Below are 57,671 nucleotides of genomic sequence, written 5' to 3'. Positions count from 1 at the left end.
GCGACCTTATCCGCCATGCCCATCTTCTTAAAAAGTTCGATGGCATCGTCGATCGGATAAACGCTCTTTGTTATCGGAATCTTCTGATCGATGAGCTCCTGAAATCTGTCGGATATCTTTTTTACAAGCTCATCTGTAACTTCGGTCTTACCATGAAGTGTGCAGTAATAGCTGTTAGAAATAAGGAATTCAATCTTTGCGGCAGAAGCCTCATCCTTGCCCGCAACGTCCCTTATCGCCTTCACAAACATCATAACTGCGGTTCTTCTCATGGTCTTGTGACCTATATTATCTCCGTAAGTAAGGAAAGAAACCTCTCCGTCCTTTTTTACTTCCTTCATCAGTTCTCTTATCTTACCGTTAAAAAGAACTGCCGCGATCCTGTACTTGCACTCAGACTGATACTCTTTAGCTATATCTTCAAACTTAGTGCCTTTTTTGTACTCTTTAGCAACATTGTTGATAGTTATTATAGGCATACGCGTTCCTCCTGCATAACCTTCAAAACGGTATCTATATCGGAAAGTTCGGTAGTTATCTCCTGTATCCTGCCGGAGTGCTCCTTCTCATCGAGGTTCTTCAATATGGATTCACACACTTTTTTGCCGTGTAAAAGATATTTCTCCAATGTTTTATCCCTGTTAAGAATGTTGCACTCTCCGTATCTGTTGCATATCCTAAGAAGCTGCTCATTATCTGCATTTTCGGCCACTTTTTTAATAAGCGAGATAGCACTTTCAAAACTGCCGCCCGGATTATCGTGTGAGGCTGAAGTTTCTGTAATAACAAGCGAAACCTTCATAGGAAAATAAAACTTCCCATCCTCTTCGATAACTCTCTCATCCGTTATAACAAATCCACTATCCCTAAGGAACTGCCTAAAGTCTGCTATATCTGACTGCGGCTGCAAAACAGCCGTCTTTATCCCAAGCTCCTTAGGATTTCCCTCTTCGAGGATCTTGCGCATGAGATTTCCTCCCATTCCGGCAATAACAAGGGCATCGGCTTCGCCCGGCTTAAGTTCTTTTACCCCGTCGGAAAGACGCGTCCTTATGCTGTCTGAAAGTCCGTATTCATCGATATTATCCTTAGCACCGGAAAGCGGGCCGCTTCTTACATCCATGGCAATGCACTCTTTTGCAATGCCATGTGTAACAAGGTATATAGATACATATCCGTGATCGCATCCGACATCTGCCACTTTGAGCTTTTCGGGACATCGAAGAAGCTCCGCTATCTCCTTCAAGCGGACAGACATCTTGAGCGCCACGTCATTATTTGTGTCATTTATAGTTTTAGTCATATTCATTAATCAAGGTAATCCTTGAGCTTGCGGCTGCGGCTCGGATGGCGAAGCTTTCTGAGTGCCTTTGCCTCAATCTGTCTGATACGCTCACGGGTTACGTTAAATTCTTTTCCTACTTCTTCAAGAGTTCTTGCTCTTCCGTCATCAAGACCGAAACGGAGTCTAAGAACCTTCTGCTCACGCTCTGTAAGAGTTCCGAGAACTTCAACAAGCTGTTCCTTCAAAAGTGTGAATGCAGCTGCATCCGCAGGTACGGGAACGTTGTCGTCCTGAATGAAATCACCAAGATGGCTGTCTTCCTCTTCACCGATAGGTGTCTCGAGTGATACAGGCTCCTGTGAGATCTTAAGGATTTCTCTGACTCTCTCAACAGGCATGTTCATCTCTTTTGCCACTTCCTCAGGAATAGGCTCACGTCCGAGTTCCTGAAGGAGCTGACGGCTTACGCGGATGAGCTTGTTGATAGTCTCAACCATGTGTACAGGGATACGGATAGTTCTTGCCTGATCGGCGATAGCTCTTGTGATAGCCTGTCTGATCCACCATGTAGCATATGTTGAGAACTTGAATCCCTTACGGAAATCAAACTTCTCTACCGCTTTGATAAGTCCGAGGTTACCCTCCTGAATAAGGTCAAGGAAAAGCATTCCTCTTCCGACATATCTCTTCGCGATACTTACAACAAGACGAAGGTTTGCTTCAGCAAGGCGCTTCTTAGCCTCATTTCCCTTGTAGATAGCCATCTCGATCTCATCAAGTTTGGCCTTTGAAAGCTTTGTTCCGCTCTCCTTGCTCTCTGCAAGTTCCTTCTCAGCTTCAAGTCCTGCTTCCATCTCTTTTGCAAGATTGATCTCCTGATCTGCCGTAAGAAGCGGAACCTTACCGATTTCCTTAAGGTACATTCTTACAGGATCTTCAATACTGATTCCGTCGGGAACAGAAAGATCGATATTTTCCATATCAACCTCGTCCTCTTCGGAGAGCATCATATCATCATCGTCGGGAATATCATCATCGTCGCTTTCAGATACTCTAAGGACATCTATGCCCGAGTTTTCAAGAACTTCAAGGACATTGTCCATCTGTTCCTCATTTAAACTGAGCTCAGCAAAAAAGTCGTTGATCTCATTATACTCAAGAACATTTTTCTTCTTCTTTGCAAGAGCGAGGATTTCTTTTATCTTCTGTGTAAAGAGCTCTCTTGTAGCATCGTCGAGAACTTCCGACTTTCCGCCCTTTTCTTCTTCAGCCTTCTTTCCGGCCTTCTTCTTTGTTTCTTTTGTTGCATCAGCAGATTCTTTCTTGGGAGTCTTCTTTGTTGCCTTCTTTGGCGCTTCCTTCTCTTCTTCCATAGTTTCTGCTGCCTTCTTAGCAGAGGTATCCTCCTTCTTTACGGTTGCCTTTGCTGAGAGCTTCTTGGTTGTTATCTTTGTCACTTTCTTCTCTTCCTTCTTTTCTGTTTCTTTTTTTGATGTTACTTTTTTAGCCGTTTCTTTCTTAGCTGTCTCTTTTTTAGTTGTTTCTTTCTTTGTTGCTTCTTTTTTGGATGTTTCCTTTTTGGGTGTTTCTTTTTTAGCTGTTCCCTTTTTTGCCGTTTCCTTCTTATCTGCCTCTTTCTTACCGGAAAGTTTCTCGGCAACTTTCTTTACAAGTGTCTTCTTTGTCTCTTTTTCCGTAGTACCAGTAACTTTTTTTGCCATATGATTCTTCCTTTTCTGTTTTATAGTATTTCCGAATCAGTGCATATTACCTGTAGTTAATCGTCGGGCGAGATATCGGCATGTGCCAGCTTCTCAAGATTCTTTTTGCCCTGTATGGTCTTGGTCAAAAACTCGGGATCGTCAGGCTTAAGTTCTCTCTTCTGTCGTTCGTATCCTGCGGATTTAACTCCGTAGATGATATCTCTAAACGCTTTTTTCCTTTGATCCTTTGTTTCAATCTCAACCAGATTTGTATTGAACATCTCAGCAACTTTGCTGTGTTGCTCCTCATCCGTAAATCTATCCAAAATGGCTGCCGGCGAAAAATTACCGTGCTCCATTCCCTCAAAGAGCTCATTAGCAACATTTCTGTAAAGCTCATCGGTAAAGTCAGCGGGAACTATCCACTTCTTTACCTTGGGGAAAATAGCCGGCTCATCCGTAAGCCATGTAAGAAGAAGTCTTTGGTTCTTCCGGGCTCCATCCTCGGGAAGGTTCTTTTTCTGTATACCACTCTTTGGCTTCTCGGCAGGTCTTACGAGTCCGCCCTGTGAAGCGTAATGAGCAACAAGTCTTCTTAAGTCGTCAACGGCTATATTGTACTTAGCCGCAACCGCCTCTATATAATTCTCTCTTTCGAGAGCTTCTTCAAACTCACACAATTTCTTGGCAAGAGCTCTGTGGAACTCAGTCTTTGATTCAGGGTCTGACATATCGTATCTCGACTGCATTACTCTTACTTCGAAAAAGAATGTGTTTTCCGCGTTTCGTATTCGCTCTTCAAAAGCTTCTTTTCCCTCATTCTTAATAAATTCATCGGGATCTTTGTGTGGCCGAAGGTCAAGCACTTTACCCTTAAGCCCCGCTTCTCTCAGAATCCCTATTCCGCGAAGCGCAGCTTTGGTTCCTGCTTCGTCACTGTCATAAGACAAAATGACTTCATCGGTGTAGCGCTTAAGTATCATTGCCTGTCCCGTCGTAAAAGCAGTTCCGAGCGAAGCTACGGCCATATTAAATCCCGCCTGGTGCATAGCTATGACATCCATGTAACCCTCGCAGATTATCATGTAGCCTGCCCTGGCGTTCTTGGCATAGTTAAGCCCAAACAGATTTCTGCTCTTATCAAATATAAGTGTTTCAGGGGAATTTAGATATTTGGGCTTTCCATCGCCCATAACACGCCCGCCGAATCCTATAACCTTCTGCGATGCGTCCTGAATCGGGAACATTACTCTGTTCCAGAACTTATCATGAGTTCCCATTCTTTCATCATGGGAAGCAAGTCCTGCATCAATTATCTGGCTGTCGTTATACCCAAGACTCTTTAAGTGTTTCACAAGGTCGTTGCTTGAGATATTGGCATAGCCAAGTCCAAAGTGCTGCATGGTCTCATCCGTAAGCTGCCTGTTTTTAAAGTACTCCATGCCCTTTTGGCCGCTCTTTCCCCGAAGCTGATAATAATAGTACTTGGCAGCTTCCTTATTGATATCAAGAAGAATCTGCCGCTTGTCGCGCATAGCCTTTGCTCCGGGTGAATTGTCTTCATCAGGCAGTTTCACACCGGCTCTCTCGGCAAGCTGTTTTATCGCTTCCTGGAAAGTTAAATTGTCATATTTCATCAAAAAAGTGATGACATTCCCGCCTGCTCCGCATCCAAAGCAGTAATACATCTGTTTATTCGGCGACACGGAGAACGAGCCTGATTTCTCGTTGTGGAACGGGCAAAGTCCGAAATAGTTGGCGCCTTTCTTTTGCAAATGGACATACTGTCCTATCACGTCCACAATGTCACTGCGGGAGCGCACCTCTTCTATTATTTCATCTGAGTAGCGCAATTTGGGTCTCCTGAATATATTGGTTTATTTTATAGTACCGTCCATGAACGGGGGACATATACTTCTTCGAAAACAGAAACAGCATATCTGTCAGTCATGGAACTAACATAATCGCATACAATTCTCTCTTTGGATTCTCCTGCTGCCATCATGGCTTTCAGATAGTCCGGAAGTTTCTCCTCGTGGTCGAGGTAATGATGATAAAGAATCTTTATCATGACTTCTACCTTGCCCTCCTGCCCTTTGGCTTCGGGATTGGTATAAACTCTTTCAAACATGAACTTCCTAAGTTTCAGGAAAGCATCATATACTTCCTCCGACATCATAATGTCGTCCTTGTCCATGCTTGTCGCGATTATATCGTGTATAAAGGTATCAAGCCACTCTCCGTTCGTATAGCCGATCACCTTTGCAAGTTCCTTTGGAACATCACTCTCTTTCATGATTCCGCCGCGGATTGCATCGTCCATATCGTGATGCATGTACGCTATCTTATCCGAAAGCCTTACAACCTTGCCCTCAAGAGTCGACGGCGTAAGATTAAGCTCGTGATTAAGGATTCCGTCCTTAACTTCTCTCGTGAGGTTAAGCCCCTGTCCATAATTTTCAAGCTTCTCCACGATTCTAAGGCTCTGTTCATTGTGCCTGAAGCCTCCCGGAACAACGGCATCAAGCGCCCTCTCTCCGGCATGCCCAAACGGCGTATGTCCAAGATCGTGCCCAAGTGCTATGGCTTCAGTGAGATCCTCATTAAGCATAAGAGCTTTAGATATAGTTCTCGCATTCTGCGATACTTCAAGAGTATGCGTCATACGGGTCCTGTAATGATCTCCGTCAGGTGCCAGAAAAACCTGCGTCTTATCTTTAAGCCTTCTGAACGATTTGGAATAAAGAATCCTATCCCTGTCTCTTTGGAAACAGGGCCTTATATCACACGGTTTTTCAGCTTTTTCTCTACCTTTGGAATTCATGCTGAGTGTAGCATATTTGCTTAAGATCTGTGTTTCTCTTTCTTCTAGCTTTTCACGAATTTTCAATTTTCGTCTTCTTTCTATTAGAATTTTTTGAGTAGCAAATATTTTTATGGGAAACTACAAAAATGAAACCCACATCTTTATTATTCGACGTGAGTTTCACAATTCCTTTTTTTATTTTAAATTTTTTTGCTTTTTTATTTATACAGCGCAAAACGTGCCTCATACTGCTCGTTTATCCACTCAACAGCCTTGGTAAAGCCTTCTTCGCTCACTTCAAAATTCTCACTCAACATAAGCTTCTTATCAGTCTTAGCATATGAGTAGGGTTCAGGCCACACCGTTGCCATAAGTGTCGCGGGGCCTCTCTGATCCACCGGAACGAACTTTACATTTTCAAGCGGTTCACGCGCAAGTCTGTACCTCATTCCCTTGTAGCTTCCAAAATACGCCTCGCCATATTCGTAGTGCATTAAATTAAAAAAATCTTTTTTCTCTATTGCCATATCTGTTAAAACTCGACTTTTCCGGTATCAGTATGATTTACCACATAGTATGCGGCATTGTCCGAAGGCTTGATGTAAACCTGAATCTCTTTGATAGCGGTAGCTTTATTTCCTTTGCTTATGTAATCCTTTTTTGCACGCTCGATTATATCCGAAGTGTTTATCTCATGGTGATTGTACTGCACGAAAACTTCTTCTTTGCACGCGCGCTTTGCAGCCTTTGCGGAAATGTCCCGGCTCGCCTCTTTAGCAACCTTGGCTGCTTTCTGCGATGTTTCCTTTACAGTCTTTGCAGCGGGCGCCGTCTTCTCTTTTGCCTTAGTGATATAAGGCTCCGCTTTTTCCTTGATATCTTTTATATAAGGCTCTGCCTTTGTCTTAACTTCCGCATAAACAGGCTCTGCCTTGTCTTTAATGTCTTTTAAATAAGGCTCGGTCTTCTCTTTAATATCCTTAAAGTATGGCTCCGCCTTTTTGATATATGGTTCAGCTTTACTGGTATATGGCTTGGTAGCTTCTTTAACATCTCTCAAAAAAGGCTCTGCAGCTTTCTTAGCTTCTTTTATAACAGGCTCAGTAGCCTTCGAAAACTCTCTTGCTATCTCTTTTATCTTATCTTCTGTAGAATTCATGCCCATTATTTTTCCCTCCCGGAATAAAGAATCGTCCTCAGCACCCAAAGCACCGGGGATAGTTTATCTAAACCTTTTCATAAGAGCTGCCATAGGCCCCGCCGCATCCTGAAGATCGGTGATTGCCTTGTTAAGTCCGTCAAAATCTATCCTAGATAGAGATGTGACCGCCTCAGTGAGTGATGCTGAATTGCCCGCAACCAGTTCGTTAAGGCTATCAGTCGCACTCGTTATGCCCTTTGTCATGACATCGATCTCATCAAGTGAGTTCTCTGCCTTAACAGAAACATTGTTGATATGCGAAAGCGTTGTCATCGCCTTCGGTACAACGATGATACATGTCAGAAACACCACCAAAAGCATTCCTGCCATACATCCCGTTGCAATCTTCTGGAAAAAAAGCCGCTTCTTCGAAAGGTCTCGCATCTCGGTGAGTAATGCCTCTGTGAGATTGTTTGAAATTCCGGCATCACCAGGCGTTGCAGCTTGAATTCTTTCCTTGTTCAAAGCAGCTTCTAACACCAAATCTTTCTCACTTCCTGCCATTTCAGGTACATTTGCACCTGTCAAATTTGAATTTCCTGCATTGTTTTCAATTGCGTTATCTGACAGTTTGCCCCCAACATCATGCGGTTCCATATAATAGATCCCCCTTTCATATCATGTTCTTACGAAACGCACATTTCTAGATTTAGATCAGTAACCATTCATACACAAAATACAAAATTGAAATCGTTTTATATTATGATACCACATTTATTGAGTTATTTTACATCAGGTATATTTCGTAATGATTCCCAATATTCATTGCCGCGCATATAGGCAAACATTTCCTCATTGCAAAATTCCCCGATCAACTGCGATTGAAATTTCTTTATAAACTCCGACTTATCCGAACGCTCTTTTTTCTCCACCCTAAGATGAGCATACAGCTCAGAATTATTGATATCCAACATTGTATCAACATTGTCTACAAGCTGTTTCATAATAGAAGCTGTCTTCTCAACATCTTTTTCATATTCCGCAAGTTCAAGTTTCTGCATAACTTCCTGGTAAATGCCAAGTTCAAAGCATCTTGAAACCTCACCGCTAACATCCGCCATTTTATATGCCATTCTGAGGTTTCCGGCATCCTTATAGAGCCTCTGTAACAAATTCAATACGCATTTTATCTGATTAACCTCTTCAAGCATAAGGTCCTCAAGTTCCTTGAATGCTTCTTCTGTCTTTCCATTCTTTTCATGAATCTCAGCTTGGAAAAACCTGCGCTCATACCCTCTCTCATCAAAATAACTTAAAAGCTCCTCAGCCTTTATGTAGTCTTCTTTTCTGTAGTGCATAAAAACAACATTTTGGCGGCCGACGTTCTTATTTTCGAATCCCCCGATTCCATCAAATCCTGAAGCCATGCAGCGATATGCTCATCATTTTTTTTCAGAATTTTGCACTCCTTTTTATGTAAAGCCGCGTATCGGGCACCCTCAAAAATCAGCGCACTGTTAAGTTTTAGTTTTTCGCAGTTTGGATATTCTTCTATCTTCTTTCTTGCAGATTCAAACACTTCCTCATAGAGTCCTTTTTCCAGTTTCTGACATAGAGATTTTATATAAACGTCAACCTCTTCATCAGTCAGATTTTCTTTAAACGACAACAGCTCATCCATCGATATTCCAAGAAGTCTTGCAATCGGTGCAAGCAAGCTGATATCGGGAAGCGTATTCTCATTCTCCCACTTATTGACAGCCGGCGCAGTCACTCCAAGACTTTTAGCCATTTCTTCCTGTGTAAGTCCCAATTCCTTGCAGTATTTTCGTATCACTTTTCCTATAGTCATTAGCTCAGTCTCCTCTATACTCTCTAAATCCGTATTTTCCAAAAGGTTTACACTTAAATCTTTCGGAAAAAGTGTGATGTCTTGTTGTGCATTCACGGATATTAAAACTAAGAATGCATGCTTTATTACCGGCGCCGTTCTAATGCTATGATAACGAATTCCACAGAGTTTTTCTATTGAATACATATTAAGTTATAGGAATTTTTATTAACCATCAAGAATTATTTGAGATATATGCTTATCATCTCCTACTGTAATCCATCATTGCAATAATTTATTTCTTTCATGTCTTTTCCTATACGGTACTTTTACGCACTTTTGCACCGCATGTATCTTCCACCGCTTTTCTGTGCGGTGCCTGTTCCCACTTTCGCACCGCATACATCTTCCACAGCCTTTCTGTGCGGTGCTTGATCGCATTTTCGCACCGTACACTTCCTCCACAGCCTCTCTGTGCGGTGCCTGGCCGCATTTTCGCACCGCACACTTCCTCTACAACCTTTCTGTGCGGTGCCTGTTCGCTTTTTCGCACCGCATACATCTTCCACAACTTTTCTGTGCGGTGCCTGTTCGCTTTTTCGCACCGCATACATCTTCCACAACTTTTCTGTGCGGTGCCTCTGCGTCAAAGCCTCTCACAATAGCATACCTGCTCCAATTCACCCCATTAATAAATTCAATTTATTATGCACATAGGCCGCATCCATAGCAGAGCATTTCTTTTCAATAAAAAAGCCTTCCGCGAGCCGTGCATCCCTGCAGAGCATCTTGTTGAATACGAGGAATTTTCTAATCAAAAATTACTACCCGAAAACTCAGGTAGTAATTTGGAATACTCTTTTTATTTAAATGAATAGCTGTTCTTTCTGATAAAGTTTCTCACATCAGTTTTCTTAAGAAGATCGGATTTTGTATCCTTATCCGGCGCTTTGGCTGAAAGATAAGCAAAATCTGACTTCTTGTATATCTCCCAAACTTCATCTATCGTCTTGCCTTCAAACTTTGTACCCTTGAAAAGACTCTTCCACATCTCTCCCCACTTTTCTTTCTTGAAGTCAGACATGCAGCAAACCTCAAAGAAGTCGCGGATAATATCACGGCTGGATGAAGATGTTTCCTTATCGAGCCACACCAAAAATCTCACTGAAGTTTCGCGGGTTTTCTGAGTGTTCGCATCGGGAAGCACCCAGTTTTTGTCATTGTATCTTCCGTCTTTGTAAGCATAGATATATCTGCAATAATCTGCAAATACTTCGGAATATTTAGGGAACTCAAGATTATCCCTCACAAAACCTCCATGTACAATATGTGCAAGCTCATGAGTCAGAACATCGAAATGATCGTAGTGCTTATCTAAATACTTATCATGAAGATGAATCCTGTTCTTCTTCGAATTGGCCGAAGCAATCTCATAACCTTCATTTTCAATCGCTATCGTAACATCTGTTGTGGCTTTTTTATAATCACCAAATCTCTTGTACATCTGAGGATATACCTCGTAAAAAAGATTCTCAATATGGTCAAACTGCTCAACATTTGTGTATCCGTCCCACTTTGTAAGATCAATGGTAAGCGAATACTTTATACCATCAATGGTCTTGCTTGTCTTAAGCATTTTCCCTGTCTCATCAAGGTCACTTCTTTTTGCAAGTGCCGCCTTATTGTCGGCATTTGAATCTGCGTGAACCTCAAGAGGCGCAGCCGAAGCCAAAACAAGAGCAAAAATCAACATCTTGGGTAAAAATCTTAGTTTCTTCATGTAATTCTCCTTATGTCAAAAAAATCCAAGGGCACTAATACCCCACAAAGAAGTATAACATGTCCTTAACATTTTTTAACCAATTCAATTGGAAAGTTCGCCAAATATTCACATTCAAAAATAAGCAAGACAAATCACTAATTACTTTTCCTGCACCTCCCGATACTCTCCATACTTTCTAGATGCTATTATTCTCATTCATAATGCTGATTCAAGTTTCTTTTTTACGGCTTCAAAATCAAGTGGACTTTCTGCGCTTTCTAAAGATATAAGCAATGTATCACCAAGTACAAGTCCGCTTTTCTCGTATGATATCAGCTTTTTTAGATTCTTGACCGCATATTCGGGATCATTAACAAGCCCTAAATGTTCCCAGTAAATTGTTTTATCTTTCCTTACGCTATATATTGCAAAGTCCGGAAAGATATGTCTTCTATCTTTCAACAAAAATTCCGGTTCATATACATACGGTATCTTCATACTATATAAATAATCCGCAATAATCTTCTCCGATTTGGATCTGACCGTTTCCCCTTTAATTGTCTTATGAGCAACAGCCACTTCCACAGAGTTCTTTCCACCATTAAAACTGTTGTACCATTCTTCTATTCTCATTTCTTCCGTAGACCGTATAGGACTTATCATCTCTTTCCTTCCGCGACACAGACCACTATAAACTCTGTCAATCATTCCAATGTCATATCCTTTTATAAAAACCTCCATCCTCTTCATCAGCGGTTTTAATTCACGCAAAAGTTTCTCGTCATAATCTCTCTGAATCAGGAGGCGTATCATATCCCTCCTCGCAGATTTGATGTATTCTCTTTTCTTGTCCCCGTTCTTGCGAAAATAGTATTGTGGGACGCCGCGGCATGATGTAACTAGAATTTTGCCGTCATCTAATCCTTTATATCTTGTTTTTCTTTTCTCAAGAGTGTTGATCATCCCTCGAATTTCATTGAATTGTCCAATTAACTCATTTCTGTAATCTATCATTGCTACATTTGTTCCTTTCAAATCTCTGTGTAAAGCTTATTATTTGTCTTTTTTGGCTTTAGGCACCGTACACATCCTCCACAAATTTTCTGTGCGGTGCCTCTTCCCGTTTTCGCACCGTACACATCCTCCGCAAACTTTCCGTGCGGTGCCTCTTCCCGTTTTCGCACCATACACATCCTCCGCAAACTTTCCGTGCGGTGCCTCTTCGCATTTTCGCACCGTACACATCCTCCACAAATTTTCTGTGCGGTGCCTCTTCGCTTTTTCGCACCGTACACATCCTCCGCAAGCTTTCCGTGCGGTGCCTCTTCGCGCTTTAGCACCGTACACATCCTCCACGGCTTTTACGTGCGGTGCCTCTAACAAAACATCATCACGACCGGCCCTATTCAATCAAAAATAAATCCCTAAAAATCATTGAATCATTTTGGCGAATGCCAAATGAAAAAACAAGAACAAAAAGTCGCAAAGCTCCTCTTTGTATAACACATCAACGCACATACTGCATATCAAAATAAATGCATACCAATTGTAAACATATAGAGCATATTTATCACCACAAAAATTTAGCACAATTATCAATAAAAAACAAATATTACATGCACCGGTATTTATTCACCCACATTTCTTACCACAAGCTTATATCTATAAGCATGCAAGATAGTTCTTGAGCTGTTTGGCCTTCTTTTCCAACTACTAAACAGACTACTTTTGGAATGAAATAAAGACAATTTTATTTCACATCCAGTATCACAAACTCATATCTTTAAATGGAAAATGTAAAAAATGATAGAAGAAGATAAAAAGAGTGTGGGTTTAATAAAAGACCGTGTTATGTGGGTTAGGCAAGAAAAAAGGTCTATCACAAAAAGTGATAAACCTTGATAAAATATCGTGCGGAAGATGGGACTTGAACCCACACGACATAAACAGTCACAAGATCCTTAGTCTTGCTCGTCTGCCAATTCCGACACTTCCGCATTCCGTCGTCATCTCTCTCGCGACGACTTGTTTATAATAGCAAAGTATGCGGCTTTCGTCAACACCCATTTTTTATTTTTTTCAAAAATTTTTTTCTGTTATTCCAAAATGTCATTTACCGCAAGCTCACTACCCATCCGCTCAATCAACCTGATCCGTGTAAAAACCCGCAATTCCAAGCGCTTTGTACCTATCCATGTCCTTCTTATCATTGATGGTATGGACAAAAAGCGGCACTCCGGTTTCGTTGATCTCAGACACAAATCCCGCGTCGTCAACCCAGACATCCGGCATTGTAAGTGCGACAAGCTCCATATTTTTGCAGCTCTGTATTATCGCTTCGCTCTCACACTCATCTTCATCCGCAGCGTAAAGCGTGTAGATAACATACGAAAATCCCGCATCCTTCACGACTTCATACTCTTCGTCGTGATAAATCTGAATCACAAAGCGGTTCATAAGATCCGGAATACATTTTGAGAAAGTCCCGTACACTCCCTTGATTCCGGCACCGGAAGCCTCCTTAATATCGGTAACCACATACATATCATTATGCTCTCGCATAAAATCCGCAAGAGTATAGATATCAAGCGGTGTAAGTCTGTCATAAACCTTTGAATTCATGAACTCATTATGTTTCGGTGCCTTGCCAAAAGAAAATCCCAGTGCCCACGCACCATCTGCATTGTGCGCACAGACAGGATATCCGTCACTTGTGAACATGAAATCCATCTCTATCATTCTTTTGCCCGCATCATATGCACTCTGAAGTGCTTCCAGACTGTTTGTGTAAAAGAGCCCCTCTCCGCCATCTTCAGAATAGCTTCCCGCAGCATGAATGACAAACTGCTCTTCCCTAAGCTGTTCTCTCATACCGGGAATGTCAAACGCCTCGTATACAGGCTTTCCTTTTTCATATCTTTCTTTTGACTCGGGCGAAATCTCAATATCAAACGGATTGAATCCGTCGATTGCCATTACAAACCACGCTCCGGGGGCTATATGAGGACTGCTGTCATATATCCAGGGAGTACCGTCAAAAAGATCCATTCCCGTGTTTATGCGTTCTCCCGAGCAAGCGGGAATACGACCGTCAACCTTTAAAATTCTGCAAATTGAATCAATCGCTCCGTAAACAGCTCTTCTTTTTCCACACTCCTGATAATAAAGAGCCGTAAACGCCGTTCCTTCTGTCCAAAACCCTCCTGCTGCCTCGTCAAGACAAAAAGCATATCCGTTGTCGGGCGTTTTCATCTTACCGATATTCTTTCGAACACGTCTGTCCTTGATAACACCGTCAACCGCAAGTGCCGTCCACACCTGCGCATCAAGAACGACCTGCCCCGTGTTCGGAGTTATGCCGTCAGAAGCTGTTCCGGTATAGTAGTATCCTTTTTTTGCATCATACATACTGTCTATGAATTTCTTTGAATTCTGCGCAGCCTCATTATATTTCTCATCGCCCGTAAGCTTATAGAGTGCATCAAAAGCAACCAGACAGTCAACGTTGTGCTCAAGAGATTTATAACTAAGCACCTGCGCCTGTGACATGTCATTTTCAGGCCATCCGTTTATACCCGCAATAAATCCGGGATTTTCGTCCGCGCAATTCTCAAGAACCCAGTCCATAAGGGAAACCGCGGTTTTGGTATAAAGATATGTATCCTCTTCTTCTCCGTACAATTTGTCATACCAAAGAAGTGCAAGGGACACCCACGCCAGATTGCCGCTACTGCTGCCGACAAGCGAAGGATCTTCGACCCACATATTCCTCTCATTGTCATAATATCCGGGAAGTCTTACACTTCCGCAGACATCTCCGACAATGTTTCCCGCAGAATAAGCATTTCTTACTCTCTGCACATCTCCCCTGTCATTGACCGCGGCATATATGAAGGCATCAAGAATAGCAGATGCAGACTCTTTATCTCCATCCGCCATAAACGCAAGCGCACACAGCGCATTGTCGTATGAATAAGCTATATCTTTTTGATTCTCCTTATCCGTGTCATAAGAAGCAAGCAAAAAACGCCCATTCTCTTCACCGGATTCTTTTGACATATCACGAAGTGCGGACCTTATCGCAGAAACAGCAAGTTCTTTTTCATTTCCGTACTTCTCTGTCAACTTGACAGAATACTGGTAATAAACAGAATAAGCTATGCAAAGGACTGCCAGCAGTAAGCTGGCAGCCATTACAAATATGATCGCAACAGGCGTTTTTTTCAGTTTCTCCTTCACTCAGCCCCCACTTTTCTTCTAACCTGTCTTCTGATATCGACTATCTCACGAAAAAAGTTTTTACCTTTTGAGTTTTCAATTACTGAAGTTTCGGGTTCTTCCGGTTCCTCGTTTGCCTCTTCCAACCAGCCTTTTATTCCACTGTAATCCACGTTCTCTCTTACCTTAATGATCTTTTCAAGTGAACTTACATCCATAGGCTTATAGTAATGGTATCCCTGTGCATAGCGGCATCCGAATTTCTTTAGATATTGCTCATGCTCATCTGTCTCGACCATCTTTACAATAAGCGGAATGTCCATAACCTGTACGCAGTTTGCAACGGTATGAAGTATAACTGCAGCCTTGGTTATATGACCTTCCTCATCATTAAGCACCTTCATGTTGAATGTGATCACTTCGGGCTGCACAGCCTGAAGCATTATCATAGATGAATATCCGCTTCCGAAACCATCTATAATAAGCGGGAATCCTGCATCTGAAATATCCTTTATCATAGCAAGGATTTCTTTATCAACATCATTATACGTCTTATCCGAGATCTCGATCATAATGAGCCTGCGCGGAACTTTGTATTTTTCGCACAGATCTTTAAGCGTCTTTTTTACATCTATGGAAAAAAGATCCGCACGGGTTAAATTAATCGATACAGGAATGCACTCTTCTCCGTCTTTAATTCTTTTGCCCTGCCATGCTATAACCTTCTCCCAGATAAGTTGGTCGACGATAAGCGTAAGTCCTGATTTCTCAAGTACGGGAATGAACTCGCCCGGGCTTACAAATCCGCGTTCTCTGTGATTCCAACGAACAAGTGCCTCACCGCTTATGATCTTTCCTGTATTTATGTCACATCTTGGCTGTATAAAGAATGTAAACTCGTCGCTGTCAATACCTCTGCGGACATCCCTAAGCAGCTTTACTTCCGCATCAAGCTTCTTGTCCATTTCTGAGTTGTAGTGAACAGAACGCTCTTTTAAGTTTCCTCTGAGTCCGTCAAGTGCAAGAAGCGCTCTGTCATACATTTTTTCTACGGCAAGAGTGGTATCACGTATCTCATACACGCTGATAAGCGGGAAAAATCCCATGAACTTCGGATCAGTCTTTACATAATCCGACAATTCGCCCTGAATCTGGTTCAAAAGAGCATCTCCATTCGGCACAATACAGATAAAGTTTCCTCCGGAGATATATCCCGGAACTCCACCGAATTTGTCAATTATATAAGCAAGCTTATCTCCAATCCTGTCAGCGTATTCTTCTCCGACGTCATGTCCGTACCAAAGATTCAGGACATGGAAGTTGTCAATCTCAACCGCGTACAGGAAAAGATGCTTATCGGTATTCTCATCAATAAAATTTCTTGCTTCTTTGAAGAAAACAGAAGCGTGGTAACATTTAAGCATATTATCAGACTCCCTTCGAACCAAAATTCCACCTTTCTTTCGCTGGAACAACTGCGGTGTCATGAAAAACGGAGCAAATGCTATCAAAAACAGCTCTGATATGCAGGCTGCCTCTGCAGCTCCAACCCGTGAAGAATACAAAAGTATATGATGTATTCTTTCAACGCAGAAAACAAATACAACAAGGACGCCTTTGTTTTTCAGGAAATACTTGTAAATGAATCTCAGTCCTTCTTTAAACGAATATACCAGCGTACTTACTGAAGTAGCGGGAAAAGCGTGTTCCTTCTTGGTTATTACGTTAAGGAAATACTTTACTGCACCTGCTCCTGCAGGGAATGTACATCCGGAAAAAGTGAAAAACATCAGAAAGCTCTCGGAAATCCTAAAGAGGTACTCTTTCTTTATTTTTCTTGAAAGTAATATTGTTCTTAGCGACGGAAGTATGATAAATACTATGCAGCAAAGAGCGTATCCGAGGAACATCAGGTCAAGCATTCCCGTAAGTGTGATGATAACTATGTAAGGTAAGAGCAATACATTGTTTATTCTTGCAATGAAGTAGATGATCATGTAAAAAGCGTCATACCATCTAGTCTTGCCCCACTCCATCGTACCGCTCAGGAACATCTCGATCAGTCCGTATGTATATCTGTATTCCTTCATGGCATCTTCTGAATATGTTCTTGAAGCATACTCGGTAAATTCAAGACCTTGAACCTGTGAGTATTTGCCATGCCATCCTCTTGCATAAAGTCTTATTGCCAGATCGAAATCTTCGGAAACTCTGTGCTCATGCCAGTATCCAAGCTTGGCAAGCGCTTCTCTTCTTATAAATACGTTATGTCCTACAAGCGGGACAAATATTCCCTTAAGAGCCATGCACGGGAAGACATTCTGATTATTGTTGTTAACCTGTCTTCCGGAAAGTCTTGCAAAGAAGTTTTCCTCCATGTTTGACGCCTTTGTAGCGCACTGAATATATGCAAGCTTATCGTCTCTTGTAAATTCAGGTACTATCGCACTTATTATTTCAGGATGAAGACCGGAGTCCTTATCTATGAGAAGTATTATGGAGTTTGTATGGATATTGCCCTCTGCATGTCCACCTTCAAACTCTGCTCCCTCACAAACAAGATCTTTGATCTCATTACCTTCATCAACCCTGCGTCCTATTCTAAGAGTGTAATTAAGGTTTGAAGACTTCTTGAATATTCCCGGTCTGTTGTAAGGAGGTCTTACAACAAAGCTTACGTTGACCTTTCTGTAGTAATATACTCTTTCTATAACTCTGTATGCGTCGGAGCCAACTTCCACTCCCGCAACAGTTCCAAACTTGGAGTATTCTTCGATCTTATCCTCCAAAGATTCGATCGTACCTACATTTTTAAGCAGCACTCCTATTCCGTCATCGGAAACTATTACATTACACTCTTTTCCCGTCTGCTTCTTATAATCTTCCGCAGCAAGTTTACTTCTGTATACAGTCTCGAATATAACGCCGTTCTCCTCCATATATACTGGAATTGAGATCGTTACATCGGGAAGACTGTCCTTATCGTAATCTAGCCACAGAGTATTCATGTAGGCTTCGTTGTTTATCTTTTTCTTTCCGTTAAGTATCGAAACAACCGGCGGAAGAACGGAAAAGATAAAATCTACGGCAAACACCGTCGCATGAGTAAATGCAATAAATGACCATATATAAAACAGCCAGAAAAGAACGCTGCTCATTGCTTCTACTCTTACAAGCGCGTATTTAAGCACGATCACATGCAGCCATATATTCAAAATGAACGAAAGAACATACAGGCAAATGCCGATCACTTTAAAGAAACGCATTTCACCAATGTGTGTTACTTTCTCTTCTTCAGATACGTTCACTTTGGAAACATTATTAAATTCTTCAACTGTCATTTTTCTGATCATCGCGGCACCCTAAACAGATCAGGGACATTTCCCTGTCTGTCGCCGATATTGTTATATTCCATATAGAAATATCCTGTAACGTCTATCGGCGCTTCATCATACAAGTGTACAGTTCCATCTGCGTCCATGTATTTCATACCCGATCCAAGCACGGGATACTTTGGCGCTATCTGAGTCATATACTGATAATAAGCAGGTCTGGGAAGTTCAAGCTCCTTTAAAAGTTCAGGAACTATATAATTGGTGCTTACAGTTCCTATACTGTCGATCCATGAATCCGCAGGAGTTTCAATGTTGCTCCACATCAAAAACGGTGTTCTTCTTAAGTTATATTCTTCTATGTCGGAATCCATGTCCGAATCAATCACATCATATGCAAAAGAAGGACAATGATCCCCAAGCATGCAGATAACTACAGGTCTATCAACGTTTTTGTAATATTGAATGAGATCGTAAAACGCCTTGTCCGATGTCTGCATACAAGACAGATACTCGTTCAAAACAGATGTGGCTGCACCATACTCTTTAACGGAATGGATAATGTCTTCACCGGCAGGATTCTGATCCCAGCCTCCGTGATTCTGTATTGTCAAAAGATACATGAATTGCGGTACGTATTCGCCCTGAGCCTGCTGCGCAACGGAAGATTCATATTTTTTTATCATATTGTCATACAATGACTTGTCCGTGGCATAAACTCTGTCCGCATAGTAATCAAGATCCCTGAATTCTTCTCCAAAGTAAACATTGTCAAATCCAAGTTCTTTATATCCTCTGTATCTTGAATAATTTGAGCCTGATTCAGAATGCATTGCTGTTGTCTCATATCCAAGTTCGTTAAGAACGGAAACAATACTGAGACTGTCGTTCATATCAATAACATTAAAAGGAGCAAAATTATTGATGAGCCTGTTCGAATTTCCTGTCAAAAGCTCGTATTCTGTTGCATTTGTACCGCCTCCGAAGTTAGGAACAACGGCATAACCTTTTTTGAGATCTTCCATATTTGAAATGTAAGGAAGAAATTCCGTATCGGTCTCAAGCTGTGTCACAACATTAAAATCATAGAATGTCTCATTCAGGATCATTATTATGTCGGGACGCTCATCCGTATACCAGGTTGAAATATTAAGTGTAGGAATATCGGCAACTTCATAACCGTCGGGTCTTTCCACAACGTTATGCAGGTTCTGGAACGACTCAAGACTGCAAAGTGCAAATCCGTATGTCGGATAGACCTCACGCCACGACCATGCCAATATGCTTTCAGGCTTTTTTGAAGCCGGCGAAAGAATCACCATATCAAACACGCCAAAGGCAACAATCGCATATATAAGTCTCTTCCAAAGGGTATCGCCCCATTTTGAAGAATTACCTACATTAAGAACATACAGCCCCATCGATAAGAACAATCCGAAAAAGAACAGTCCCATTATCTTAAAGAATGTGGCATCGGGTGTGATCGTCATTCCCCGGATAACATTGAGTGCGGTTCCAAAGTTTTGCAATTCCTGAAAAGAGAGAGGCATTCCATGAAGCAAAACAACATAATGATTTACTATTGCAATAAGAGAGGAAACAGTAGTGGAAACAATTCCGCAAAGGTAATCACTTCCCACAATCAGATAAATTATTGCTATAAAAAGAAAAATAAATGAGAAGTTAAGGAAAAATGCACCGCTAATAAAAGAAACAGGCAACACTCCTTTAAACAGAGTGACATTTCCGGTTTCGATAAGCAAAAAGCACAAGTAAACCTGCAGCAAGGAGATCAAAAATCTAACTACTCTTCTCCAGCTGATCTTTAAAAGTCGTTTTAAGTCAAAAGTTGCATTCCGCACCTTTCTCTTTGCAATCAGGCTTATATCTCTAGATGTCAATAGGCGACCCTCCATAATGATATAAACAGAATTACGGCTTCCAATTACTTTTTATTTATCGGTCCATTTTCCCAAGACTTTAGTTTTAATTTTGTATCAATATTATATTACAGACAAGGCAAGGTGCGGGATGAAAAAACGATAAAAAAATAATGCCCCGAGCTTTATATTTCCCGAGGCATATAAAAAATTTATAATATTTTCGTATTATTCTTTTACACCACCAAGTGTAAGTCCGCTTACAAAGTACTGCTGCAAGAAAGGATAGATACAGATGATAGGAAGCATCGTAACTATAGATGCAGCTGCACGTATTGATGTAGGTGTAATGGAGCTTGTCGAGTTCTTCATCGACTGAGCCGATGTACTCTGGCTTGTTACAGAAGCAAGGAGTTTCATAAGCTCGTACTGAAGAGTTGTAAGCTTATCACTCATTCTGTTGTAAAGCATAACGTCAAACCATGAGTTCCACTGATATACAGCAACGAAAAGAGCTACTGTAGCATAAACAGGCTTACAGAGCGGTGAAATAATATTAAGGAATATAGTCGTATATCCCGCACCGTCCAGCTGCGCCGATTCCTCAAAACTGTTAGGTATTCCGTTCATATATGTTCTTATGACGAGCATATTGAATGCGGATACCATTCCGGGAATTACATATACCCAGAATGAATTTGTAAGGTGAAGTCCCTTGTACAAAAGGAAAACAGGGATCATACCACCGTTTACATACATTGTTACTACCCAGAACAATGAAAGGTGTTTTGCAAAAAGGAAATTCTTGCGGCTTACGATAAATGCAAGTATAGCGCAGGCAATAAGCGAAAGGGCTGTTCCCACAACAGTTCTTGCAACCGAAATATATGCACCTACAAGAAGATCATCCTTCTTAAATACTGTGATGTAGTTCTTGACACTAAATTTTCTTGGAAGAAGGTAAATACCTCCTCTAAGTGCGTCAAGACCATCGTTAAACGAAATAGCAAGTGTATTCAGAACAGGGTAAAGTGTAACTATTACAAACACTGTCATGAATATTGAGTTAAATGTATAGAAAGCAATGTCAGCTTTTGACATCTTTCTTTTCTTGTTTACTGTATTACTCATCGCGCTTCCCCCTTAGAACAGTCTTTCTTCGCCGTGACGCTTGGCGACTTCATTACATATCAAGATCAGAACGATACTGACTGCACTCTTAAATATACCCGCAGCCGTTCCAAGTGAGTAATCCATCTGGCTGATACCCCATTTAAGAACATAGATATCGATTGTCTGGGATACCTTCTGTACAAGTCCGTTACCAAGCAGATACTGAATCTCAAATCCTGCATTAAGGACGTTACCAACATTCATGATAAGAAGAATAATGATTGTTGACTTAATTCCGGGGATGGTAACATATCTGATCTTATCCCATCTTCCCGCGCCGTCGATAGCTGCTGCTTCATACAAAGCAGGATCGATAGCCGTTATCGCAGCCAAATATATAATTGCATTCCAACCTGTTTCCTTCCAAACATTTGCGAAGGCTACGATAGGCCAGAAATACTTTTCATGTGCAAAGAAGTTAATGGGCTGGGAAACCAAATGAAATTTAGTAAGAAGCTCATTAACAATACCTGCTCCCGAAAGAGCATCGTGAAGAATACCTGTAACAATGATCCATGAAAGGAAGTGAGGCAGATAAGAGATTGTCTGAACAACCTTTTTCTTGCGCATTCCCTTAATCTCATTTAATAAAATAGCAAATAAAATTGCCATTATAGTTGTAGCTACAAGATTGATAACACCCATTGCAAGAGTGTTTCTGATTACTCTGATATATGTTGCATCGGAAAAAAGAGCCTGAAATTTGGCAAGTCCGATCCATTTTGAATGTAAAATTCCATCCTTTGGCTTATACTGCTGGAAGCCCATAAGCCAGCCTATTAAAGGCGCATAACAGAAAAGGATACCGTATGCAAAAAAGAATAATGACCATACGATAAGAACCCACTGTCTTTTAACTTGTTTGATAAATTCATCTTTCGGCATGCCCAAAAGAGTTTTTTTATTCTGCTGAGCCATATAACCACTCCTCGTTTTCTTCAATTTCCCCAAATTAGATAAATATAGCGGGCATTCTTTTGTGAATACCAAGAAAGCCCGCTATAATCTTAGTTTTACTTAGTTAGTATACTTAGCTGCCTCTGCAATTCTGCGCTCCAACTCAGTCTGCATCTCTGAAAGGAAGTCTTCAGGTTTGCACTTCTTGTAAGCTTCCATGTACTCAGCCCATGCGGAGTCGAAGTTATCTGCCATAACTACCTTAGGAAGGTACTCGTGCTTGCACTCATCCATAAGATTGCTTGCTGTACCGCCGGGTGTTGCTGTAGTCATAGTCTGTGAGAATGTGTACATAGGATACCAAGGTCCGGGAGGAGGTGTTGTTCCAAGCATCTCAACGTATGTCTTAACACCGTATGCCTTGAAGCAGTTCTTGAGGTTATCAGAAAGTCCGTCATAGAACTCTGTCTCCTGCTGCTCAGGCTTCATAGCATTTTTGCCATCTCTGCTTGTTCCTTCCCACTGAGGGAAATATGAATACTCACATTTGTGAGAAGCCTTATATCCTGTATCAGCATCGTTGTCTCTCATTTCCTGAGTCTTTGAATACATTCCGTCGTCGCCTACCTGGTAGTCAACGTCCTTAACACCCCAGAATCTGAGATCCATGATTTCCTGACTAAGAAGGTCGTTTACGAACTGAAGTGCACCTTCAACGTCCTTACAGCTTGTTGTAACGGCAAGTCCTGAACTTGTGTGTACAATTCCGCCTGAGTTGTGCCACTGGTTCTTCATACCTTCTTCGATCGTGATCGGAAGGGGAACATACTGGCAGCCCTTAGCATCAAGGCCTGCTGCCTTAAGAGCATCACCTGCTGTGTATGCGAAATCCCACCACTGGTCGATCATACCAAGTACACGACCTGTTGAAAGCTTTGCGATATACTCATCATATGTCTGTGTGAATGACTCAGGATCAACGATACCCTTCTTGTACTCTTCATTGAGCTTCTTGAAGTACTTAACAGCTGTATCTGTTGTGTTGTAGTCAACAATCTTCTTGTTATCTACATCAACGATAACTGAACCGTCGTTCGGATATCCGTCAAGGAACTGAGGTGCATTCTCAAGACAGAAGTATCTCCAGTCCTCACAAAGAATTGTGTAAGGAATGTTTGCTGTTCCGTCATCCATTGTAGGATTTTCTGCGTAATATTTTTCGATAAGATCAAAATACTGATCCATTGTATGAATCTGAGGATAACCTGCCCACTCAAGAACTCTTGTCTGGATCCAGAAAGCCTCGTCATTATGTGCGCAGACTCTCTCTTCACCATAGATATTAGAGAACTGAGGGATCCAATAGATGTGTCCATCACTCTGACGAAGTGAATCCCACTCCTGATCTGTGAAGAATTCTTTGATGTTAGGATATTTGTCGATATAATCATCAAGTGCAACAAGTGCGCCTGCCTCATACATCTGTACGGATCCGTCACCTGCATCTACGAAGTCAGGGTATTCACCACCCGCGATAAGAGTACCAACCGCCTCTTCTGCTGTCTGACCAGTAAGCCAAGTTTCTTTTACTTTTACGCCTGTTTTCTCGGCAATGATCTGCTGAATCTCATTATCTTCATTGATTTCAGCATGAGGAACGGAGAAAAATGCTGTGAATTCCTTTACTCCATCTTTTGAGCCGGAATTATCAGCAGATTTTCCATCTGATGAGCTTCCACCCGATCCACACCCTGACAGTGTTGCGAGAATCATGCAAGCTGCCATGAGCATGCTAACAACTTTCTTCTTCATAAAAGATATCCTCCTTATTTTTATATAAATAGTTTATAAAAAATTTATAATCAAAACATGGGAGGAAATATATATAAAAGTAGGACAAATTATTGTTCTTGTTTTCTATACTTTGCCGGGGTACATCCCTTGGCCTCGATGAACTTATTTACAAAGTAGTCAACATCCTTATAGCCCACTTTTTCTGCGACAAGATAGATCTTATCGTCTGTCTTCTTAAGTAAAAGAGCCGCTTCATCAAGCCTGTGTCTGTTGAGATAATCTTTAAAAGAGCATCCGTACTTCTTTCTGAAAAGCTGCCCCAGATACGCACTGTTTACATAATACTTTTCGCTCAGCCCCTTCAAAGTAAGGTTGCTTGAGTAATTGTTTTTTACCTCTTCCTCAACCTTGGCAAGAACGCCCGTTGAGACATTTTTGCGCAGCTGACCAAGGTAATCGCCATACTCACAGGCCATTCTGTACAGATGCGCCTTAGAGCCCCTACGGATTCCCTGCTCATAAACATTCTCCGAAATATTTCTGAGGATTTCTTCCTGATCGACCTCACTGTCCTGCTCACCCGTAATATGAATAAGCTGGAAAAAGAGATAATTGATATTGAGGTTATATGCCTTTCCGGTGATTCCGGATTTTTTCATCTCATCGTGGAACTCATCAACCTTCTGCTTTATCTTAACTTTCTCATTAAGTTCTATTGCGGAAATAAGCTCATCAAGTTTGTTCTTACAGAGCTGGATTCCCTTATCTTTTATCTGATACTCTTCTTCATAGAAATAAATATCTTTTTTCTCCCTAAATCCCTGCAAAGAATGAAGAATATTCACGCTGGTATAGGATGTGGAAATGGATTCAAGACCCGAAACCATTCTTCCCACGAGCATAACAATAGGAAGTCCGCTCACTCTTTTGAGATACTTTATCATTTCCTTTAAAAAGACCTCGTCGCTCTGGTCTATATCTCTTCCGATACTGCTCGTGTACAGAAAACCGATGTCGTATATGTTTTCATCGCCAAAGCCGTATCTCATAAGTAGATAGCTGTCATTTCCGAGATATTCCGCAGCAATGTCATAAAGTCTGTCCAGGCGGTTGTTCTTTTCATCATCCATAGTCTCAAGCTCGTCTATTTCAGGCGCAAACTCGATCCCCACATAACACATATCATCAAACGCATCTATCTTGCTGCCAAGATAATCGATATCCTCATAGCTGTGCTTTCCTCTGAGCACCCTCTTTAGGCACTGCTCAAAATATGCCTTCTCAAATCTTCTGTTGCGGCTTGTCTCAATCTCCTTATCTTCTTTACTTGCTATCACCTTCTCGACTATGGAGATAAGACTCTCTTTTTCAACGGGTTTTAAGATATATGCGGAGCACTTATGTTTCAGCGCCTCCTGAGCATAGGAAAACTCGGCAAATCCGCTAAGTATCACAAAAGAAACGTCATTGCCGTCTTCTCTTATCTTTTTCAAAAGCTGTATTCCGTCCATGACGGGCATCTTGATATCAGCGATCACAAGATCGTAGTCCTGCTCTCTCATCATGTCATACGCAGTCTTTCCATCCTGCGCGATATACACTTCAAATCCGTAATCATCCCAATCGATCAGGACTTTAAGTCCCTGTAAAATAAATGGTTCATCATCAACCAGTAAAACCTTGAACACCTTAAACTCCCTTCTTCAAACATTCTTCGGGAATAACTATCGTTACTATTGTTCCGATTCCTTCCTCCGAATCAATACCAAAAAGAACTTTATCATCAGTGACCATCTTAAGCCTGATACACGCGTTAACAACGCCTACCCGGCCCTTTTTCTCAAGCATTGAAATATCCGCATTCCGCATGGATGTAAGAAGTTTTTCCACCTCCTGCGAGCTCATTCCGTTTCCGGTATCTTCTATTTCAATGACCATATCATTATCTTTTGTATGAACCCTCAAAAAAATCCATCCGTTCGAAACCTTACTCTCTATTCCATGAATGCAGGCATTCTCAATGAAAGTAACAAGCGTAAGCTTGGGAACAAGATACTTCTTACAATCAGGCTCAATATCAACCGAATAAGAGAGCCTATCGCCAAATCTGTACTTCTGAAGCTCCAGATAGTTATTTACAAAATCCGCCTCATTTTCGATCGTGGTATTATCGTCACCCCACTCAGTATACTGCCTCTGGAGTTTTGCTAGCTTTTCGATCATGTATGCAGTCTCAGACTCTTTTTTTATAATGCAGTGCATCCTTATGCTCTCAAGCGCGTTAAAAAGAAAATGCGGATTGATCTGACTGTGCAGTGCCAGAAGCTCGGCGTGCTGCCTCGTCATTATCATAACCTGCTCTCTTAGTGTATAACCGTAAGCGATCCTGTTTATACGGATAAGCAAAAGAACCGGGAAAATAATGTTCATTACCGCAAGGATAAGCAGGTAGATTCCCCAGCTTTCCCACCAGTTATTGATTTCCGAATTATTGTCAACAACATGGATCTTAAGGAGCTGGTTATAAATCTGCATATCCATGGTGTATCCTATACTTTCAAGCTGTGACACATAGCTGTAGGGCTTTGCCACACTCATGTCTTTACCGTTTGTCAAAAGGATCTTTTCGTTGTCGCACAGATACGCATCAAGATCATAATTCATATTAACGAGAGCCCGACTGAATTTGCCGTAATCGATATCAATAAGAAGAACATTTTCGGAGCCGTAATCGTAGAAATCCAGCACTTTGAAATAGAAAATTTTTCTCGTATTCGAGTCCAAACCTACCTGTTTGGTATTATAGTCAAAAAAGAGTCCGGACTTAAGCCCTTTCTCCTTCATAAATTTATACCATGGCTCATCATATGCACATTCAATCCTCTGGAACTGAGATCCGTTCACAACAGATTTATTGTCAATGAACAGCTTGTATGACACATCATTCTGTGAAGCCACGACATCAATAAGAGTATCATTAAAGAAGTCTCTGTACCGCATGTAGTAATCAAGCGGTGAATCAAATTCTGTTTTCATGAAGTCATAAATATACTTACTTGTATATATACTGTTCGCAACCTTCACGGCATTTTCAAATTCCGCAGCACAAGCGTATTTTACGGCGCTCGCCACATTCTCCATCTCGTGATAGCGTTTGGTCTGCTCAGCACGCAGAATCCCCCCTATAACGACGGCATCCAAGATTGCAAGTGGAATTATTGTAAAAACCAGATACAAGATTATCAGTTTCTTCTTCATAATTGTTATTTTATCATAACCCGGGATTATTATTGTATATTAAATGTTTTTTGCTATAATGTACTATGAAATTTGGGTTAACTATTGAATTGAGGAGCAGAATTATGGAAAAGAGATTTAGGGATTTTTTAAGACATTTAGACAAACTCGACTGGGACGTACTCTCAGATGAAGAGCTCAGAGATGAGCGCGAAGGAATTGAGCTTTATATAAATGTAATGAATCAGGAATTACTTAAATGCATTGTAATATTTGCAGCCCTTTTGATATGTGCAAGCGTACTTCTCGGCGCAAGTTTCATAAGTAAGTCGACGCTTTGCTTTGTATTTTCTTTGGCTTTCAGCGTATGCGCCGGTCTTCTTGGCAAAGAATACTTCAAAAACCGTGATACCATGAATCGTCTCTATTCATTTGCCGACAAAATAGCACAGCTTTTTTAAAAACACTTTTCTTGTACCCTTTGTTATCTCGTTTATAAATAATTTAACTCTTGACAGAGCACCAAAAAGTGAGTATTATTAACTACGTTGTTTGCAGGAGTGGCGGAATGGCAGACGCGCATGGTTCAGGTCCATGTGTTGGCAACAACATGAGGGTTCAAGTCCCTTCTCCTGCATTGGATTTCATCCAATGCAATGTGAGTAAGTTGATAGCCCTTCTAGGGCACATATATGCGGAAGTGTCGGAATTGGCAGACGAGCAAGACTAAGGATCTTGTGACTGTTTATGTCGTGTGGGTTCAAGTCCCATCTTCCGCACGAAACAAAAGGATTAACTCGTATGAGTTAATCCTTTTATTTTGTGTGGAAGGGGGACTCTCGCCCGCAGCTTCGCTGCATGGGTTCCGGGATTCACACTAAGCTAGCTTAAGGAAGTTCTGCTCTCGCTTTGCTCAAAGTCCCATTGGCTCCCCGGATAATATAGAAATCAATTTAGAATTCCAATCTCAAATCTTTTCTTTAGCTTCAAGTCTCACATATGCAATCATAAGCCCTATAACAAGAGCTACAACTCCAATAATCATTACAAAGAAAAGTGGAGAATTTTGTTTTAAAAACAAGAATGGTATGCCTATAACTTCAAGTGCTATTGCAAAAACAAGCCATAGGACAGAAACTGCCTTATTATATTTTTTTATATCTTTAACCACCGGTGGCTTTACAAAAGTAAAAAATCCTACTGCTTCTTCAGCTCTATAAGTAGAAATGGCAATCACAACAAAAGCTAGTGCTACAATGCTCCAGATAACGAATCCAATAACCATCTCAGCTCCTCCTTTTCATTCATATGAGTAATAAGTCCCTCTACGTAAATAATACTACTTTGTAAAAATTAATTACAAGTTTTTTTGACTTATATTTTTATACTTGTATAGTCTAAAAAATATAAGTCAATCTGATTACCACTTCATAAATCTACAATACCCTTTATTATCTCAATATTGAATTCATCATTTATCTGCGCTTCTTTTCCTACATCGATCCCCTCTTGGTCAGGCGCACATTCGCCACAGATATCGACTCCAATGACTTCTCTACTATTAAATAGGTCTTTTATGAACGTGATGAGTTCCTCCTTAGTCATCTCGCCCTGATCCCAGTTTGTCACAAGCTCTTCTCTTCTGACAACGTCTTTATCAACAGATAAGAATACAGAGCATTGAGTTTCGGGAAGTTTATCTCTCACATCCGAAACATCATAGAATTTAACGCGTTTTGCATCATCTTTATCAAGCTTATCTATGAGTTCTCTGTCAGCACCTATCACATGAACATCTCTGACATAAGGGTTATTCTCAATTACCTTCATAACCCATCCGCCGCATGACAATATGTCGCCAAACATAGGCGGCTGCATATCGGGATGGTGATCGAGAACCACAAGAGAAAAAGGCTCTTTTATCATTTCCGTGATTATCGCGGACATATAGTGGTAATTTCCCGAATCAATAAAGTGGATTCCTTTGGCAAAAGCAGCAAGTCTTTTGTTTTCATCCGCATCTTTCGTCATTTCAAAAGCTTTTTCGCTTATTCTCTTTTTTATCTGTGCAATTGCCTCATCATCGCACATGCAATTCGTTCCCGGAATATCTCTGCAATTTATAATACAAAAAGGAGAGCTTTTATCGTTTTGATAAAAGCTCTCTTCATTATATATTCCAGAAAAATCAAATAGTGTAATGTAATCATTCATACTGTAAATATTCATCCTCATCTGGAAAGATCTGTTAAATGTATTATCGCATCGCTTCCTACCAAGCGATCTCCATGCTCTCTGACATACATCGCTTCCGTCGCGTTAACCACGAGCATATTTGAATACTCGACTCCTGCTCTTCTGAGATCGTATATAACACTCTCGTCCGATGACAATAATCCCAATATCATGTAGTAGCCCTCTTCAAGTTTATATAAAGAAGAATCTACTATAGGAAGTTTCTGAACCACTTTTGAAAAACGTTTAGCCTCATCAAAAGTATCAAATTCAACCATGTACTCCGCATATTCTGAAAGTGGCTGATAGCTGGTCTCAGGAGTTTTTGTTGTTTCCTCCGGAAGAGTATAGAACTTATCTCTGCCGTAAATCCTGTTTATCGCCTCGCTGACGTTTGTTATAACTTCGTTTAATGCAATACCTTTATCTCTGCCATTCTTTGACTTGATCTCATCAACCTTTTCCTGAGTAAGAATTCTGAGAACCGTCTCTGCTGCTCCTTTAATACGATCAGATGCTGTCTGTATATCTTCGTTGCTCATCTTAACCGCAAAAATTCTGATACTGCCATCCATCATCATGTTTTTGCTCATCATCATGACCTCAGTCTCTGGATCGTATCCAAGCTGCTGTCCCACTTCTTTATTAAGCTTAGCAAAAAAAGATGATGTATTTTCCGCACCGTTAATAACTGCTTCGGGAGTAAGTCCGATTTCATGAAGCTCTGATGCGGCAATGCTACATTCTACAGTTGTATCATTCATTTTTACTATGATCATCACGCATCAACTCCTCTCCATGGATTCTTTGTACTGTCATTATATAATGTAACATTAGCACTGTCCACAATAGAGTGCTAAAATCTTTATTAACTCTATAAAATATAAGTTTCTTTATTGTGATATATCTTCTATATCGGATTGATGCGTATATAAATGTAGATGCTTTATATTTGTTTTATTTACGTTTCCTAATATGTTTACTTTCTTCAGCAGCCTTTATGACATCGGGAACTTCTCCGACCTGCGATGCTTCTCCTGTAGACTCGCAGCGGATAGTCACTCTGTTTGCTCCACCGATGGTACATGTGAAAAGAGTAAGATCCCAGTCTCCCGACTCCATCTTTTCAGTATCATACGCTCCCAAAGTTTCCATATTAGAAACCTGGAAATAAAAGCTTCTGCCATTCATATCGGTAACAATAACTTTGTCACCTGTTTTCAGTTCTTTAAGTTTGCCGAAATGCTCAATATAATTGTGTCCTGCGACAATAAGATTGTTCTCATATACAGATCCCATGTATCTACATACAGAAACCTTGGCATTGTCATTGCTCCACTCATTCTGAATCGGAAGCAAAAGTCCCTTACATGGTATTTCTACTGTTCCTATAAAACTTCTTCCGTCAACATCTACAATCGGCATGTCTCCGGATAACTCAGGTTCAATAACCCTTCCCGGCATCTGTTCGATAACACCGGTCAGAAGGCTATCAGATGCTGCTCCGGCTTCTGCGTTTTCATCAAAATTGTTCTTAACTATCAGTGCAGCGATAAAAATAAGCACTGCACCAAAAAACATATAGAGATAACCTGGAATCTTTTTCAATTTATTGCCCCTCACATTTTTTATATAGTATTACCCCATGAGTTTTATCCCATGGGGTATATACGTGTATTAAATATTTCTGTTCCTTCTGATTCCCTTTACTATAAGTGCAACACCTACAATAATAAGTATGGGAAGAGGCCACCACAACTGACCTGTCTGTGGAAGTCTTCTTGCACCCAAAACAGCAGGAAGCTCGCTGAGCTTTCTTACTGCACCGAGAACATCAGGAAACTCTGTAGCGCCGCCGTCTCCGTGGCCGCCATTATCCTCTTCATGGTGTTCATCACCGCCCGGAGGTGGACCAGCAGGTGGAGTATACGTATTAGTAATTGTATAGATCTCCGATGCCACATCTCCGTTATATGTCTTAGACTCAGAAATTGAAGCACTGTATCCCGAATCTGAAGGCAACACTTCTTCAAAAGACCATGTATTACCGGGCTTCTCTTTCCAAGAATATGTCCAATTATTTGAATCATTCAAATTAACTGTCTGATAAAGTTCGTTGTTCTTAATAACCTTCACATCAATGGAAGAAGGACGCTTATCTGTATATCCTTCATCATTCCATCTCTTATGAAGCTCAAGATCAACCATTCTGTCGAACTTCTCGCACTTTGTGCCCGCCTGTGCATCATATACCCAGTTGTCATTGTCGTCAAGCTGTGGTACCGATACCAGGAACGGTGCGAAAACATATGTATTTTCAGTTTCCTGATAGTTATCGGCACTTACAAGATAAATACCAAGCTCAAGACCGCTGAACTTAACCTGACCATTTGCTGAAACAGCTGTCTGATCCGGCTGATGCTCGCTTACAGCATACTGTAAAACATCATCTAAGATCTGTTTCCACTCCTGCTGTGCTTTGGCTTCATCTGTAATACCGCTCAAATCCTTTATTGAGGATCTGTCGATATATCCCGCATCAAGCTCAAATGAACCTCCCTCGGTAGCACTTGCGATCTTGTAGATGCGTGAATTAACACCGTCAAACATCTTGTCTGCGCCAAAATTATATGTCACACTAAGCGAACCTTTCTTTGATGTATCAATGGTTCCTCTGGCATTTACCGTCACAGCTGATTGCCCAAAAACCATCAAAGCAGCCATAAGTGTAACTACTGTTCGGCTAATTACTTTTCTTACCTTAATCATAAAACAAATACCTCGTAGAGCAATTACCCTTGCTTTGCTCCCTTTACCCTTTTAGGCTTTGACGTCCTAATAAGATATACTATAAAAGCTATTAAAAGAATCGGTGCCCCGATGAACGGTGCCACTACCATGGTGTTGTACCTTAAGGCATCTGCCGGTACTATAAGTTTTGATTCCTCGCTATAATCAACACGCTTACCTCTTACAAGCATCCTGTGAGTATTAACTCCGTAAGGAGTACAAGTAACAAGCGTGACGAATTCTTCATTATCGACTATTGCAAGATCATTGGTCTCCTCCGGAAGAACAATGTTTATCTTATCAATCTGATACGCAAAAGTCTGGTCTAAAATATGAAGTAAAAACGTATCCCCGACAATCATTTGATCGAGGTCAGAAAAAAGCTTAGAGGACGGAAGTCCTCGGTGTCCCGAAAGGACTGCGTGTGTACTTTTAGTTCCGGTGGGAAACGATGTTCCCTCCAAATGTCCTATACCAACCTGTAAAACCGATTCGTCGGTCCCATGATAAATTGGAAGGTTGACCCCTATATTCTCAATTTCAATATATCCGATTATTCCTGTTCCGGATACATTAAGAATTTTATTGTACTCTTCCCTTTCTTCATCAGAAAGATCGAAATTTAGAGCTTTTTTAGCAAGTTCTTCATTATACGCCTTTGCTTCGCTCCACATCTTTGAATAATCTTCTTCGGAAATGTTTTTAACCATTTCCTCGTAGTTAGAAATTGCTCTGCTCTGATTTCGCGAATTGATATAATTACTTACTGAAGGATATAAAAATATACACAGTCCGGCGATAAATATCAATCCAAATATTATGTTGGGTATTTTTTTCTTTAGGTTCTTCTTCATCTAAGCAATTCTTATCTTTTCACCATATCGGTTTATTTTCAAAGAATCTTTAGGATTATGAATATATATTCTTCAGGGGAAATAATCTTCCCCCGAAGAATACTGTTATCCAACTAATTCAACAAGATTCAAAACAATTAAACTTTTTCATCCCTTGTATATTATATTATTCAGCGTCAGCTTTTCTGCGAACGATGAAGTATGCAATACCTGCTACAACAAGAATTCCACCGATGATGTAGAAGATTGTTGTACCGATACCACCTGTGTGAGGGAGTGTAATACCTGTTCCGTCCTCAACCGTTGCAGTCTGAACTGCTCCTGTATTGGAAGAAGTTGCTACTGTTACCTGCTGTGCATGCTTATGATTACCTACAGTGCTCTCAAGAAGATTGTAACCCTGAGGAGCCTGTGTCTCTTCAAGAATATAATTCTCTGCATTAAGACCTAAGATTGTAAGAGGCGCTTCAGCAACAGTTACGATTGCATCAACCGATCCATCGGGATCTACCTTGTACTCAGTATCTGAAACCTTTGTGAACTTAAGCTGTGTATCACCGCTCTCTCTGTATACCTTAAATTCTGCTCCGGGAAGAACCTTTCCTGACGCATCACCTCTAGCGATTTTCTTGATCTGAAGAGGATATGTCATTGTCTTTGTTGTAACATGAGTTGTCTCTGTTCCGTTACCATAGATGAGGAAAGCTTCGTTGATGTTTTCCTCAGATGCGATAACCGCATCCTTGTTAACTACTGCCTGATATGTAACAGTTGCAGTTGTATCAGACTTAGGTTCACCCTCAAATGTAATCTTGAATCCCTTATTTCCGTTCTCGTCAACATAAGCATTGTCGATGCTGAAACCAAGAGAACTGTCTGAGAAAGAAACATTGCTGTCCTGAACATCTACAAGTGTAAGTCCGGGTGTCAATGTATCAACGATGGCATAGTTCTCACCGCCAATCTTAAGATCTGCTTCAACAGTGAACTCTACTGTATCACCGATCTGTGCATCATTTCCTGTCTTATCACCGTAAACTGTTGACTCATTTGTAGCAGTATTAACATGCTTTCTGATTTCAGGAACGCTGTTCTTCTCCTGAATACCTGCGTTAGGAGTTGTTGTATCAACTGCTACGGCACTACCAAGTGATGAATCTACTACATAGTAACCATATTCACTAACTTGAATTGTAGCTACGCCATCTTCTGAAGCTATTGTTGAACCGTCATTTGAGATTCCGTTAGCCTTTGCGTAAGCAAGTACAGCCTTACCAAAAACCTTAGCCTGTTCTGCTGAAGTAAGTCCTGATGTATCAAGGATATCATTATCACCAACCGTGAAGAATGAACTCATTGCTACACTGTTTCCATCATCACTGTATGTGTATGAAGGAAGACCTGAAAACTTAGCTGCAAGCTTGTAAATACCACCTGCATCGGCATTTGCTTCATCAGCAGGTACAAAGTCAAATACGCGGTAAGCGTCATATGTCTGTCCTGCTATTGCATTAGTAATTGTAATTGTTCCGGCAGCCGCATAGGCTGTGATTGCCATTCCAAGTACCATCGCGGATACAAGGAATCCTACTATCAGTTTCTTGATTCTATTCATCTTCTTCTCCTTCTTTGAATCTTGTGTCAGTTTATTTTTTTATAATGTCGTTCAATATATATCCGATGCAAATGAGCACCTGTTTTAAAGCATTTCTGCTCTAAATCCATATTGCTTAAAATCAATTATTCAAAGTTCTCAAGACTCCTCTTTTTCTTCAGATTCATCTTTCTTTTTACGTATGTTGTATGCACTTCCACCAAGAACTGCTGTCAAAGCTGTTCCAAGACCTATTGCAAGAATAGGAAACTCACCGATTCCACCGGAGTTAGGAAGTACATTACCACTTCTCTCGTTAGCAACAACGAGTGTAATGTTTCCACCCTCACCGTAAACTTGTGTCCACTCTGTTGAGGTCATGGTCTGTGCATCTTTGTTATATGCATAGTATGTAATCTTAGGAGCCTGACGGTATTCAACTGCACCTGTAGAATCGCACTCTACAATGTAGTACCTTCCAAGCCCCGGTACAGGTACTTCAGCTGTCCACTCGCTACCATAGCTAAGAGCTATAGGTCCTCTTACGAACTCCGGTGATCCATCACCATTTGACTGATAAAGGTTAACGAATACGGTTCCAAAATCCTTTGTTCCGTTGTAAGGAACATCTACACCGTTAAGTGTCCAACTCTTCTTGATCTTGATGTAAGGATCGTTTGTAAGTTCTACCCTTACATTTCCGCTTTCGTCATATGTTACTGTTACATCTGTAAGCTTGTATCCGTTTACTGATGCTACTGCTTCATCTGCTTCGGAAGACTGTGAAATAACATTTCCGGTAGCATCTGTAGTTACACTCTTAATAGGATTAAGTCTTACAAGTTCTGAGCCGTTGTTGTAATACTCTTCTGCAACGTACTCATATTTATTTCCGTTTGCATCACATGTCTCAAGTTCATCAATTACATACTCATTTGAGCTAATCTTTCCGCCATGCTCGCTGCAATCGGATGCGCTGATAACAACATCCTTGTAATCTTCAAGTTCGCCGCCTTCAACACGTCTCTTGATCTTTACGGTTACATCGAAGATACCGTTTGTTGAATTCTGCTTCCAGTTCTTAACAAGTACAAGTTTTACCGATGACTTGTTATAGAAACCTGCTTTATCCTCAGGTACGGCTGTTGAATCATTGCACTGATCAACGATACCTGCACAGCTGTCGGGACTTGCAAGAATTGCTTCCGCTGTTGCCTGGTCTGTGATTCTGTAATATGTCTTATTAAGGTTTTCACCGTCAACGTAGTAGTCAACCTTTGCTACAACAACTGATTTATCGAGAACAGTCTGCGTAGTATTTGAAGCATCTGCTGAGCCTTCGCCAAATACAAAGTAGTAGGTATTTCCATGCTCAAGTCCCCAAGCTACAGCATCAACAGGATACTCAATCTTGCTTCCGTTGTTGGTAATACTGCTCATAGCTGCAGGATACTTTCTTCTGTCTCCGCCTTCTACTGTTCTTGATCCGTTATTGTCAGTCTTAACAAGTCTTACCCAGAAGTTAAACTTAAGGTTGTTATCCTGAAGAGGACTTCCGTTAAGGAACTTGGTAAGCCCAAGATCAAAGTTCTGTATCTTCTTATTGTTGAAGCAAATATTATCTTTTATCTCGTTCTTGAAATACTTCTTATCAAACTTAGCATTAAGCTTAGCCAAATCATCTGCACTTATCTTGTAGTATGAGATACCCTTAATAGCTGCATCACCCTGGCCTTCTTCATACTCAACCTTTGCAAGGAGTGCTGAAGTATCTTTAATATAAGTACCTGTTGTATCATTCTCAGTGAACATGAAGTAATATACATTACCCTTGCCATACTCCATACCAAGCGACTGAGGATCTTCTATTGTGTAGCTGATCTTATCAAAATCGTTGTGCAGATCGTTTGAAATTGTCTCCCATCCCTTATTCTGCTCATTATATTTCTTTAATGTGAATGAGAATACATCTTCTGCTTCAGGAGTCTTGCCGTCAACAAGTTTTCCAACTTTGAGTTCAACAGGAACACGTGTGGAATCTGTGTTTGTAACTGTTGTTGAAGCCATCATGCTAAGATGCTTTCTTACAACCATCTTGTGAATCTCACATCTTTTGATAACACTGCTTGCAATGATTGTTCCACTGTATGATCCTGTACATTCAACAGTACATTTTGGTGCTACAAGAGCTCCGGATGAAATATCTACATTAAGCTTTCCTTCATAAGGAACATAACGTGAACACTTCTCAACTACAGGGTTAAGAACTATCTGGTTGGCTACTTCACTCCAGTCACCTGTACCCAAGCCATTAACCTTGATCTTGTTAAATGTATAAGAACGAACATTTGTAAGATCTACGTTAATAACAAGGAGCTTGCCTCCAACACTAAATCCGTTGTTTACAGCATAGTTATCTTCATTCTTATTAAAGTAATATCTTGTAAGATCCGAACAAAGGTTTCCGCCATCCGTCGCTACGACATTTGCAACCTCTACGCTTCCGTTCGACTTTGCAAGTGCAATTTCACCTGCAGCATTTGCTGCCTTTGAAAGTAAGTTGTCAATATTAACCGGAAACTCTCCGTTAAAGGTATATTCCAAATACTGACTTCCGCTTCTTGCGCCATGATCGTAAGTAATGCATCCATATGCTCCGCCGGACTTCTTATAATAAATTGTTGCTCCGTCAATATGCTGGATAAGTCTTCCAATCTGTTCTCTTGTTCTGCCACCGATATTCTCGACAAAGTTGTCGGTATATAATGCCATACTGTCATTTAAGCCATCAAATCCGTTAGCGCCGTAAGTAACAGTATAGGATCCATACTTTTCATTGTTCTTTACCGGTTTTCCGCCTTCTTTATCAAGCTCAAAGACATACAATCTCGGAGAATTCTGTCCAAGGTGCTTGTAATCTAAAGTATAAGATCCCTTTCCGTCAGCACCTGTTGTAATACTAAAGTCGCTTCCCTGAATCTTTCTGGTTCCTTCAGCATCCTGATATACCGCGAAGAAGAACTTTCCTGTCTTCTTTGCACCATTTACAACTTTATTAACCGTAATCTTATAATCGCCAATTTTCTGATATGTCTGTGTCGAGTTACCAATTGTATAGTCTTGAACATTTTTAATATTCTTAACGGCTATGTTTGCTTCACTGTGGTTATTACATCCGTCGTAGTCGTTCGCAACGACACCGAAGTATGTAGAATCACCGAGCATATCTATGATCTCATTTGAGGAATAGTCTTTTGTTCCCACCCAGGAACGTCCGTTTGCACTCTTTATAACACCGAAAACACAGAATGAATCAGTCTGGAATGAAACGTTATCACTTGAATCGCCAAGATCGACTTTTCCGTCATCAAAAACTTCTACTTGAATATCATTGGCTGAAATACTTGTAGCTTCACTTGTTGAATCAAATTTCTCTTTTACTTCATCTGTAAGAGGAAGGTGTACTATAGTAACTTCCTCTGAATTGTCTGTATCAAGATCTGCTGAGATCTTGTTGTTTGTATACTCAATCGAAACAGAAGCTGTTCCATCTGTAAGATCGTACTCTACATTGTCAAGCAGGAATGCAATATCCAGAAGTACAGTATTCTTCTCATCAAATTCTACAGCCGCTGCGTCTTCTTCTCCGCCATCACCGGCAATCTCACCTGCCTTGCTGTTAAGTGCGGCAAGATAAGCATCGTAATTATATCCCTTTGTATTGCGTTCAACTTCTGTAACTGTAAGCTCAATTCCCTCAGGGAATACATCAGGCTTAGTAAGTACAACCTTAACCTTTGCATCACCATCCGAGTATACAAACTCTGTCTTTGTATTTGCAGGATAGTATACAAGATCAAGCTCTGTATCTTCTTCAAGCTCTCTTACTTCGCCGTCAGCAGTTGTTACTTTATATATATAATGTTCAACTGTTCCGTCTTTTACATCGGTAAGAAGTGAAGCGCTGTCCTTATTCTCTTCGCTGTTAGCAGATGCAGCAAACTCTTTGGTCTCTTTCTCAACTTTCACGATCTCGTCATCACCGATAACCGCTTTGTTAAAGAAATAGCCCTCAAAATTCTTAGCATCCTTCTTGATATCAAAGGAGTCTGTGATAGAAAGTTCTTTTGATTCCGCAATCTCTTTATCATGTGAATCCACATATTTTACTGTTACGATCACATCTTTGTAATCTTCCAGGGATTCAATTGAAGATGCTTCTGTTGATGCTTCGGTAGACATCTCAGATGATGCCGTACTTGCAGCGTCCGATGCTTCTGTTGATGCAGTAGAAGCTAAATCAGATTCTTCCTCTTCTTTAACGGTTGTTCCATTAGAAGCAGCAGACTCAACAGTGTTTTCTTTGTCAGCTTCATCGATCTTTTCCTCTTCAGCTTTCTTCTCTTCACTGTCGTCCTTATTCTCCACAATGGAATCATCAGAGTTATTCTCATCCTCGGGAGTAGCGTTTTCCTCAACAGTAACTTCTTCAGCGTTACTGTTGCCATCACCGTCGCCAGATTCATCACCGGCATCGGCGTCGTCCCCGCTGTCATCGCCCTCCTGATTCATCTCTTCGATCAAACCGCTCTCAAAATCGTCATCAGCCGTTTCCATTACAAGACCAACTGACTGTGCTCCCTCTTCAGTCATCGCAGCAGCAGGTTTGTTAAGCACATACAATGTGATAGAACCTGTAATGATTGCAACGCATAAAACAAAAGCAAGCCATTTCTTGTAATTCTGATGCTTTTTGATGTAGTTTTCTGCGCGGTGTTCATAATCTTTGCGCATATCTCTTATCCTCTTACCCTTTTACCCATTATTGTCTGCTAGTTACATTTTTTGCTTACAGTCCTCCGAATTTGCTGAACGGATAAACTCTAAACACAACTTTCCCGATAAGTTGTTCCTTGGTTACACATCCGACCACGCTACTTCGTGAATCAATCGAAGCACTTCTGTGATCTCCAAGTACAAAATACCTGTTTTCCGGAACCTGATATGGAAATGTCAGGTCAGTCGGTTCAAAACTCTTTTCTACATACGGCTCATCAAGTAATTCCCCATTTACAGATACATTGCCGTCTGCGTCGAGATTGATCCAATCTCCGGGTGAACCCACGACTCTTTTTACCAGAACTTTGTTGTTGTAGTAAAAAGCTATCAGCTCTCCGGGTTCGAATGATGTTCTAGTATAAGCTACCACCAGATCTCCGGTTTCCAGTGTCGGCGTCATACTATCTCCTGTTACTTTTAATACTGCTATGAAAAAGCTGGAAACAAGTACCGCAAGTGCCGCGACTACAACGACTACTATCAACGTATTTCTCAGCACTTTCTTGTATTCCTTTTTGCTGTTTTCCCTTTTCAGTTCGCTTTTTAACTGATCCAGAGAAGGCTTAACCTGCTCCTGCTGCTCCTGCAAAGGATTTGCCTGTTCTTTCTTTTGTTTACCCATCTGTGCTCTCAGTCTTTTTCTCTTTTATATATCCTAGGCTTTTCTATTGCGCCTGAGTATGCTTCACCACGTGTCATCGGTCTGCCCAATGTTCCGGTGTAAGCTTCTTCATGTGTCCGGGCTCTTTCAATGGAACCTGTACGAGACAATCTTTGTGCAACTGCCTTTTCCACAGCTTGATTGACCTTTGCATCTATGTTTTCCATCTGCGTCTTCTCGTACATTGCCATTCTGAGCTTGCTTTCTTTAATGCCCTTCATAAGCTCTTTGTACTCAGCTTCCGCATTCTTTTTAACATTATCAACATAGATGTTGGCTGCTCTCTGAGCTGCTTCCATAATGCCGCCCAACTGAATGGACGCTTCGGCGAGTGACTGCGAGTTTTCAATCTTCTCAAGTGCATCGTCAACCTGTTGTTGTAACTCCGCTTTTTCTCTGGCGAGCCTTGCTTTCAGACCGGTTATGTCCTTGTCGAACTTCTCCTGCATCTGATTCTTTTGTTCATTGAACTTGGCTCTCATCTGTGCCTTTTCTTCGTCGAAACTCTTTAACAGGTTACTTCTTTCTTCCGCAAGTTCCTTAAGAAGTTGTTGCTTCTCTTTCTCGACTTCTTCTTTAATTTCTTGTTCACGCCTCTTAGCTTCGTCGGCCTCTTCCGAGAAGTTGATCATCATCTCCAAAAGTTCCGCTCTGCTTAGTTTTTTTAAATTGACCTCTGCCATTCTCTGTCCCTATACTCTTGCTATTGTTGAGGAATCTCATACAAGTTATCGGTTGCAACGTAAATATAATAAATTAAGATATCGTGCATCCAACCCTGAGGTCTTCGCATGATACCTTAAATAATTTAATAATTATCAGGCAACCGCAAAGTTCTAGAGGCCAGTGTCGATGAAATTACGTTTCCATAGTACGCATCGCAAAAATACTACGATGGTTCATCCTTGAACAAAATCCGTACCGTAACTTGCATAAAATTAGACCGTCTGTAAAAGTGCAGCTCGGTCTTCATCTTGGCGCAGTTAACCCAGCGCCAGCAACTGGCTGTCTGTCACATACGTGATTGAGACCCTCTAGTTTTGCGTCACCGCCTTCCGGCGGCTTTGCCCTTTATTTTGCTAAGTTAAACACGTTATAACGAAAGCGCTAACACAAAAAAATTTTTTCAAAAAAACTATATTTCGTCATCTCGTAAGATGAATATACCCCATCGGATATTAAAACGCAACCACTTTTTCACAAAAAAAACACAGTTTCCATAAAAAGAGGGCTGAACCCACGCTCAGCCCTGTGTTACAAAATTTCACTTTCGCAAAAAAAGTTCTTAGTTTCCAATTTACCGTTTCAGACCTCTGAGGATCTGAAGCATCTCATCAGATGTTGTGATCACACGGCTGTTAGCCTGGAAACCTCTCTGTGTCGTAATCATATCAGTAAACTCTTTCGATAAATCTACGTTACTGGATTCGAGCACTCCGGATGTCATATACCCTCCGTCGGCAGTAACATCCACAATCTGCGCCTGTCCCGAATTAAGGGATTCCGCATAAAGATTGTCGCCAACCTTCTCAAGTCCCATGGCATTGTTGAATTCCGCAACAGCTATCTGTGCGATCTTTACAGTCTGTCCGTTGGAATACTTTGCAAACACCGATCCGTTGTCCGTAATGGACATTCCGGTCATACTTCCGTTTGCATATCCGACATTTAACCCTCTCACATCTCCCTTATACGCATAAATTGTAGAGTTGTGAGATGCAGTTGTGCCTGCATAGTTTGTCGTATTTGAAAAGTCTATATTGAGAGGTCCAATCATCGAAGCTCCGCCTCCGAATGACATGGTCACGATTCCGTTTTCGTTGCCCCCTGCACTTATAAGCTCTCCCGAACCCTTGCTGTAAACAAGATTGATATTGGTATCTGTAGTGTTTTGAAGAATATTACCCTCATCGTCCTGTACTGACGCAAGAGAAAGCGAATAAGTATTGTCTGCGTCGTCTCCTCCGTTTGTCAGCTTAAACTTAAGAGTATAAGTTCTTCCGTCATTGCCGAATACTTCAAGTCTGACGTTCTTGCCGTCTGCCTCATCGAAAGTGCCGTCAAGACTATCAATATTCCCTCTGAAATATGATGCGGATGTTGCAGTTCCGCCTATCGTCTTAGTTGCATCAGTAATAAGATCAAGTCTCGTCACATTTGCTCCCGGTCTGATTCCGTCTTCACCCATTACACCCATAACATAATATCCGTTATTCTGGGTTACGAGACTTCCCTGCGCATCGATCGTAAACGCACCGTCCCTGCTAAAATTCCTGGTCTGGTTGTCAGGACTTATCACAAAGAATGCATCTCCTGTGATCATCATATCGAAGGCATTTCCCGTAGTCTGCATCGAGCCCGACTTCGAGATGTTTGTATAAATTGAGGAAACCTTCGATCCAAGTCCTATCTGAGCAGCATTTGTAGTCGCAACGTTATCTCCCGCTCCGGTTCCGTTCTTTACAGTCTGATAAAGAACGTCAGAAAAACCCGTTGCCTGTGATTTATATGCTGTTGTATTGACATTGGCAATATTATTGCCAATAACATCCATTTCCAATTGATGGGTTGTTAGTCCGGAAACACCTGACCAAAGTGATCTCATCATAGAACACATACCTCCAAGTCACGTTGCATTATCCACTACCTGCTATTTCCTTTATCGGATGCTTTTTTTATTTCCTTTAGAGCAAAATAAAAAAAAGTAAAAGAATTTTTTCAACAATGACTGTGTTCTTGTGCTCATAAAATCAAATTACTTTCTTTTCCATTGATCACCCCTTTCGAACATGATAAACATTCCTCATTGGCATAGTACTGCATACCCATTCGAAATACTTTATTAACATATATTAAAATATTATCACTCATACTGTAACAATTCAATAGTTTTTTATAAAAAAATAAGACCTCCGCCCCGATGGCATCTACATTTTTCACCCTTTCAAGGTATGTAGATCACTGAGCAAAAGTCTTATTTAATATATAGTCATATTCTGTAACAACTGCACGAAACATCAGCCATTTTTCATACTAATCCTGCTGTTAGCCGGAACAGAAGCCGTAATAAACGCATTGGCACCGATAACACTTCCCTCTCCGATTATCGTATCGCCTCCGAGTATTGAAGCTCCGGCGTAAATCGTAACATCATCCTCAATGGTGGGATGCCTTTTAACTCCCTTAAGTGCCTGTCCGCCACGTGTTGAAAGTCCGCCTATGGTAACACCCTGATACATCTTAACATGTTCACCTATTATAGAAGTTTCTCCTATAACGATGCCCGTGCCGTGATCGATCATGAAATACTTGCCGATAGTCGCGCCCGGATGAATGTCTATTCCCGTCTTCGAATGTGCATACTCCGTCATCATTCTGGGAATAAGCGGCACCTTAAGAAGATAAAGCTCATGCGCGATCCTGTTTATAGACGTTGCAAAAAGCCCCGGATACGAAAGAATTATTTCTTCTTTACTGTATGCCGCAGGATCTCCCGAATAGCAAGCCTGAACATCGGTATCAAGGTACTCTCTTATCTTGGGAATCTTTTCAAAAAATTCATGCGTGATCTTCCTGGCTCCACACTCAAGCGTCTCATCACTGGCATCCCTGTAGCTGTCGCTATGTCTGAATGCAATAGCTATCTGCTTGTTCATATTATAGATGACATCCTCGATGACAATCGAGATTCTGTTAGCGTCGCTGTAGCTCTTATACACCTTATCCCTGTAGTATCCCGGATAAATGATCCTTATGAGCTTTATGACGATATCTTTTACAGCATCTCTGTCCGGCTGATTGTAGATATCCATATTGTCAATGTCTCTGCCGTTTTTATAATCCTCGAGAATCAGATTAACAATATCACCGATTCCGCTTTTCATGTTTTCTTTGTCATACTTATAATTGTAATCCATAGCAATTCTCCGAAATGATATTATTCGCTTGACGCTCAAACCATATAATACCATAATAATCGAGAAATTAGGATTTTTTTAGGAGAATATCAATGAATTTTTATTTTGCACCAATGGAAAGCATAACAATGTACCCTCTGAGAAACATCCATAAAGACATGTTCTCGGGCTCTGTTTCCAAGTACTACTCCCCTTTTGTCACAGCAGTAAAGAGTAAACATTTTAAGAACAGGGAAAAAAATGACCTCCTCCCCGTACATAATGAATCTTTCTTCAAAGATACCGACACACCTTTGGTTGTTCAGATAATGTCGGGTAACTCCGAAACTTTCCACTGGGCTGCAAAAGAGATAGCTCAGCTCGGGTACAAAGAGCTCAACCTCAACCTCGGATGTCCCGCTTCAACCGTTGTAAACAGGCACAAGGGCGCAGGTCTTTTGGCTGATCCCGACTATCTTGATTCAATGTTGTCAAATATATTTGAGTCAAAAGAAAATACACCTGAATTAAAAGACATCCAAATCTCTTTAAAGACAAGACTTGGCGTAACAGACGAAAGCGAAGCATTAAAACTCATGGAGATATATGCCAAATATCCGATATGCGAAATTACCGTCCACGCCAGAGTAAAAGACGACTTCTACAAAAACGCACCGCGCCTTGACGCATTCTGCGACAGTGTAAAAAAATACAGAGAATGCGGCGGCAACGCGCTTATATGCTACAACGGAAACATCTTTTCCAAAAAAGATTATGAAAGCACCATGGATAAGTTTGAAAGTAACGGCATCACAAACGAAGTAAGTTCTATGATGCTCGGCAGAGGAATTCTTGAAAATCCGGCACTTGCAAGAGAACTTACAGGCGGTGAAGTGCTTACCGCGCCCGAGTTAAAAGAATACCTGACAAAGCTCTACGCAGGATACGAAGAATACATACCCGAGGACAGGAACGTTATCTTTAAACTTCTTGAGCACTGGGCATTTATACATACTCACTTTGCAAACTGCGACAAATATCTTAAGGCAATAAGAAAAGCCCGCAGCAAAGGGGAGTACCTCGCTGCGGTCCGCAATATGTTTGCAAGCTGTGAATTTAAGTAATAATCTTTCTCAATATTCAAACAATTTGAAGATCATATGAAATAGTCTTTTTAACAGATTGTTTTATATGGTCTTCCCTGAATCAAGCCACACTATCCTGTCTCCGTATTCTGCACACTTCTCTGAGTGCGTTACCTGAAGAATACTGATTCCCTTCTCCTTGTTTATTTTTCTAAACAATTCCATGATCTCAGCTCCTGACTTTTTATCAAGATTACCTGTAGCCTCATCCGCAAGGATCAGTTTGGGATCCCCCATAACAGCTCTTGCTATGGCAACTCTCTGCTGCTGACCTCCGGAAAGCTTGGCAGGATATTGCTTTCTCTTTTCCGTAAGGCCTACAATATTCAGAATTTCATCGAGTTTCTTCTTAAGGCTTGCCCTGCTCTTTCCCGCAACAAGCTGCGGAAGCATTATATTGTCTTCGACATTGAGATTCTGCACAAGGTTATAAAACTGGAAGATAAAGCCAATATCATTAAGTCTTACCTCAGACAGCTCTTTTTCCTTGATATTCGATATATTCTTTCCGCATACGGATATATTTCCGGTAAAATCTCTGTCAAGACCGCCGATCAGATAAAGAAGCGTTGATTTACCGCTTCCCGAAGCACCCATAAGTGATACAAATTCCCCTTCTTTTACTTCCATATTAACTCCGTCAAGCACCTTGGTACTAACGGTCTTCGCTGATCCAAACTCCTTTTTTACGTTTTTTACTTCGATTATATTCTTCATTTCTTCATGCTCCTTGTCTATTCGTACTTTAACTGTTCCGCTATCTTCATTTTTTTTATATCTTTCATCGTCTTTAATATCGTGATGCTGAATGTGATAAATATACCTACTATGAAAATTGCGGTCTGTCCTGCATTAATAAAAAGCTTCATCTCCGTTATTGCCTTCATAGCATTAAAAATGATCACTGTTTCCACAAGACCTATACTTACTCCGAGAGCAACTGCAATAAGTCCCGATAACATCGTCTCTTCAAAGAAAAGCCTAACAAGTGTCCCTTTGCTCATAGAGGTTGAAACAAGAACAGCACTTTCTCTCTTTCTGCTCTCAAATCCCACGATCTGATTACAATATATTCCAATAAGTGACAAAGAAACTCCGATAAGTATTATCATGTAGAGAAGTGCCAGCTCACCGGCAGACAGATCCTTAATCTCTTCTATATATTCATCCATAGTATTAACTTTTTCTATTGTGCTGGATGAATAACTTTTTATAAATTCAGCCGTTTTTTCCGGATTTTCCGTCTTTACATAAGCACTTGCCGGCCTGTTAAAGTAGATCTTTTTATATAAATCCAAAGGCAGCACTATTGTTTTATTGGAACCGTCCGCCCTTGCAGAATCAATAATTCCCGCAACTTTGAAAGTTCCTCTGTACGGAATAATCCCCTCCGCATCCAGCAATATATCCGCGCTGTCTCCGACTTTAAGCTTCAGATCTTTTGCAATTTTCTTGGCTACATATATTTCATCGCTATTTATCACATCCGGAAGGCCGCTATATCCTTGATTAAGCTCAGGGGCTCCTTCAGCTCCCAATATACTTACTTTTTCAAATTCATCGTCGAATTTCCTATTGTATTTATTCTCAAGATAGTCTTCTATCTTCTCATTTCCGACAAGTATTTTGTCACTTCTGGAATAATCAAATTCAACTTTGCTTACTCCATCAAGCTCTTCAATATAATCATATGAATCAACGCTTTCCGAAAGACCTCTGAGGATAACATCGGCATCAGCCGGAGGCAATTCAGCCATGTTTTTTTGTGAAGTGATAAGTATAAACAGTACCAGACATAAACTTGTTGCAACAAATGCAAGTTTAGAGCTTCCAATCGAAGTCTTATTGGTTCTAAGATTCGTTGCAGCAAGTCCGAGTACCGGATTGCCACTCTTTTGACTGATCTTTTCTATAATCTTTGACACCATTCTGAGTATGAACGGATATCCGCCCAAAAGAGAAAGCACCAAAAATACGAACCCAAAAATGCCGAGTAATGCATTGTCTTTAAATACAGTAAGCGCCGGAACTATCATTGTAAAAGCTAATGCAGCGCATATGATCGATATGATCTTAGTTTTCTTTTTGTATTTGTATTCCGTATCCTTATTGTCAAAAATTATATCTCTTATAGCCATACCGGTAGATTTAAGAAGTTCCCTGAGCGGACAGAGCATTTCCACTATGGCGGCGCCGATAATTACTGCGATCATAATGGGAACAGATACATTTCCAAGATCCATGACAGTTTCCATACCCGGACCGTCTACCGTAAATACGGCGTTAAATATGCTATCTCTCGAAGCCGCATATAATCCTGTTCCGATCAATCCACCGAACACCCCGTAAAACATGTTCTCGATAAGAATAATTCTGGCCGTAAGATTCGGAGACACTCCAAGGCTTCTTAAAGTTCCAATCGTCGACATTCTGTCACGCATTATTCTTTCCGAAAGCGTAACCGTTACGACAATAACAAGCATAAGAGTTATGAGAAAAAGGACTTTAAATACATTACTGATTGTTTTTATCTGATCCTGAGTTGACTTTCCTCCTATAAGATCATCCACATCATAATTGGGGAACCTCTCTTCCATCGCATTACAAAATTCACTAACCTTGGACTTATCCAAAACCTTAATATATACAAATTGATGTTTTGGTATTCCGTCATGGCACAGTCTCGCCATTCCTTCATCCGTGACAACCGCTGCATATTCCGCATTAAGTAATCCGCTTGGCTTTGCTATCTTCTTGACATTAAACTCTGCATCGACATAATTATCACCGTAAACTTTAAACTTATCTCCCTCATTAAGGCCAAGTTCTTTAGCCATAACTTCACTGACGATAATATCATCCGCACCAAGCGTAACATCCTTCGGGATAAGTCTCATCTTTGAAGCATCCTCAATATTGACACCATATAATTTGAGATTTTTCTGATTGTAATATGCATACATCTGATTGTTGCGAACCGTAACTTTTGAATCCTTTGGTGAAACATATGTTGCTTCAAAATCCGGAAGGCCTTCAAAATAGCTTTCCTCTATATTTTCAGGTGCAAAAACCAACACATTTGATGTTCCCGTCGTCGTACCGTAAATCCCTATAAAAATGTTTTCCAGGCTATTGCTCATGTCAAAAGCCATCATACCCGCAAATGCGCATATTGTAATACTGACCACAAGAACCAGTGTCATAAGTGGCTTCGCAAATATATTTCTGAATGTATGTTTTAAAATAACTCCCATGTTACCACCTTTCGACTCTCTTCTCAGGAGCGACATACATGCCGTCTCCTTCTTTTACATCATAAGCTTCATAGAACTTCTCGCAAGAGCTCAGCGGGGCATTAACCCTTACAGTGCGCGGACTGTGTTCATCTGTATGAAGGCTTGCAATAGCATCTGTATCACTTTTGATTCCTCTCCAGATCTCCGCAAATCCTTCATACATTTCAATATAGTCTTCCTTTTCTTCTGCGATATTGGAAATACATTCTAAAGCACCAAGATCCGCATAATTTTCGCCAAGCGTCTGAACTCCGTCCACGTGATATACATCCATGATCGTATAGCCGTTGTAATAATCAATGCACATATCGGCTCTTTCCTTTAACGCCTTCCTGTCAGTTTCATTAAGCCACTGCGGATTGTAATTTCCCTTATCATCCCAATTCATAAGATTTGAATCAAATGCATGACCAACTTCATGAGCAATAACCATTCCGAGTCTTCCGAGATTGCTGAACTCACTGTTATTCTCGTTAAAGAATGCTCCTTCGGTAATTCCGGCAGTCATAACCACCACATTATCCGTCCAGAAGCACGCATTTACTGTCTGAGGCTGCATAGTATCTCCCTGTTTTGGACGCGGACGCTTTATCAACTCTTTTGTATTCTCAACTTCATATTTTTTTATATTCTTGTATGTATCATAAAAATCTTTTCCGATCAGATTCTCAGTCCCGATAAGTGTTTCGCTGTAATTACCTCCTGTTGTGAATTCAATGGCTTCAAGCTTATTAAGGAGCTTGGTTCTTCCATCTTCCGTAATCCAATCCGCATTACCTATCAATTCTCTGTATGAGTCCTTTATGTTCTCACACATTTCTTTTACCTTTTCATCCTTTGATACAGGATAAAACTTTTCTGAATATATTCTTCCGAGATTATCCGGAAGATCTCTTATTATCGTTTCTTTCGCCTGCATATCAGGTGTTTGTGTTTCTTCTCCGTAGACAGCTTTCAGATTCTTGTATTTATCAGACAGGAATTTGTTATATTTATCTATATATTCGATAAGCGCCCATGTCTTAAATACCTCAAGATTGTTCTCGTCATCAAGCTTTTCTGATATATACTCAAACTGCTCTTTATTAGAAATAACCCAATAACCGTATGGATTTTCCAACTGCATGCCTTTTTCAAAACTCTTTATATCAAACTTAAGCTCATCCATATCCTTAGCATTTATCGTTGTCATGGTAGACCAGTCGAATGTCATTTTAATATCTTTACTTTTATATGCTATATCCACCGCTAATGCTGCAAATCTGTCCGCTGCTTTTTCTGCTTCCTTCTTTTCGGATCCAATATTCACCAAAACTTCTTTTACATGATCTCTTATGTACGATCTTCCTTCCAAAGACTCCGCGATATCTTTATTCGTTTTTTCAAAGATTGATTTAATATCACTAAAGCAAAAAGCATATTCATCAGCCCTTATCAAGCCTCCATCTATTCCAAAATTAAGAACAGGACTTATTCCATATAACCTTTTATACTTGCCGAGTACTTCCATATATTCCTGTTTGTTGCTTATTCCTTCAATCTCTTTTCTTACATTTTCAAAATCCTTATCGGCATCACTTACAGATGCATCATAAGATACAATCTGATCGTAATAATCTGCAATCAAATCTGCATCCGGTGAAGTATGAACCTCTTCACTTTTTATCTCATCTATGATTTCAAATAACCTCTGATCAACAATCTTGTTGCAATCATCAAACGCTCCAAATCCGTATTTGGGATCGATATCTGCCTCCCTAAGAACTTCTGCATTTACATATCCAAAAAAGTCATCCTGAGGCCGAATTTTCGTTGCTGCTTTACTTTGTGTACTGTTGTTGGCTTCATTGCCAACTTCTTTGGCCTGAACATCCGCTCCGAATATCGAAAAAGCCAGAGCCGATGCAATGGTCACTCCAACTGTAAGACTTCGTATTCCTTTCTTCATATTCATTTCCCTTCCTGAAAATAATTTGTTATCCGGATAAACCTTTAATTGATAGTACTTTGTCTATCGTACTATGTTAGAAGTAGTACGACTGTCATAGTATTAATACTACGTCCGTCGTAATATGTCAAGAATTATATGCATTAAGATTAAAAATATTTTTCACCGACAGTACCGAAGTCTATAGTGATATATTATCGATACAGTTCTTAAAAGATCCTTAAACAAGAACGCTTTCCTATAACACAAAAAATGTCTGCCTTCCCAAAAACAATTGGAAAACAGACATTTTTTAATATTTAATTGCAAAGACTCACTTCATACGCTTGTATTTCTCTTCAAATTTCTTTTCAAATTCATCGACCGGCATTGGCATATCGAAGTAGTATCCCTGGAACATTTCGCATCCGAGCTCTTTGAGAAACTCTAGCTGTTCCTTTGTTTCGACACCTTCCGTAATAACACCCATTCCCAGCTCGTGAGCCATGTCGATCGTGTAGTTAAGGATCACCTTTGCCCTGTTCTGATTCTCGGTTTTTCTCAAAAATCCCATATCGATCTTGAGGATATTGGCATTTATGTCTTTTAACATATTAAGAGATGAATATCCGCTTCCAAAATCGTCAATCTCGACCACAAAGCCATCTTTCTGAAGTCCCAGGATAAGATCGGCACACTTGGAAACATCTGTGGTCACAGCAGTCTCCGTAATCTCTATATTGAAATGGCGGGGATTGATGTCATATTCTTTTACAAGATTATTGAATTCTTCCCTTATATCGATGTAGTAAAGGTCCTTTGGCGAAACGTTCACCGATATGGATACACCTTCCATCTCGGTTCCTTTCCAGTAATCGAGCTGTTTAGCCGCAAGTTCCCATATATATCTGTCAAGCTTGTATATAAGATCAGCCTTTTCAAGAACAGTTATAAAAACTCCCGGCTGGATGATACCATTCTCCGGATGTATCCATCTTGCAAGCGCCTCAGCGCCAAACAGTTTTCCGTCGGCGTAAACCTGTGGCTGAAGGTATATTCCGAACTGCCTGTTGATAATGGCAAAATCAAAGCTTGAAAGGATTTCTTTTTCCAAAAGAGCGTTGATAAGCATATCATCGCTGTACCACGCTATCTCGCATACTCCGTCCTTGGTGATCGATTTGCACGCCATGTATGCCCTGTCGCACATGAGCGAAACATCCATATCCTTGTCTCTTATCTCATACACTCCAAGCTGGATATGCACGGAATAAGACGTGCTCGTAAGGCGGTTGGTGACTTCTTTTACAGCACTCTTAAAGCTTGCCTCATCAAATCTCTCCTTCGGCAGGCAAAGAGCAAACTGATCACCGTTTATTCTTCCGTAAACATCTTCTTCTCTGACTCTCTGCGATATGGCATCCGCGATGTTTACAAGGATATCATTTCCTTTGTCTATTCCAAAGAGCTGATTTATAAGCTTAAAGTCTCTGATATTGGAATAAACAAGTACAAACTGCCTTTCCTCGGGCGAATTCTGGAAAAGATTTCTTACAGCCCCGATAAATCCCTCTTTGTTATAAAGCTGTGTGAGATCGTCATGCGTAAGCCTGTACTGCTCACCGTACTCGCCCTCAAGCGAATCGGAAATATTCTGAATAGAGTAGACACTTCCTATGATCTTGCCGCTCTCATCGTGAACCCTTCTAAATCTTACGCGATAAAGGCGCTCTTTTCCCGTAGAATTATAGATCCTGCACCAGGTCGTAGCATCCGCCTCTATACCAAGAGACCTTTTCCACGCTTCAAATGCCTCATACAAAAGATCCAGATCTTCCATGACATAAAACATGCTATAGGCTTTTCTGTTTGCATAGACGCATTTTCCGGTGTTATCGAGGAATATATACCCGTTATCATCTTGCTGAACACCATAAGAAATAAGTTTAAGAAGTTCTTCGGGATCTGATTCTTTATTATAAAAATATGCATTTTTACCAAAGATTTTTTCAGTATTCATATTTTAAATTTTATAATATTCTGATAATTTATTCCAGCAAAAAACATAAACGCCCATAATTATTTTAAGCGCTCGAAACTCCCCTCACCGTATGTGAGCCGGGCTGCAATCTTTTTTCTGCGACATCTCAAAAAATTATATTGGCCGGAGGGATTGGATAAACATATGCTGCGCTTCATAAACTCGCACATGCACCAAGAATTTTCCATCTGTTTATCGCAGATGATTTTTATAGCCTCGTCTGTTTTTCAAAAGGTCAAAAATCACTTTCCTGCATGCGAAGAAAAATGTCTGAAGCAGGACGCTTATATACCTTCAACGGTCATGGTCATTGTCCGCAAAGCGGACTGTTTACAACAAATATAAAGCACGAGTTTCCGAACTCAACGAGCTCGGAAATCGTGCTTTTATTTGTTGAAGGTGCTACGCACCGTATGACCATGACCTATATAACTTTTATGAGCGTCCTGCAAGTTCTTTTCAGAGCATGCATAAAGGAAAGTGATTTGACCTTAAGAAAAACAAGAGGGTATAACGAATCTACGATGAACAGATAGTAATTCTAAGGTGCATCTGCTCAGACAACTTCGCGCAGCATATATCCAATCCTCCGGCCAATATAATTCCGATGAAAAGCAGAAAAAAGACTGCAGCCCGGCCCCCTTACGGTAAGGGAAGTTTTCAAGTAGTGATAATTATATGTTTCCGACGTTTTGTACTGTTCCGACAGACACATAATTGTCAAGAACCGCTCTGTAGTCGGTGCCATCTTCTGCTTCGGGCGTAAACACGCCGTCCACCATGTATCTGGCTCCGCCGTTCTCTAGTTTCTCAACTTCTTTGTATCCGTCCTTATAGACCATGCCGCGCGACACTTCGCGGTCATAGAGAATGCCTTTACACTCTGATAGTGGACAGAACGGGAAGTTAACGTTATAAATCTTTCCGGGAACAAATTCTGTATCTATGAGTTTTTCTAAGATCTCGTAGAGATATTTGTCGGATACTTCGTGACATTCGCCTGCGCCTTCGGAAAAAGCGATTGCGGAAACACCCTGAAACTCAGCCTCAAAAGCCGATCCGCATGTAGCCGAATACTGAATATCCGAGGCAACATTGTACCCAAAGTTTATTCCGCAAAGTACCACCGTAGGCCCGCCGGGAACTATAGTTGTGCAACCGAGTCTTACGCAATCCCCCGGAGTTCCGCTACATGAGTATGCATGAACTTCATGTTCGCCATCAACAGGATATTCCACAGGGAATATATCTATCGCATGCCTAAGGGTTATACTGTGAGATGCCGCACTCCTCTCGCTTTCAGGAGCCACGATCCATACTTCCCCGAATTTTACCGCCTCTTTTACAAGTCTTAAAAGTCCCTCGGACTTTATTCCGTCATCATTGGTTATGAGAATCCTTCTAGTCATTCTGTCCTTTCTCCACTATCAGTTCTTTACAGCCCATCTCATCTTGGTGGATTTGCTTCTGGGATTTATCCTGCACTCCTCCGCGGACGGCCTTATCACATCTTCTGATATCTCGCTGTATATGCCGGCTTTTTTATGCTCTTTAAAAGACTTCTTAACAAGCCTGTCTTCTCCCGAATGAAACGTAAGTATTGCCGCTCTTCCGCCCTCGTTAAGTATTGACGGAAGCTTATCAAGAAAAGAATACAGCACTTCAAATTCACTGTTTACATCTATTCTGAGCGCCTGAAAAACTCTGGCGCAGCTCTTTTTTATCGTCACTGCCTTTTCCTCTTTGGGAACCTTCCAAAGCGCCGCTTCTATCGCCTCACGAAGCGCGGTTGTCGTATCCATGGGATTGCCTTTTTTCATTAGTGAAAAAACTTTTTCCGCAATCTCCTCAGCATATGGCTCATCGGAGTTCTCTACAAGCATACCCACAAACTCTTCTTTGGTTATGTTGTGAAGGCGCTCAGCTGCCGATTCTCCGCTGTCCGGATTGAGCCTAAGATCAAGAGGCCCGTCAATCTTGTAAGAAAAGCCCCTTTCAGGGTTATCTATCTGCATGGAAGACACTCCAAGATCTGCCAGAACAAAATCAAACTTTCCGGCTTCATCACACACTTTATCTATATTCTCAAAGTTCATCTGCCTGAACTTGAATACATCCTCTCCATATCCTGCGTTTCTGAGCCTCTCTACAGTCTTCTTCGATTCTATCGGATCGATATCAAGTCCGTAGATACAGCCTTTCCCCTGCAGTTTTTCAAGCATCTTTGAAGTATGTCCGCCATACCCAAGCGTACAATCAAGCCCCTGCTGTCCCGGCTCTATCTGCAAGAAATCCAAGATTTCTTTTACCATAATGGAAATATGCATCCCCGCAGGCGTCGAACCCTTGGATATTACATGCTCCACCACATCCTTGTACTTCTCCGGATTGTGCTCCTTGTACTTCTCTTCAAACTTCTTGGGATATTTTCCCGAATAACGAACTCTTCTCTTATGCAGCTTTTCTTCCACACTCTTCTCCATTCGCTGTGATTTTGGTGTATTTGCTTTGTTTTTTGGTGCATCCGCTTTAATTTATGTATATCTTCTTAGCTTTCGATATATCCGCTTTTATTTCGGCGCATACACTGTGATTTTGCTACATTTTCTTTGGGCCGGCTCCGGCAGGTCAAAAAACAATGTACTAAAGTGTAGTGTATCATATTTTTGCAGGATTTTTAGCCCGATCCGGTCGCAAAATCCTTTTTTTGACTAATAGAGCAAAAACATATCGAATTAGTCACACTTTTCCCCGGATTTCCAAGGCCACAGTGACTAATACATTTGATAACATTTGTTATAGTCAAAATCTCCCCTTCATTTCCTCATCTAGAACTCCAAAACTCCCTATTTTCAAGAAAAAATGTGACTAAGGAGCTCCGTAACGCTCGAATTAGTCACATTTCTTACAAAATCACACTACAATATCAGTAAACAGAATCAATATACAAATCGTCGATTTCTTGTCTTATCTCATTCTTATATTGTTCCGTAGCTATTTCCTGTTCAAGAAGATTGATTGCTTCTTTAAGATTGTCAGCACGCATATTGTCTAGATATTCCAATATCTTTGCTATGACAGTTTTATCGTTATATTTTTCGGGAATAAAGCCAAATATTTCAGGATATTTATCTATGCGTTCTTTGCGCATTTTATCAAGCTCAGAAATATTCATTTTTATTTCTTCAGTAATCTTCACAATTTTATTAATGGCTTTTCTCTTTACTATGATTGCCAAAAGTATACCGACTCCAACTCCGGCAAATAACAACCCTACGAAAAACTTTGCCAAATTTTGATCCGAATTCAGTTTAGCAAGAAACTCCGGGCTCGCGTAAAATACTAATTCCATGATTCCGCAATAAATTAATTCATAACCAAAGTATCCGATCAAAAACCATTTAATTGCTGCACCAACGCCTCCATGAGCTCTAATTTGGAGTTTTGTATTTTTATAGTCGTAATCACTTAATAAAAATTCTTCCTGATCATCAAGATCGCTAAATTCGTTCTCATTCAGCTTGTCATAAGCTTTTTTCAATGCATCTCGTAATTCTTCTTTGTTCATTTCATTGCCTTTTTTCATACCTCAATCAGTCTCCTCTTCGTTAGCCTTTGTTTTAATATAAAAAGCGCAAAAAAAGCGATACCTACGCATCGCAATAAAACTGTAACTGGCTATCCTTTCGGACCCTATAGCTTTGCGTCATTAGATTTCTCTAATTTTGCCCTTAATTATTCAAGAATAAACGGGATGATACTTTACCCAGAAAAAAAGACTACAAACTTAGATAATACTATGTTTGTAGCCTTATTATTCAATCGGAGTGACGTGATTCGAACACGAATGGCAAAACGCTGAACTCCGCATGGAAAGGAGGTTTGACAGCACCGACTTGACCTTAGGTCAAACATTAGGTCAAACACTTCTTTATCCTTTTTTCTCAATCTTTCTTGAGTTCCTCATAATCCATATATTCCAGAGTATTGATATTCATCTTCGCCCCCTCCAAAAACAAACACAACGTTTTATCGCAACTTCAGATATTCCTATGCATTTAACCTTCCGATAAATTATTATGAGAATTTTCTCTATTCTTCTTCATTTCCAAATATTTCTTTTTAATATCTTCCGGAACATCTAGATCTAAATCAATAAAATTCTCCATTATATAATCTTCTAATTTCTGAAATTCATCATCACTTCGAGTATCTGTCCCCAAAACATATAATGCTATTCCAAGTTCTTTTGCACGTTGTTCTCTGCGTTCTGTGAACTGTTTAAGTTCATCTGGGATTCTTAGAGGAGACTTATATGAACTTGTAGGTTTTGGCTTATCAACTATATTAACCATAACGAACCTCCTTTATATTTCACTGTGTACGATTCCAAAAGCTTTAATCTGCTCAATCACAGTGTCATAACTAATAAAATCTTTTTTCCAATCTAGTAATGTTTTTCTTGCTGATATAATTTCATTTGGCAAAAGATCTCTCGTCTTCTCTAATATGTATATCGCTCCATTATTGCCCAGAACAATAAGTATTGACATATTTACTGCATCAACAAATGTTTTTATATCTTTCTCAGAAAAATGAGAATTACTCGGGTGATTATGCATTACAAGAAATGCATAATCTGTACCTTTCATCTGATCAACAAGATAATCAATATCAACTCTATGTGCTTCGCCAAATACCGGCAGTAATACTTCAAATGTATCTAAGTTTACCGCTCTAGCTACTTCTTTAGAATCATTTTTCTGTTGTGCTATTTCTAAAACTTTCTGACATTGTGAATGTATAAAATCGATAATATCGATATTTGAAATGGTATAAAATGCTAATGGTTTTAATTCAAGTATAACTTCATCCGTTATCTTTTGATTCTCATCCAGGCAATCATTGAGTATTTCTTCTGACATAAAGCTCCCTTCTGTGGCTTTATTATAACATTAATCAAAGAAATACATAGTATCATTGATACTACCAATTATTTGTGCCCAACCAACAACTCCGATCACCCAAGAAACTAACAAAACTACCAGAAATAAAAGATAATCCATATACTCACCTCTTTTTAATGAAATCTACATCAACAAGTTATTCAGATAGCTAATTCATGTCCGCGGCCGATAGCACAATTATATTTTATCAAATAACGTTATTATTCCCGTTCCAAATATTATTAAACTTTGATTAAATGTCTTTTTGTCATTCTGATTGTTAACAAAAACGTCCCCAAATGTCCCCAAAAGTAACCCAAATGGCAACCATATGGCACCCAAATGGCAATTTCCAATCACAAACCAAAATGATATTCTTATAATGAGC

Annotated in this window: 45 protein-coding genes, 3 tRNA genes and 2 riboswitches (1 of these 50 running past the window's edge); of the genes, 4 read left to right on the top strand and 44 right to left on the bottom strand. The window is 40.5% G+C overall.

From position 1 onward, the window contains the following. From G628_RS0100255 to G628_RS0100140, 22 genes are all read right to left on the bottom strand, one after another. A protein-coding gene (locus G628_RS0100255) for a nucleoside kinase (protein WP_026655316.1) crosses the window boundary here: on the bottom strand, positions 1 to 479 show its beginning. It extends 1,177 nt beyond the left edge of the window; 479 of the gene's 1,656 nt are visible here — the first part of the coding sequence; the start codon lies at positions 477 to 479; its stop codon lies off the left edge, out of view. After that, a complete protein-coding gene (locus tag G628_RS17790; protein ID WP_051198917.1) occupies positions 470 to 1,309 on the bottom strand; it encodes a class I SAM-dependent methyltransferase in 840 nt (279 codons plus the stop codon). The genes G628_RS0100255 and G628_RS17790 overlap by 10 nt, the downstream gene beginning before the upstream one ends. After that, positions 1,309 to 2,658, bottom strand: a complete 1,350-nt coding sequence (rpoD, locus tag G628_RS0100245; protein ID WP_081670527.1) for an RNA polymerase sigma factor RpoD — start codon at positions 2,656 to 2,658, stop codon at positions 1,309 to 1,311. The genes G628_RS17790 and rpoD overlap by 1 nt, the downstream gene beginning before the upstream one ends. Before the next feature lie 404 nt (positions 2,659 to 3,062). Continuing rightward, entirely contained in the window at positions 3,063 to 4,841 is a 1,779-nt protein-coding gene (gene dnaG, locus G628_RS0100240) for a DNA primase (protein WP_027208175.1), read from the bottom strand. Positions 4,842 to 4,870: 29 nt separating this feature from the next. After that, positions 4,871 to 5,878: a deoxyguanosinetriphosphate triphosphohydrolase gene (locus tag G628_RS0100235; RefSeq protein ID WP_026655321.1), complete on the bottom strand. Its 1,008-nt coding sequence runs from the start codon at positions 5,876 to 5,878 to the stop codon at positions 4,871 to 4,873. 134 nt (positions 5,879 to 6,012) lie between these two features. After that, positions 6,013 to 6,321, bottom strand: coding sequence for a hypothetical protein (locus G628_RS0100225; RefSeq protein WP_027208174.1), 309 nt, complete (start codon positions 6,319 to 6,321; stop codon positions 6,013 to 6,015). A gap of 5 nt (positions 6,322 to 6,326) precedes the next feature. Further along, positions 6,327 to 6,953, bottom strand: a complete 627-nt coding sequence (locus tag G628_RS17785) for a DUF6465 family protein (RefSeq protein ID WP_155841092.1) — start codon at positions 6,951 to 6,953, stop codon at positions 6,327 to 6,329. A gap of 63 nt (positions 6,954 to 7,016) precedes the next feature. Next, positions 7,017 to 7,592 (bottom strand): hypothetical protein, encoded by a 576-nt coding sequence (locus tag G628_RS0100215; protein WP_027208173.1) that lies wholly within the window; start codon positions 7,590 to 7,592, stop codon positions 7,017 to 7,019. Between the two features lie 125 nt (positions 7,593 to 7,717). After that, on the bottom strand, positions 7,718 to 8,293 hold the full coding sequence (locus tag G628_RS15940) for a hypothetical protein (RefSeq protein ID WP_034500472.1): 576 nt from the start codon (positions 8,291 to 8,293) through the stop codon (positions 7,718 to 7,720). Further along, a complete protein-coding gene (locus G628_RS15935; protein ID WP_034500471.1) occupies positions 8,266 to 8,787 on the bottom strand; it encodes a helix-turn-helix domain-containing protein in 522 nt (173 codons plus the stop codon). The genes G628_RS15940 and G628_RS15935 overlap by 28 nt, the downstream gene beginning before the upstream one ends. A gap of 295 nt (positions 8,788 to 9,082) precedes the next feature. After that, positions 9,083 to 9,376 carry a hypothetical protein gene (locus G628_RS0100205; RefSeq protein WP_027208172.1) on the bottom strand — a complete coding sequence of 98 codons (294 nt, stop codon included), beginning with the start codon at positions 9,374 to 9,376 and terminating at the stop codon, positions 9,083 to 9,085. A 252-nt stretch (positions 9,377 to 9,628) separates the two neighbouring features. After that, positions 9,629 to 10,546: a hypothetical protein gene (locus G628_RS0100200; RefSeq protein ID WP_026655325.1), complete on the bottom strand. Its 918-nt coding sequence runs from the start codon at positions 10,544 to 10,546 to the stop codon at positions 9,629 to 9,631. Positions 10,547 to 10,744: 198 nt separating this feature from the next. Next, entirely contained in the window at positions 10,745 to 11,542 is a 798-nt protein-coding gene (locus G628_RS0100195; RefSeq protein ID WP_155833737.1) for a hypothetical protein, read from the bottom strand. A gap of 898 nt (positions 11,543 to 12,440) precedes the next feature. After that, positions 12,441 to 12,525, bottom strand: a tRNA-Leu gene (locus G628_RS0100180). A gap of 142 nt (positions 12,526 to 12,667) precedes the next feature. Further along, a complete protein-coding gene (locus tag G628_RS0100175; RefSeq protein ID WP_027208169.1) occupies positions 12,668 to 14,767 on the bottom strand; it encodes a glycerophosphodiester phosphodiesterase family protein in 2,100 nt (699 codons plus the stop codon). Beyond that, positions 14,764 to 18,099 carry an EAL domain-containing protein gene (locus G628_RS0100170; RefSeq protein ID WP_027208168.1) on the bottom strand — a complete coding sequence of 1,112 codons (3,336 nt, stop codon included), beginning with the start codon at positions 18,097 to 18,099 and terminating at the stop codon, positions 14,764 to 14,766. Before G628_RS0100170 ends, G628_RS0100175 begins: the two co-directional genes overlap by 4 nt. Then, positions 18,096 to 19,979 carry an LTA synthase family protein gene (locus G628_RS0100165; RefSeq protein ID WP_027208167.1) on the bottom strand — a complete coding sequence of 628 codons (1,884 nt, stop codon included), beginning with the start codon at positions 19,977 to 19,979 and terminating at the stop codon, positions 18,096 to 18,098. The genes G628_RS0100170 and G628_RS0100165 overlap by 4 nt, the downstream gene beginning before the upstream one ends. A gap of 207 nt (positions 19,980 to 20,186) precedes the next feature. After that, a complete protein-coding gene (locus G628_RS0100160; protein WP_051198972.1) occupies positions 20,187 to 21,059 on the bottom strand; it encodes a carbohydrate ABC transporter permease in 873 nt (290 codons plus the stop codon). A gap of 42 nt (positions 21,060 to 21,101) precedes the next feature. Continuing rightward, positions 21,102 to 22,049: an ABC transporter permease gene (locus tag G628_RS0100155; protein ID WP_026667515.1), complete on the bottom strand. Its 948-nt coding sequence runs from the start codon at positions 22,047 to 22,049 to the stop codon at positions 21,102 to 21,104. Positions 22,050 to 22,148: 99 nt separating this feature from the next. Further along, complete coding sequence (locus G628_RS0100150; protein ID WP_026655339.1) at positions 22,149 to 23,840, bottom strand: extracellular solute-binding protein; 1,692 nt, start codon at positions 23,838 to 23,840, stop codon at positions 22,149 to 22,151. A gap of 89 nt (positions 23,841 to 23,929) precedes the next feature. After that, complete coding sequence (locus G628_RS0100145) at positions 23,930 to 25,510, bottom strand: response regulator transcription factor (protein ID WP_027208166.1); 1,581 nt, start codon at positions 25,508 to 25,510, stop codon at positions 23,930 to 23,932. A gap of 1 nt (position 25,511) precedes the next feature. Further along, a complete protein-coding gene (locus G628_RS0100140; RefSeq protein ID WP_051198915.1) occupies positions 25,512 to 27,080 on the bottom strand; it encodes a sensor histidine kinase in 1,569 nt (522 codons plus the stop codon). A 104-nt stretch (positions 27,081 to 27,184) separates the two neighbouring features. On the opposite strand from G628_RS0100140, the gene G628_RS0100135 reads away from it, so the two are divergent. The 3 genes from G628_RS0100135 to G628_RS0100125 all read left to right on the top strand — a co-directional run bounded on the left by G628_RS0100135 (position 27,185) and on the right by G628_RS0100125 (position 27,838). Next, positions 27,185 to 27,520 carry a hypothetical protein gene (locus G628_RS0100135; protein WP_026667519.1) on the top strand — a complete coding sequence of 112 codons (336 nt, stop codon included), beginning with the start codon at positions 27,185 to 27,187 and terminating at the stop codon, positions 27,518 to 27,520. Between the two features lie 93 nt (positions 27,521 to 27,613). Further along, positions 27,614 to 27,696, top strand: a tRNA-Leu gene (locus G628_RS0100130). Between the two features lie 57 nt (positions 27,697 to 27,753). Next, a tRNA-Leu gene (locus G628_RS0100125) sits at positions 27,754 to 27,838 on the top strand. Between the two features lie 188 nt (positions 27,839 to 28,026). Here the strand turns inward: G628_RS0100125 and G628_RS0100120 are convergent. The 12 genes from G628_RS0100120 to epsC all read right to left on the bottom strand — a co-directional run bounded on the left by G628_RS0100120 (position 28,027) and on the right by epsC (position 43,949). Continuing rightward, a complete protein-coding gene (locus G628_RS0100120) occupies positions 28,027 to 28,344 on the bottom strand; it encodes a hypothetical protein (RefSeq protein WP_026655344.1) in 318 nt (105 codons plus the stop codon). Positions 28,345 to 28,487: 143 nt separating this feature from the next. After that, positions 28,488 to 29,273, bottom strand: a complete 786-nt coding sequence (locus G628_RS15930; RefSeq protein ID WP_196803679.1) for an arginase family protein — start codon at positions 29,271 to 29,273, stop codon at positions 28,488 to 28,490. A 17-nt stretch (positions 29,274 to 29,290) separates the two neighbouring features. Continuing rightward, entirely contained in the window at positions 29,291 to 30,073 is a 783-nt protein-coding gene (locus G628_RS0100110; RefSeq protein ID WP_026667522.1) for an adaptor protein MecA, read from the bottom strand. Positions 30,074 to 30,251: 178 nt separating this feature from the next. Then, entirely contained in the window at positions 30,252 to 30,902 is a 651-nt protein-coding gene (locus tag G628_RS17780; RefSeq protein ID WP_051198914.1) for a sortase, read from the bottom strand. 69 nt (positions 30,903 to 30,971) lie between these two features. Further along, complete coding sequence (locus G628_RS0100100) at positions 30,972 to 32,063, bottom strand: Cna B-type domain-containing protein (RefSeq protein WP_027208163.1); 1,092 nt, start codon at positions 32,061 to 32,063, stop codon at positions 30,972 to 30,974. 23 nt (positions 32,064 to 32,086) lie between these two features. Beyond that, positions 32,087 to 32,938: a class C sortase gene (locus G628_RS15920; protein WP_034500468.1), complete on the bottom strand. Its 852-nt coding sequence runs from the start codon at positions 32,936 to 32,938 to the stop codon at positions 32,087 to 32,089. A gap of 166 nt (positions 32,939 to 33,104) precedes the next feature. Beyond that, on the bottom strand, positions 33,105 to 34,553 hold the full coding sequence (locus tag G628_RS0100090) for a SpaH/EbpB family LPXTG-anchored major pilin (RefSeq protein ID WP_026655350.1): 1,449 nt from the start codon (positions 34,551 to 34,553) through the stop codon (positions 33,105 to 33,107). 138 nt (positions 34,554 to 34,691) lie between these two features. Continuing rightward, the gene (locus tag G628_RS0100085; RefSeq protein ID WP_027208162.1) at positions 34,692 to 39,326 is read right to left on the bottom strand and encodes a hypothetical protein; all 4,635 of its coding nucleotides are present in this window, start codon (positions 39,324 to 39,326) and stop codon (positions 34,692 to 34,694) included. A gap of 55 nt (positions 39,327 to 39,381) precedes the next feature. Continuing rightward, positions 39,382 to 39,993 carry a signal peptidase I gene (gene lepB, locus G628_RS0100080; protein ID WP_051198912.1) on the bottom strand — a complete coding sequence of 204 codons (612 nt, stop codon included), beginning with the start codon at positions 39,991 to 39,993 and terminating at the stop codon, positions 39,382 to 39,384. 8 nt (positions 39,994 to 40,001) lie between these two features. Continuing rightward, positions 40,002 to 40,715 carry a hypothetical protein gene (locus tag G628_RS15915; protein WP_034462022.1) on the bottom strand — a complete coding sequence of 238 codons (714 nt, stop codon included), beginning with the start codon at positions 40,713 to 40,715 and terminating at the stop codon, positions 40,002 to 40,004. A 310-nt stretch (positions 40,716 to 41,025) separates the two neighbouring features. Further along, a riboswitch (cyclic di-GMP riboswitch) is annotated at positions 41,026 to 41,111 on the bottom strand. Positions 41,112 to 41,329: 218 nt separating this feature from the next. Continuing rightward, entirely contained in the window at positions 41,330 to 42,640 is a 1,311-nt protein-coding gene (locus G628_RS0100070; protein ID WP_027208161.1) for a flagellar hook protein FlgE, read from the bottom strand. Between the two features lie 409 nt (positions 42,641 to 43,049). Next, positions 43,050 to 43,949, bottom strand: a complete 900-nt coding sequence (epsC, locus tag G628_RS0100065; protein ID WP_051198911.1) for a serine O-acetyltransferase EpsC — start codon at positions 43,947 to 43,949, stop codon at positions 43,050 to 43,052. A gap of 92 nt (positions 43,950 to 44,041) precedes the next feature. Between epsC and G628_RS0100060 the strand changes: the two genes are divergently transcribed. Beyond that, the gene (locus tag G628_RS0100060) at positions 44,042 to 45,052 is read left to right on the top strand and encodes a tRNA dihydrouridine synthase (RefSeq protein ID WP_027208160.1); all 1,011 of its coding nucleotides are present in this window, start codon (positions 44,042 to 44,044) and stop codon (positions 45,050 to 45,052) included. 63 nt (positions 45,053 to 45,115) lie between these two features. Here G628_RS0100060 and G628_RS0100055 read toward each other — a convergent pair whose 3' ends face one another. From G628_RS0100055 to G628_RS19040, 10 genes are all read right to left on the bottom strand, one after another. Further along, entirely contained in the window at positions 45,116 to 45,790 is a 675-nt protein-coding gene (locus G628_RS0100055; RefSeq protein ID WP_027208159.1) for an ABC transporter ATP-binding protein, read from the bottom strand. A 17-nt stretch (positions 45,791 to 45,807) separates the two neighbouring features. Then, a complete protein-coding gene (locus G628_RS0100050; RefSeq protein WP_027208158.1) occupies positions 45,808 to 48,363 on the bottom strand; it encodes an ABC transporter permease in 2,556 nt (851 codons plus the stop codon). After that, entirely contained in the window at positions 48,329 to 50,317 is a 1,989-nt protein-coding gene (locus G628_RS0100045) for a M13 family metallopeptidase (protein ID WP_185750407.1), read from the bottom strand. The genes G628_RS0100050 and G628_RS0100045 overlap by 35 nt, the downstream gene beginning before the upstream one ends. Positions 50,318 to 50,630: 313 nt before the next feature. After that, the gene (locus G628_RS15910; protein WP_051198909.1) at positions 50,631 to 52,316 is read right to left on the bottom strand and encodes a putative bifunctional diguanylate cyclase/phosphodiesterase; all 1,686 of its coding nucleotides are present in this window, start codon (positions 52,314 to 52,316) and stop codon (positions 50,631 to 50,633) included. A 695-nt stretch (positions 52,317 to 53,011) separates the two neighbouring features. Beyond that, positions 53,012 to 53,746: a 5'/3'-nucleotidase SurE gene (gene surE / locus G628_RS0100035; RefSeq protein WP_027208157.1), complete on the bottom strand. Its 735-nt coding sequence runs from the start codon at positions 53,744 to 53,746 to the stop codon at positions 53,012 to 53,014. Positions 53,747 to 53,764: 18 nt separating this feature from the next. Next, positions 53,765 to 54,820, bottom strand: coding sequence for a 16S rRNA (cytosine(1402)-N(4))-methyltransferase RsmH (rsmH, locus tag G628_RS0100030; RefSeq protein WP_027208156.1), 1,056 nt, complete (start codon positions 54,818 to 54,820; stop codon positions 53,765 to 53,767). A 443-nt stretch (positions 54,821 to 55,263) separates the two neighbouring features. After that, complete coding sequence (locus G628_RS0100025; RefSeq protein ID WP_026667531.1) at positions 55,264 to 55,923, bottom strand: hypothetical protein; 660 nt, start codon at positions 55,921 to 55,923, stop codon at positions 55,264 to 55,266. 80 nt (positions 55,924 to 56,003) lie between these two features. Continuing rightward, positions 56,004 to 56,077: riboswitch (cyclic di-GMP riboswitch) on the bottom strand. Positions 56,078 to 56,395: 318 nt separating this feature from the next. Further along, the gene (locus G628_RS0100020) at positions 56,396 to 56,692 is read right to left on the bottom strand and encodes a hypothetical protein (RefSeq protein ID WP_026655364.1); all 297 of its coding nucleotides are present in this window, start codon (positions 56,690 to 56,692) and stop codon (positions 56,396 to 56,398) included. Positions 56,693 to 56,704: 12 nt separating this feature from the next. Then, a complete protein-coding gene (locus tag G628_RS0100015) occupies positions 56,705 to 57,262 on the bottom strand; it encodes a hypothetical protein (RefSeq protein WP_027208155.1) in 558 nt (185 codons plus the stop codon). A gap of 219 nt (positions 57,263 to 57,481) precedes the next feature. Then, on the bottom strand, positions 57,482 to 57,671 hold a 190-nt coding region (locus G628_RS19040; RefSeq protein ID WP_034500465.1), incomplete at its 5' end, for a hypothetical protein.

Origin of the sequence: Butyrivibrio hungatei NK4A153 (genome assembly GCF_000424465.1) — a bacterium.
Classification (GTDB): domain Bacteria; phylum Bacillota; class Clostridia; order Lachnospirales; family Lachnospiraceae; genus Butyrivibrio; species Butyrivibrio hungatei_A.
Note: the sequence above shows the minus strand (reverse complement) of the source record. Positions and strands in the feature narration are given on the sequence as shown.

Coding starts and splice junctions, on each gene's coding strand:
- G628_RS0100195 (WP_155833737.1), bottom strand. CDS start 11,542: ATGATAGATTACAGAAATGAGTTAATTGGACAATTCAATGAAATTCGA.
- G628_RS0100135 (WP_026667519.1), top strand. CDS start 27,185: ATGGAAAAGAGATTTAGGGATTTTTTAAGACATTTAGACAAACTCGAC.
- G628_RS15940 (WP_034500472.1), bottom strand. CDS start 8,293: ATGCACTACAGAAAAGAAGACTACATAAAGGCTGAGGAGCTTTTAAGT.
- G628_RS0100155 (WP_026667515.1), bottom strand. CDS start 22,049: ATGGCTCAGCAGAATAAAAAAACTCTTTTGGGCATGCCGAAAGATGAA.
- G628_RS15915 (WP_034462022.1), bottom strand. CDS start 40,715: ATGGCAGAGGTCAATTTAAAAAAACTAAGCAGAGCGGAACTTTTGGAG.
- G628_RS15935 (WP_034500471.1), bottom strand. CDS start 8,787: ATGACTATAGGAAAAGTGATACGAAAATACTGCAAGGAATTGGGACTT.
- G628_RS0100205 (WP_027208172.1), bottom strand. CDS start 9,376: ATGCGGTGCGAAAAAGCGAACAGGCACCGCACAGAAAAGTTGTGGAAG.
- G628_RS0100060 (WP_027208160.1), top strand. CDS start 44,042: ATGAATTTTTATTTTGCACCAATGGAAAGCATAACAATGTACCCTCTG.
- G628_RS0100200 (WP_026655325.1), bottom strand. CDS start 10,546: ATGAAGAAACTAAGATTTTTACCCAAGATGTTGATTTTTGCTCTTGTT.
- lepB (WP_051198912.1), bottom strand. CDS start 39,993: ATGGGTAAACAAAAGAAAGAACAGGCAAATCCTTTGCAGGAGCAGCAG.
- G628_RS0100045 (WP_185750407.1), bottom strand. CDS start 50,317: ATGAAGAAAGGAATACGAAGTCTTACAGTTGGAGTGACCATTGCATCG.
- G628_RS0100225 (WP_027208174.1), bottom strand. CDS start 6,321: ATGGCAATAGAGAAAAAAGATTTTTTTAATTTAATGCACTACGAATAT.
- G628_RS0100090 (WP_026655350.1), bottom strand. CDS start 34,553: ATGAATAGAATCAAGAAACTGATAGTAGGATTCCTTGTATCCGCGATG.
- G628_RS0100150 (WP_026655339.1), bottom strand. CDS start 23,840: ATGAAGAAGAAAGTTGTTAGCATGCTCATGGCAGCTTGCATGATTCTC.
- surE (WP_027208157.1), bottom strand. CDS start 53,746: ATGACTAGAAGGATTCTCATAACCAATGATGACGGAATAAAGTCCGAG.
- G628_RS0100015 (WP_027208155.1), bottom strand. CDS start 57,262: ATGTCAGAAGAAATACTCAATGATTGCCTGGATGAGAATCAAAAGATA.
- G628_RS0100215 (WP_027208173.1), bottom strand. CDS start 7,592: ATGGAACCGCATGATGTTGGGGGCAAACTGTCAGATAACGCAATTGAA.
- G628_RS0100055 (WP_027208159.1), bottom strand. CDS start 45,790: ATGAAGAATATAATCGAAGTAAAAAACGTAAAAAAGGAGTTTGGATCA.
- G628_RS15920 (WP_034500468.1), bottom strand. CDS start 32,938: ATGAAGAAGAACCTAAAGAAAAAAATACCCAACATAATATTTGGATTG.
- G628_RS15930 (WP_196803679.1), bottom strand. CDS start 29,273: ATGAATGATTACATTACACTATTTGATTTTTCTGGAATATATAATGAA.
- G628_RS15910 (WP_051198909.1), bottom strand. CDS start 52,316: ATGAATACTGAAAAAATCTTTGGTAAAAATGCATATTTTTATAATAAA.
- epsC (WP_051198911.1), bottom strand. CDS start 43,949: ATGGATTACAATTATAAGTATGACAAAGAAAACATGAAAAGCGGAATC.
- rpoD (WP_081670527.1), bottom strand. CDS start 2,658: ATGGAAGAAGAGAAGGAAGCGCCAAAGAAGGCAACAAAGAAGACTCCC.
- G628_RS0100160 (WP_051198972.1), bottom strand. CDS start 21,059: ATGTCAAAAGCTGACATTGCTTTCTATACATTTAACTCAATATTCATG.
- G628_RS0100140 (WP_051198915.1), bottom strand. CDS start 27,080: ATGAAGAAGAAACTGATAATCTTGTATCTGGTTTTTACAATAATTCCA.
- G628_RS17790 (WP_051198917.1), bottom strand. CDS start 1,309: ATGAATATGACTAAAACTATAAATGACACAAATAATGACGTGGCGCTC.
- G628_RS0100110 (WP_026667522.1), bottom strand. CDS start 30,073: ATGATCATAGTAAAAATGAATGATACAACTGTAGAATGTAGCATTGCC.
- G628_RS0100025 (WP_026667531.1), bottom strand. CDS start 55,923: ATGAAAAAAGGCAATGAAATGAACAAAGAAGAATTACGAGATGCATTG.
- G628_RS0100170 (WP_027208168.1), bottom strand. CDS start 18,099: ATGATCAGAAAAATGACAGTTGAAGAATTTAATAATGTTTCCAAAGTG.
- G628_RS0100100 (WP_027208163.1), bottom strand. CDS start 32,063: ATGATTAAGGTAAGAAAAGTAATTAGCCGAACAGTAGTTACACTTATG.
- G628_RS0100050 (WP_027208158.1), bottom strand. CDS start 48,363: ATGTCGCTCCTGAGAAGAGAGTCGAAAGGTGGTAACATGGGAGTTATT.
- G628_RS0100070 (WP_027208161.1), bottom strand. CDS start 42,640: ATGATGAGATCACTTTGGTCAGGTGTTTCCGGACTAACAACCCATCAA.
- G628_RS0100020 (WP_026655364.1), bottom strand. CDS start 56,692: ATGGTTAATATAGTTGATAAGCCAAAACCTACAAGTTCATATAAGTCT.
- G628_RS0100085 (WP_027208162.1), bottom strand. CDS start 39,326: ATGCGCAAAGATTATGAACACCGCGCAGAAAACTACATCAAAAAGCAT.
- G628_RS0100120 (WP_026655344.1), bottom strand. CDS start 28,344: ATGGTTATTGGATTCGTTATCTGGAGCATTGTAGCACTAGCTTTTGTT.
- G628_RS17785 (WP_155841092.1), bottom strand. CDS start 6,953: ATGAATTCTACAGAAGATAAGATAAAAGAGATAGCAAGAGAGTTTTCG.
- rsmH (WP_027208156.1), bottom strand. CDS start 54,820: ATGGAGAAGAGTGTGGAAGAAAAGCTGCATAAGAGAAGAGTTCGTTAT.